At 47.5% G+C, this 57,191-nt stretch carries 57 protein-coding genes (1 of these 57 cut by a window edge); 36 read left to right on the top strand and 21 right to left on the bottom strand.

Annotation, left to right across the window (positions count from 1 at the left end):
- The first annotated feature begins 162 nt into the window (after positions 1-162).
- Positions 163-1,689, top strand: a complete 1,527-nt coding sequence (locus tag RB160_RS14750) for a coproporphyrinogen III oxidase (RefSeq protein WP_396954724.1) — start codon at positions 163-165, stop codon at positions 1,687-1,689.
- A gap of 141 nt (positions 1,690-1,830) precedes the next feature.
- On the top strand, positions 1,831-2,619 hold the full coding sequence (locus RB160_RS14745; protein ID WP_316571185.1) for an enoyl-CoA hydratase: 789 nt from the start codon (positions 1,831-1,833) through the stop codon (positions 2,617-2,619).
- Positions 2,620-2,776: 157 nt separating this feature from the next.
- Here RB160_RS14745 and RB160_RS14740 read toward each other — a convergent pair whose 3' ends face one another.
- The gene (locus tag RB160_RS14740; RefSeq protein ID WP_316571184.1) at positions 2,777-2,962 is read right to left on the bottom strand and encodes a YhzD family protein; all 186 of its coding nucleotides are present in this window, start codon (positions 2,960-2,962) and stop codon (positions 2,777-2,779) included.
- A gap of 200 nt (positions 2,963-3,162) precedes the next feature.
- Between RB160_RS14740 and RB160_RS14735 the strand changes: the two genes are divergently transcribed.
- From RB160_RS14735 to RB160_RS14720, 4 genes are all read left to right on the top strand, one after another.
- On the top strand, positions 3,163-4,386 hold the full coding sequence (locus RB160_RS14735; RefSeq protein WP_316571183.1) for a metallophosphoesterase family protein: 1,224 nt from the start codon (positions 3,163-3,165) through the stop codon (positions 4,384-4,386).
- Positions 4,387-4,400: 14 nt separating this feature from the next.
- A complete protein-coding gene (locus RB160_RS14730) occupies positions 4,401-7,388 on the top strand; it encodes an ATP-binding protein (RefSeq protein ID WP_316571182.1) in 2,988 nt (995 codons plus the stop codon).
- A gap of 54 nt (positions 7,389-7,442) precedes the next feature.
- Positions 7,443-8,387: a 3'-5' exoribonuclease YhaM gene (yhaM, locus tag RB160_RS14725; protein WP_316571181.1), complete on the top strand. Its 945-nt coding sequence runs from the start codon at positions 7,443-7,445 to the stop codon at positions 8,385-8,387.
- Between the two features lie 425 nt (positions 8,388-8,812).
- Positions 8,813-8,989 carry a sporulation YhaL family protein gene (locus RB160_RS14720; protein WP_316571180.1) on the top strand — a complete coding sequence of 59 codons (177 nt, stop codon included), beginning with the start codon at positions 8,813-8,815 and terminating at the stop codon, positions 8,987-8,989.
- A gap of 117 nt (positions 8,990-9,106) precedes the next feature.
- On the opposite strand, the gene RB160_RS14715 is transcribed toward RB160_RS14720, so the two are convergent.
- Positions 9,107-9,982 carry a peptidylprolyl isomerase gene (locus RB160_RS14715; RefSeq protein WP_316571179.1) on the bottom strand — a complete coding sequence of 292 codons (876 nt, stop codon included), beginning with the start codon at positions 9,980-9,982 and terminating at the stop codon, positions 9,107-9,109.
- Positions 9,983-10,206: 224 nt separating this feature from the next.
- On the opposite strand from RB160_RS14715, the gene RB160_RS14710 reads away from it, so the two are divergent.
- Entirely contained in the window at positions 10,207-10,293 is an 87-nt protein-coding gene (locus RB160_RS14710) for a YjcZ family sporulation protein (RefSeq protein WP_316571238.1), read from the top strand.
- Between the two features lie 62 nt (positions 10,294-10,355).
- Here the strand turns inward: RB160_RS14710 and RB160_RS14705 are convergent, their stop codons facing one another.
- Complete coding sequence (locus RB160_RS14705) at positions 10,356-10,535, bottom strand: hypothetical protein (RefSeq protein WP_316571178.1); 180 nt, start codon at positions 10,533-10,535, stop codon at positions 10,356-10,358.
- Between the two features lie 171 nt (positions 10,536-10,706).
- On the opposite strand from RB160_RS14705, the gene RB160_RS14700 reads away from it, so the two are divergent.
- Positions 10,707-11,042: a DUF1878 family protein gene (locus tag RB160_RS14700; protein ID WP_316571177.1), complete on the top strand. Its 336-nt coding sequence runs from the start codon at positions 10,707-10,709 to the stop codon at positions 11,040-11,042.
- On the opposite strand, the gene RB160_RS14695 is transcribed toward RB160_RS14700, so the two are convergent.
- Both RB160_RS14695 and RB160_RS14690 read right to left on the bottom strand, forming a co-directional pair.
- Entirely contained in the window at positions 11,043-11,615 is a 573-nt protein-coding gene (locus RB160_RS14695; protein WP_316571176.1) for an HTH-type transcriptional regulator Hpr, read from the bottom strand.
- A gap of 268 nt (positions 11,616-11,883) precedes the next feature.
- Positions 11,884-12,261 carry a YtxH domain-containing protein gene (locus RB160_RS14690; RefSeq protein WP_316571175.1) on the bottom strand — a complete coding sequence of 126 codons (378 nt, stop codon included), beginning with the start codon at positions 12,259-12,261 and terminating at the stop codon, positions 11,884-11,886.
- Between the two features lie 171 nt (positions 12,262-12,432).
- Between RB160_RS14690 and yhzF the strand changes: the two genes are divergently transcribed.
- A complete protein-coding gene (gene yhzF, locus RB160_RS14685; RefSeq protein WP_316571174.1) occupies positions 12,433-12,624 on the top strand; it encodes a membrane protein YhzF in 192 nt (63 codons plus the stop codon).
- A 98-nt stretch (positions 12,625-12,722) separates the two neighbouring features.
- Here the strand turns inward: yhzF and RB160_RS14680 are convergent, their stop codons facing one another.
- Positions 12,723-13,268, bottom strand: a complete 546-nt coding sequence (locus tag RB160_RS14680) for a tryptophan transporter (RefSeq protein ID WP_316571173.1) — start codon at positions 13,266-13,268, stop codon at positions 12,723-12,725.
- A 152-nt stretch (positions 13,269-13,420) separates the two neighbouring features.
- Positions 13,421-13,843, bottom strand: a complete 423-nt coding sequence (locus RB160_RS14675; RefSeq protein ID WP_316571172.1) for an HIT family protein — start codon at positions 13,841-13,843, stop codon at positions 13,421-13,423.
- A gap of 606 nt (positions 13,844-14,449) precedes the next feature.
- On the opposite strand from RB160_RS14675, the gene RB160_RS14670 reads away from it, so the two are divergent.
- From RB160_RS14670 to RB160_RS14655, 4 genes are all read left to right on the top strand, one after another.
- Positions 14,450-15,190 carry an ABC transporter ATP-binding protein gene (locus RB160_RS14670; protein WP_316571171.1) on the top strand — a complete coding sequence of 247 codons (741 nt, stop codon included), beginning with the start codon at positions 14,450-14,452 and terminating at the stop codon, positions 15,188-15,190.
- Positions 15,183-16,394, top strand: a complete 1,212-nt coding sequence (locus RB160_RS14665; RefSeq protein ID WP_316571170.1) for an ABC transporter permease — start codon at positions 15,183-15,185, stop codon at positions 16,392-16,394. Before RB160_RS14670 ends, RB160_RS14665 begins: the two co-directional genes overlap by 8 nt.
- Positions 16,395-16,528: 134 nt before the next feature.
- Positions 16,529-17,263, top strand: a complete 735-nt coding sequence (locus RB160_RS14660; protein WP_316571237.1) for an EcsC family protein — start codon at positions 16,529-16,531, stop codon at positions 17,261-17,263.
- 15 nt (positions 17,264-17,278) lie between these two features.
- The gene (locus RB160_RS14655) at positions 17,279-17,932 is read left to right on the top strand and encodes a phosphatase PAP2 family protein (protein WP_316571169.1); all 654 of its coding nucleotides are present in this window, start codon (positions 17,279-17,281) and stop codon (positions 17,930-17,932) included.
- A gap of 99 nt (positions 17,933-18,031) precedes the next feature.
- Here RB160_RS14655 and RB160_RS14650 read toward each other — a convergent pair whose 3' ends face one another.
- Both RB160_RS14650 and RB160_RS14645 read right to left on the bottom strand, forming a co-directional pair.
- Complete coding sequence (locus RB160_RS14650; RefSeq protein ID WP_316571168.1) at positions 18,032-19,432, bottom strand: hypothetical protein; 1,401 nt, start codon at positions 19,430-19,432, stop codon at positions 18,032-18,034.
- 177 nt (positions 19,433-19,609) lie between these two features.
- Positions 19,610-20,104 carry an antibiotic biosynthesis monooxygenase family protein gene (locus tag RB160_RS14645; protein WP_316571167.1) on the bottom strand — a complete coding sequence of 165 codons (495 nt, stop codon included), beginning with the start codon at positions 20,102-20,104 and terminating at the stop codon, positions 19,610-19,612.
- 238 nt (positions 20,105-20,342) lie between these two features.
- Between RB160_RS14645 and hemE the strand changes: the two genes are divergently transcribed.
- The 8 genes from hemE (at position 20,343) to RB160_RS14605 (ending at position 29,462) form a co-directional block, all read left to right on the top strand.
- A complete protein-coding gene (gene hemE / locus RB160_RS14640) occupies positions 20,343-21,386 on the top strand; it encodes a uroporphyrinogen decarboxylase (RefSeq protein WP_316571166.1) in 1,044 nt (347 codons plus the stop codon).
- A gap of 252 nt (positions 21,387-21,638) precedes the next feature.
- Positions 21,639-22,577, top strand: coding sequence for a ferrochelatase (hemH, locus tag RB160_RS14635; protein WP_316571165.1), 939 nt, complete (start codon positions 21,639-21,641; stop codon positions 22,575-22,577).
- A gap of 21 nt (positions 22,578-22,598) precedes the next feature.
- Complete coding sequence (hemY, locus tag RB160_RS14630; protein WP_316571164.1) at positions 22,599-24,023, top strand: protoporphyrinogen oxidase; 1,425 nt, start codon at positions 22,599-22,601, stop codon at positions 24,021-24,023.
- Positions 24,024-24,261: 238 nt separating this feature from the next.
- Entirely contained in the window at positions 24,262-24,468 is a 207-nt protein-coding gene (locus RB160_RS14625) for a hypothetical protein (RefSeq protein ID WP_316571163.1), read from the top strand.
- Between the two features lie 531 nt (positions 24,469-24,999).
- The gene (locus RB160_RS14620) at positions 25,000-25,734 is read left to right on the top strand and encodes an MBL fold metallo-hydrolase (protein WP_316571162.1); all 735 of its coding nucleotides are present in this window, start codon (positions 25,000-25,002) and stop codon (positions 25,732-25,734) included.
- Positions 25,735-25,812: 78 nt separating this feature from the next.
- On the top strand, positions 25,813-26,802 hold the full coding sequence (lplA, locus tag RB160_RS14615) for a lipoate--protein ligase (protein WP_316571161.1): 990 nt from the start codon (positions 25,813-25,815) through the stop codon (positions 26,800-26,802).
- 178 nt (positions 26,803-26,980) lie between these two features.
- Positions 26,981-28,543, top strand: coding sequence for a fatty acid--CoA ligase family protein (locus tag RB160_RS14610; RefSeq protein ID WP_316571160.1), 1,563 nt, complete (start codon positions 26,981-26,983; stop codon positions 28,541-28,543).
- Positions 28,544-28,685: 142 nt separating this feature from the next.
- Complete coding sequence (locus tag RB160_RS14605; protein ID WP_316571159.1) at positions 28,686-29,462, top strand: enoyl-CoA hydratase-related protein; 777 nt, start codon at positions 28,686-28,688, stop codon at positions 29,460-29,462.
- A 172-nt stretch (positions 29,463-29,634) separates the two neighbouring features.
- On the opposite strand, the gene RB160_RS14600 is transcribed toward RB160_RS14605, so the two are convergent.
- The 4 genes from RB160_RS14600 to RB160_RS14585 all read right to left on the bottom strand — a co-directional run bounded on the left by RB160_RS14600 (position 29,635) and on the right by RB160_RS14585 (position 34,111).
- Positions 29,635-30,699, bottom strand: coding sequence for a DUF871 domain-containing protein (locus tag RB160_RS14600; RefSeq protein ID WP_316571158.1), 1,065 nt, complete (start codon positions 30,697-30,699; stop codon positions 29,635-29,637).
- Between the two features lie 84 nt (positions 30,700-30,783).
- Complete coding sequence (locus RB160_RS14595; RefSeq protein ID WP_316571157.1) at positions 30,784-32,157, bottom strand: PTS transporter subunit EIIC; 1,374 nt, start codon at positions 32,155-32,157, stop codon at positions 30,784-30,786.
- A gap of 11 nt (positions 32,158-32,168) precedes the next feature.
- Positions 32,169-33,053: an N-acetylmuramic acid 6-phosphate etherase gene (gene murQ, locus RB160_RS14590; RefSeq protein WP_316571156.1), complete on the bottom strand. Its 885-nt coding sequence runs from the start codon at positions 33,051-33,053 to the stop codon at positions 32,169-32,171.
- Between the two features lie 209 nt (positions 33,054-33,262).
- Positions 33,263-34,111: a MurR/RpiR family transcriptional regulator gene (locus tag RB160_RS14585; RefSeq protein ID WP_316571155.1), complete on the bottom strand. Its 849-nt coding sequence runs from the start codon at positions 34,109-34,111 to the stop codon at positions 33,263-33,265.
- Between the two features lie 179 nt (positions 34,112-34,290).
- On the opposite strand from RB160_RS14585, the gene RB160_RS14580 reads away from it, so the two are divergent.
- The 5 genes from RB160_RS14580 to RB160_RS14560 all read left to right on the top strand — a co-directional run bounded on the left by RB160_RS14580 (position 34,291) and on the right by RB160_RS14560 (position 39,127).
- The gene (locus RB160_RS14580; protein WP_316571154.1) at positions 34,291-35,025 is read left to right on the top strand and encodes an AzlC family ABC transporter permease; all 735 of its coding nucleotides are present in this window, start codon (positions 34,291-34,293) and stop codon (positions 35,023-35,025) included.
- On the top strand, positions 35,015-35,320 hold the full coding sequence (locus RB160_RS14575) for an AzlD domain-containing protein (RefSeq protein WP_316571153.1): 306 nt from the start codon (positions 35,015-35,017) through the stop codon (positions 35,318-35,320). Before RB160_RS14580 ends, RB160_RS14575 begins: the two co-directional genes overlap by 11 nt.
- Positions 35,321-35,697: 377 nt before the next feature.
- Positions 35,698-36,969: a M48 family metallopeptidase gene (locus RB160_RS14570; RefSeq protein ID WP_316571152.1), complete on the top strand. Its 1,272-nt coding sequence runs from the start codon at positions 35,698-35,700 to the stop codon at positions 36,967-36,969.
- A 170-nt stretch (positions 36,970-37,139) separates the two neighbouring features.
- Entirely contained in the window at positions 37,140-38,330 is a 1,191-nt protein-coding gene (locus RB160_RS14565) for a M14 family metallopeptidase (RefSeq protein WP_316571151.1), read from the top strand.
- Positions 38,331-38,458: 128 nt separating this feature from the next.
- Positions 38,459-39,127 carry an SOS response-associated peptidase gene (locus RB160_RS14560; protein ID WP_316571150.1) on the top strand — a complete coding sequence of 223 codons (669 nt, stop codon included), beginning with the start codon at positions 38,459-38,461 and terminating at the stop codon, positions 39,125-39,127.
- A 67-nt stretch (positions 39,128-39,194) separates the two neighbouring features.
- On the opposite strand, the gene RB160_RS14555 is transcribed toward RB160_RS14560, so the two are convergent.
- Entirely contained in the window at positions 39,195-39,431 is a 237-nt protein-coding gene (locus RB160_RS14555) for an IDEAL domain-containing protein (protein ID WP_316571149.1), read from the bottom strand.
- A gap of 201 nt (positions 39,432-39,632) precedes the next feature.
- Between RB160_RS14555 and RB160_RS14550 the strand changes: the two genes are divergently transcribed.
- Entirely contained in the window at positions 39,633-40,205 is a 573-nt protein-coding gene (locus RB160_RS14550) for a competence protein ComK (protein ID WP_316571148.1), read from the top strand.
- Here RB160_RS14550 and RB160_RS14545 read toward each other — a convergent pair.
- Entirely contained in the window at positions 40,202-40,585 is a 384-nt protein-coding gene (locus RB160_RS14545) for a YhjD family protein (protein WP_316571147.1), read from the bottom strand. The two genes, RB160_RS14550 and RB160_RS14545, sit on opposite strands and share 4 nt — an antisense overlap.
- A gap of 290 nt (positions 40,586-40,875) precedes the next feature.
- On the opposite strand from RB160_RS14545, the gene RB160_RS14540 reads away from it, so the two are divergent.
- The 7 genes from RB160_RS14540 to addA all read left to right on the top strand — a co-directional run bounded on the left by RB160_RS14540 (position 40,876) and on the right by addA (position 53,541).
- Complete coding sequence (locus RB160_RS14540; protein ID WP_316571146.1) at positions 40,876-42,867, top strand: S9 family peptidase; 1,992 nt, start codon at positions 40,876-40,878, stop codon at positions 42,865-42,867.
- A 704-nt stretch (positions 42,868-43,571) separates the two neighbouring features.
- Positions 43,572-43,733, top strand: a complete 162-nt coding sequence (locus tag RB160_RS14535) for a hypothetical protein (protein ID WP_316571145.1) — start codon at positions 43,572-43,574, stop codon at positions 43,731-43,733.
- A gap of 215 nt (positions 43,734-43,948) precedes the next feature.
- The gene (locus tag RB160_RS14530; RefSeq protein WP_316571144.1) at positions 43,949-44,887 is read left to right on the top strand and encodes an LCP family protein; all 939 of its coding nucleotides are present in this window, start codon (positions 43,949-43,951) and stop codon (positions 44,885-44,887) included.
- Positions 44,888-44,963: 76 nt separating this feature from the next.
- Positions 44,964-45,572: a TVP38/TMEM64 family protein gene (locus RB160_RS14525; protein ID WP_316571143.1), complete on the top strand. Its 609-nt coding sequence runs from the start codon at positions 44,964-44,966 to the stop codon at positions 45,570-45,572.
- A 22-nt stretch (positions 45,573-45,594) separates the two neighbouring features.
- The gene (lepB, locus tag RB160_RS14520) at positions 45,595-46,146 is read left to right on the top strand and encodes a signal peptidase I (protein WP_316571142.1); all 552 of its coding nucleotides are present in this window, start codon (positions 45,595-45,597) and stop codon (positions 46,144-46,146) included.
- A 125-nt stretch (positions 46,147-46,271) separates the two neighbouring features.
- Positions 46,272-49,769: a helicase-exonuclease AddAB subunit AddB gene (addB, locus tag RB160_RS14515; protein WP_316571141.1), complete on the top strand. Its 3,498-nt coding sequence runs from the start codon at positions 46,272-46,274 to the stop codon at positions 49,767-49,769.
- Positions 49,762-53,541: a helicase-exonuclease AddAB subunit AddA gene (gene addA, locus RB160_RS14510; protein ID WP_316571140.1), complete on the top strand. Its 3,780-nt coding sequence runs from the start codon at positions 49,762-49,764 to the stop codon at positions 53,539-53,541. The genes addB and addA overlap by 8 nt, the downstream gene beginning before the upstream one ends.
- Positions 53,542-53,577: 36 nt before the next feature.
- Here addA and RB160_RS14505 read toward each other — a convergent pair whose 3' ends face one another.
- From RB160_RS14505 to RB160_RS14480, 6 genes are read right to left on the bottom strand one after another with little or no spacing between them, the layout of a single operon-like run.
- Entirely contained in the window at positions 53,578-53,796 is a 219-nt protein-coding gene (locus tag RB160_RS14505) for a spore germination protein (RefSeq protein ID WP_316571139.1), read from the bottom strand.
- Positions 53,797-53,833: 37 nt separating this feature from the next.
- Positions 53,834-54,214 (bottom strand): spore germination protein GerPE, encoded by a 381-nt coding sequence (locus RB160_RS14500; protein WP_316571138.1) that lies wholly within the window; start codon positions 54,212-54,214, stop codon positions 53,834-53,836.
- 4 nt (positions 54,215-54,218) lie between these two features.
- Positions 54,219-54,398, bottom strand: a complete 180-nt coding sequence (locus RB160_RS14495) for a spore gernimation protein GerPD (protein ID WP_316571137.1) — start codon at positions 54,396-54,398, stop codon at positions 54,219-54,221.
- Positions 54,395-54,994, bottom strand: a complete 600-nt coding sequence (gerPC, locus tag RB160_RS14490) for a spore germination protein GerPC (RefSeq protein ID WP_316571136.1) — start codon at positions 54,992-54,994, stop codon at positions 54,395-54,397. Before gerPC ends, RB160_RS14495 begins: the two co-directional genes overlap by 4 nt.
- A gap of 40 nt (positions 54,995-55,034) precedes the next feature.
- A complete protein-coding gene (locus RB160_RS14485) occupies positions 55,035-55,274 on the bottom strand; it encodes a spore germination protein GerPB (protein ID WP_316571135.1) in 240 nt (79 codons plus the stop codon).
- Positions 55,275-55,287: 13 nt separating this feature from the next.
- A complete protein-coding gene (locus tag RB160_RS14480) occupies positions 55,288-55,509 on the bottom strand; it encodes a spore germination protein (protein ID WP_316571134.1) in 222 nt (73 codons plus the stop codon).
- 206 nt (positions 55,510-55,715) lie between these two features.
- Between RB160_RS14480 and RB160_RS14475 the strand changes: the two genes are divergently transcribed.
- Positions 55,716-56,903, top strand: a complete 1,188-nt coding sequence (locus tag RB160_RS14475; protein ID WP_316571133.1) for a DUF418 domain-containing protein — start codon at positions 55,716-55,718, stop codon at positions 56,901-56,903.
- Positions 56,900-57,191, top strand: partial view of a DNA topology modulation protein gene (locus RB160_RS14470; protein ID WP_316571132.1) — the 5' portion only. Its footprint extends 248 nt past the window's final position; the window shows 292 of its 540 coding nt (coding positions 1-292); it begins with the start codon at positions 56,900-56,902; its stop codon lies off the right edge, out of view. The genes RB160_RS14475 and RB160_RS14470 overlap by 4 nt, the downstream gene beginning before the upstream one ends.

Raw genomic sequence — 57,191 nt, 5'->3', positions numbered from 1 at the left:
TGCCATGTTGATTAATGCAATAGGAGCCAGCTTCGCAATATAGTGAAGGAACCATCATTTAATCAGCCTTTCGAACCGGCGTCGCCAATTGGCAGATTTTCCATTATATTGACCTTGCTTACCCGATTCTGTACACTAAAGTAAGCAAAAAAGTAAAGGTGGATGAATGTGCGAATTTCTATTACCGGCCTGTCGGATGTACGGTTCGAGCGGCCGCTGCAGCTGATTGCCAACCTGTTTTTCGAGGAAACCGAAATTCATTTAAATAGAATTGAAGAAGCAGACTTTTTGATTAAATTTACGCTTGAACAAAATGGGGCCGACCTCCATGTTTCCGGTATTTTGGAAAGAGATGGGGATAATCAAATTCATGCAGCGCACCATGCTGACGTTGACACATCCCTTTCCGAAAAGGAACAATTTAAGGCTATTAAAAATGCTGTGTCGCATGTTTACTTGAAGTTGCTTCAGGAACTGACAGGCATTACCCAGAAGTGGGGCATCCTGACTGGGGTACGGCCTACAAAACTCCTTCACAAGAAACTAAGGGAAGGCACAAGACCTGAGATTGCCCACAGGGAACTTGCCGAAGAATATTTAATTACGTCCGAAAAAGCGGAACTTATGCAGAAGATTGTCGACCGCCAGCTTGCTGCGGTTCCTGACCTGTATGATTTGAAAAAAGAAGTCAGCATCTATATTGGCATTCCGTTTTGCCCGACAAAATGCGCGTACTGTACGTTTCCTGCATATGCCATCAACGGCCGACAGGGATCAGTCAATTCCTTCCTTGGCGGGCTACACCATGAAATGAGTGCAATTGGCAGCTGGTTGAAGGAAAAAGGAATCAGGATTACGACCGTCTATTACGGCGGCGGGACTCCGACAAGCATTACCGCGGAAGAGATGGACATGCTCTACGAAGAAATGTACACTTCCTTCCCGGATGCGAGTGAAATCAGGGAAATAACGGTTGAAGCCGGCCGCCCGGATACGATAACCCCCGAGAAGCTTGATGTTTTGAAAAAGTGGAATATCCATCGAATCAGTGTGAATCCGCAATCGTATATCCAAGAAACATTGAAGGCGATTGGCCGCCATCATACTGTGGAGGAAACAGTTGTGAAGTTCAACCTTGCCCGGGAGATGGGCATGGACAATATTAATATGGATTTAATTATCGGCCTTCCGGGTGAGGGGACGAAGGAGTTCACTCATACGTTAAACGAAACTGAAAAGCTAATGCCGGAGTCACTGACTGTCCATACACTATCGTTTAAACGGGCGTCGGAAATGACAAAGAACAGGGACCGATATAAAGTTGCGGACCGTGATGAAGTGGAACGGATGATGGGCCTTGCCGAGGAATGGACAAAGAGCCATGGCTACGAGCCCTATTACTTGTACCGCCAAAAAAACATTCTCGGCAATCTTGAGAACGTAGGTTATTCAATTCCCGGCCAGGAAAGCATTTATAACATTATCATTATGGAAGAAATGCAGACAATCATCGGGTTGGGATGCGGCGCATCAAGCAAATTCGTGCATCCGGAGACAGGGGCAATTACCCATTTTGCCAATCCAAAGGACCCGAAATCGTATAACGACAGTTTCGAACACTATACAAATGAAAAACTGAAAATACTTGAAGAACATTTTGTCCAAAAGAATGAGCCTGCATCGTTTTGATGCGGGCTCGTCTTGTTTATCCAGCCAGCGTAACTAAATAAAGAGGGGATTTGTCTTTAACGATTTTGCAGGAAAATTATACCTATATGGGTGAACAAACTCTATAATGGAAGTGAAGGAGAATGAAGGAGGGCGTTGAAGTTGCCATTCAATTTTGTTACGGAAAAAGTTGATGTCCATGTCGCTGGGCGTGTCGCAACTGTCAAAATGAACAGGCCAGAAGCTTTAAACGCACTGGATAAGGATATGATCAAGGGACTAGTTTCCAGGTTAAAGGAAATCAGTGTTTCCGATGAGATTGACATCGTTGTCCTAACCGGTACGGAAAAGGCATTTTCCGCCGGAGGGGATATTAAAGCAATGCTGTCCCTTAAGGACGAATATGAGTTCCTTTCAATTATGGATTGCATCAATGAACTTATCATCACACTGCACAGTCTTTCAAAAATCACTATTAGCGCCATCTCCGGGCCTGCTGTCGGCCTTGGCTTCAGCATCGCTTTGGCGACCGACTATATTATTGCAGACCGAAACGCCAAGTTTGCTATGAATTTCATCGGCATCGGACTGATTCCCGATGGCGGCGCCCACTTTTTCCTGGCTAAAAGCATTGGTGAAAGGAAAGCAAAGCAGTTGATATGGGAAGGAAATACATTTTCTGCCGAAGAAGCGCTTGAAAAAGGGCTCGTCCATGAAGTGGCCGATGATATGGATTCCTCCCTTAAAGAAAGGATAGCCTTCTATCTTCAAAAGCCCATCCAGGCAATGATTAAAACGAAGAAAATTTACGCGGAGGTAAACCGGCCCCATTTGTTAAAAGTACTTGAGCTTGAAAAATACGCTCAACGGAAAATGAGGGAAACGGAGGACCATCAGGAGGGAATTCGGGCTTTTACCGAAAAAAGAAAACCGAGATTTGTCGGGAGATAGCCACATGCTTGAGCCCATTGGCAACAGAAGGAAAATCGGTTTATAACGCGGATGTTGTTTGCCGATCTTTTCCTTTTCGTAGGGAACCCCGTATTCAACTAAAAAGAAGCCATGATGCAGGCTTCCCGTTTGTAAGAACTATAATGTTATTGAAAATTCAGGAATGGAAAAGGAGCAGCTTGCCGGCCGGGGAAGTACAGCGATGGGCCTTTTCTAAGAGCCCTTTTTCCTCCAAAGCTTTCCGGCCAATTTCCTTGGCGGAATCGTCATTTTCCGCCTGGAATGATTCATCGAGCAGTTTTTCCCCATTCCGCTCAAATGCAGTCAATTTATAGGTTTTCAACCTGATTCCCCCCTGAGCATTCTGTTAGTTCCATTTTTGCATATACTAAAAAATTCCGCAAAGATTCAGCCCAAAAAGAGCATTCCATTCCTTCTAAAAACAGAACGTGCATTCGCATTTTTAAGATGGTAGAATAGAAGAAAGAAAAGCCCGGAAGCAGTCCGGAATAAGGAATGGGCTCAGAAAGGATTGGTTTTTTTATGAAAAAAGTGAGGTTCATTCATGCAGCCGACCTTCATCTTGACAGCCCGATGGCCGGGTTGAGGGATTTGCCGCTGCCAATCCTGAAAAGGTTGCGTGAAAGCACATTTGCCGCGTTGAAGAAGATAGTCGATGCAGCCATCGCGAATGAGGTGGATTTAGTGGTCCTCGCGGGGGATTTGTATGATGGAGACGACCGCAGCCTAAAGGCCCAATCAAGGTTTAGGGCCGAAATGGAACGGCTGTCGGAACATAACATTGCTGTCTATGCGATTCATGGCAACCATGACCACCTGGGAGGAACATGGGTAAAAATTGCGATGCCTGAAAATGTTCATCTATTTGGGGCCGAAACAGAGGCTGTCCTACATAAGACAAAGTCCGGGGCGGATGTTTGGATGTACGGGTTCAGTTATCCGACAAGGCACGTCATGGAAAGACGAGTACATACATATGAAAAAACGGCCGGGGGTGATTTCCATATTGGAATTCTCCACGGGAATGATGGTTCAAGTTCAGAGCATGGGGGCTATTGCCCATTTACGGTCGGGGAACTGATTGACAGGCAATTCGACTACTGGGCGCTTGGGCACATCCATAAACGGGCTATCCTATCCGAGAGCCCGCCTGTCGTTTATCCAGGCAATATACAAGGCAGGAACCGAAAGGAAACAGGAGAAAAAGGCTGTTATCTCGTTCGGCTTGGGGAAGATGGGGTGAATCTCGAGTTCATTGAGGCAAATGACGTCATCTGGCAGGAAATCGAAATTAGCGCGAAGGGGGCGCGGGACTTTGATTCAATTCTCCGGCTTTGCCTTGGCTGGAAGGAAAAGCTGCGCAGGAACGGAATTGGAATCTTGCTATCAATGACATTGAAGGATGTAAGCCTTGATAATGAAAGTGAATTGGACAGCCTTTACAGCACCCTCGCCGAGCTTGTCCAGGATGGTGAAGATGAGGAGAGTTCCTTTGTTTGGGCCAATGAGATTGTCATTGTAGAGGAAGCTTCATGGAAAAGGGAAGAGCTCGCGGCGGAGGCTGATTTTTACAATGAGCTTTTTCAAATGGCCGACGAATTTGGCGATATCAATGATGTGCTCGAACCCCTTTACGGAAGGCTCCCGGGGAGAAAGTACCTTTCCAGGCTTGGAAAAGAAGAAGGGGCCCGTATCCTTGAAGATGCGGAGCACTTGCTTGTCCAGCTCCTTCGGGAAAAGGGATAGGGGGATAGAAGTCGATGAAAATTGAAGAATTGCACATATATGGCTATGGAAAGCTTGAAAATACAATTATTTCACGCCTTGGGGACTTTCAGGTGTTTTATGGCGAAAATGAAGCGGGCAAGTCCACAATCATGGCTTTTATCCATGGCATCCTGTTTGGATTTCCAACGAAGCAGCAGCAGGAGCTTCGCTATGAGCCGAAGGGAGGAGGAAGGTACGGCGGAAAACTGTCTTTGCGCCATCCGGAATATGGGCTTGTGGGCATTGAAAGGATTAAAGGAAAGGCGGCGGGCGATGTTACCGTCTTCCTGGAGGATGGGACCTCCGGCGGTGAAGAGCTGTTAAAGGCCCTGCTTGGCAATTTTGATAAAAGTCTGTTCCAGGCTGTTTTTTCTTTCAACCTCCACGGACTGCAAAATGTCCATCAAATGAAAGATGAAGATATTGGGAGGTTTTTATTTTCCGCGGGTACGCTTGGGACAGACAGGCTGGCAAAGGCGGAAATCGAATTGCAGAAGGAGCTCGAAGCACGGTTCAAGCCCTCCGGTAAAAAGCCGGCACTTAATGCCAGGATGGCAAACCTGCGCGCGCTTGAAGCGGAGCTTGGAAAAGCGGCGGAGAAAAATGCCCGGTACGGGGAGCTAATCAAGGAACGGGATGCAATCGCGGACGAAATCCGGTCGCTTGGGGAAGAGATTCCTGTTCTTGTTGCGGAAGCGGATAGGCTGAAAGAATGGGAACGGATCGAGGGGATTGCCCGTGATGAAGCCGCGCTGTCAGATGAGCTGGGCCGTGTCGGGAATGTGTTATTTCCTGCACGGGGGATTGAAAGGTTTGAATCTCTCAAACAATTGCTAACTCCCTACTCGATTCAAATTGAGACGATTAAAGAGAGAAAAGAACTACTTAAAAAAGAAGTTGATTCCATCGTCCTCCATAAGGCACTGCTAGAAAACGAGGCTGAAGCAGCGGAACTTAACGAACTGATCCCTGTCTATGACCAATCAAGAAGGGAATGTGCACAGCTTGAAGAAAGGCTTTCCCAGCTTGAGGAGCGCATCGGAATAGCGAAAGGAAAATTGCATCTTGGCATTGATGAGGAAGAGATTGCTACAATTAATACGGATATTTATTTAAAACAGCAGTCGGAAGAAGCGGATGAACGGCGAAAAAGGGCCGCGGCGCTCAAAGTTCAGCTTGAGGCTGATTTTCAGGAGGAAAAGGCCGGTCTTGAACAAGTTGAAAAGGACTTGAATAATGCAAAGGCGCAGCTTTTACCCGAGGATAAAAGAAGCCATTTTGAAAAGCTTGCCGAAGCGGGAAACGAGAATGCTATCCGCGGCCAGATTGAAGCATGCAAGGAAAGGATTTCGCTTCTGGAAGAGGCTGTTAAAAGCGAAGAAGGCCATAGGAACCAATCCCGTATGGCCGGTGCGGCGATGATGATCGGGGCGCTTGTCCTGACTATTTACGGATACATGGGTGGTGAATGGCTGGTGCTTGGGGCGGGAATTATTTTCGCAGGCATCGCAACTATCGTTTTTTGGAAAAGCCTTTTTTCATCCAGTTCCGCCAAGCCCTCCGAGGAACTAGTCCGGCAAAAAGCAAGAGCAAAACAGCTTGAAGAAGAGCTGCTTTCAATAAGGCCGGGAAATGCGGAAGCCGCGGCATCCCAACTCGAGCAGGATGACATCCAGAGGATGAAGGTGAACAGCCTGATAGCGCGCCTCGAGCAGCAGACCGCCCAATATGAGAAAGTCCTGGCGCGGTTTGACCATTTGGAAAAAGAAGAAGCCTTGCTCAGGGAACAGGTGGACCTGCTTTGCAAGGAACTAAAAATCAGCAGTACGATTGGGAAGCATATGCCGGCAGAGGCATTTAAGATAGTGGAAGAATGTAAAACCGCCATCCTTGAAAAGAAGCGGATTGAAGGAAAAATCCTTGTATTGAAAGAGCGGCAGGCAGAAATTGAAGCGAGGGCTGAAGGGCTGGGGCGACTTTTTCCGGAATTAACAGGAAAGGGTATCCATCTTGTTGCCCATACCGCCAGGACAGCCCTTGAAGAAGAGAAAAAGAAAGCCATCCTCCTAATGGAGAAGTCCCGGAAGCTCGAGGAACTGGAATATGATTCGGCAAAGCTTGAAAAAGAACATGCAACCCATGACCAGGCCATTCGGGAACTTTTTGTCCAAGCTGGGGTTGATAACGAGGAAGAGTACCACGCCGCTGCCAAACTTGCCATGGCGCTGGAAGAGAAGCAGTCAAGGCTGAATAAATTGCGGACTGAACTTTCTTTTTCAATAATTGGAAAAGAAGAGATAGAAGAACTTCTGTCCATCCGGAACGTCTCCGGGCTGGTGCAGGAGGTAAGTGAAAAAATCAAGGTTGCGAAACAGGGTATCGAGAGGCTTCAGCAGCGGCTGGCTGAGGTAAGGTATGAGATACAAGTGCTTGAGGAAGGCGGAACCTATTCGGAATTGCTCCATTCTTTCAGGATGGCCAGATCTGAATTTGAAGAGGAAGCGAAGGAATGGGCCGTTTATAAGGTGGCGGGGGAACTTTTGCGAAGGACTACAGGCAGGTTCAAGGAATACCATCTCCCACGGCTGTTGAAACAGGCTGGGGACTACCTCGGCTTCCTTACCGGAGGGAAATATTGCCGGATATTCCTTGCGCCCTCAGGCACCGGCTTTTTAATAGAGCGGGCGGACAAAACAAGATTCGAAGCGAATGAGCTTAGCCAGGCGACAACCGAGCAGGTGTATGTATCACTAAGGCTTGCTCTCGCCGAAACAATCTATGAGAAGTTTTCATTCCCATTTATAATAGATGATAGTTTTGTCAATTTTGACGGGGAACGGACTGCTAGGATGATAGAGCTTTTAAAGGGCCTTAATGGGCGCCAGGTACTTTTTTTCACCTGCCATTCCCACCTTCTTGCGCATTTCGGCGAAGGCCAGGTTCATCATCTTGCTAGAAACCATGCAAATATTCACAGGTAATCGGCTTTCAGCTATATGGTATAGTTGTAATAACGGGAAGGAGCGACTGAGACGATGGGGAAAAAAATACTGGAACACGAGACAGGGGAACAGGTCGAACAATTTTTGCTGATAAAAAGCTCGGTAAAAGGAATCGCAAGCAACGGGAAACCGTTCCTGACGCTGATCCTTCAAGATAAAAGCGGCGAGATTGAGGCTAAGCTTTGGGATGCCGGGGAGGATGACGAGAGGAATTACTCCGCGCAAAATATCGTAAAAGTGGCGGGGGAAATTCAGAATTATAGAGGGAAGAATCAGCTGAAGATTCGGCAGATTCGCCCGGCTGGCCCGCATGATGCGGTCAAGCTGGATGATTTTCTGGAAACGGCGCCGCTAAGCCAGGAAGAAATGGCCGGCAAGCTAACCCAATATATTTTTGAAATGAAGAATCCGAATATCCAACGGATTACACGTCATTTGCTTAAAAAGCACCAGCGCGCATTTATGGAATACCCGGCAGCGACAAAGAATCACCATGAGTTCGTTTCCGGGCTGGCCTATCATGTCGTCAGTATGCTCGATTTAGCCAAAGCAATCACCAACCTGTACCCGAGCCTTGACAGGGATTTGCTATATGCGGGTATTATCCTTCATGATATGGGAAAGGTGCTCGAACTTTCAGGGCCAATTTCTGCTACTTATACAATAGAGGGGAATCTGCTTGGCCATATCACAATCATGGTTAATGAGATTGGGAAAGCCGCCGAAGAGCTTGGAATAGCTGGGGAGGAAGTAATGATCCTTCAGCATATGGTTCTTTCCCACCATGGAAAAGCGGAATGGGGGAGCCCAAAACAGCCGTTAATCAAGGAAGCGGAAATTCTCCATTATATTGATAACCTTGATGCCAAAATGAATATGCTCGATGGGGCGCTTAAACGCGTAAAGCCCGGCGAGTTTTCGGAACGGGTGTACGCGCTTGATAACCGCTCGTTTTATAAGCCTGTTTTCCACAAATAAAAGCCTGGAAACGGGCTTTTTTTGTTCTTTAGGAAATTTTAAAATTGAATATTGTTAATAACTCAAAAATAAGTTGTTTTAATCCAGCTCCAGCGCCTAGCCCCTCGAGGTCTTAAGCCAGTTCCCTANAAGCCTGTTTTCCACAAATAAAAGCCTGGAAACGGGCTTTTTTTGTTCTTTAGGAAATTTTAAAATTGAATATTGTTAATAACTCAAAAATAAGTTGTTTTAATCCAGCTCCAGCGCCTAGCCCCTCGAGGTCTTAAGCCAGTTCCCTACGGAGGGCAGGCCCGTCCTGCGGGCCCCGTCTTAAGCTTGTCGGGGCTGACCAAGGCGCTTGCGCATTATGTTCTTGGAATATTCCGCTACAGCCTGAAATATGAATACAGTAGCGGACAACCATAATAGGGAAAGGAGCAGTGTACATGACCATACCTCTCTGGATTTATGCAATCATCATCGGTATCGCGGTAAGCGCCGGAATGGCAGTGAAAACCGGCAAAGAAGAACGGAAGCTTGAACTTGAAACGATCGAAAAAGAGGGCGAAATCTATATGAAACGCCTGGAACTTGAAAAAGAACGGCGGGGGCTTTCAGGGTAGATAGAAAGTAAGAGACCACAAGAGTATAGCGAAAAATATAAACCAAAAATAAAAACCTGCGCAGAGTTCTGCACAGGTTTAATTTATTGTATTGCTTGTCCTCAATCCGCTTTGGGATTATTGTTGTTCGCTTGTTTTGAAGGTGTCTTTCAAATCTTTGTCCTTAACTTTTACATTGGCATCCTTTAATTCACGCTGCATCGCTTCATTGATCATTTCCGGCGTAACTTTCGAGGATTTTACTTCGTATTCAATCTCTTTTTTCATATCTTCATAAGACTTCTTTTCTTTAATGTCAGTAACCTGGATAATGTGGTAGCCAAATTGGGATTTAACAGGTTCGCTGATTTCATCCTTCTTCAGTTTGGCAGCCGCGTTATCGAATTCCTCTACCATTTTTCCCGTACCTGGTCTGAACCAGCCAAGGTCACCGCCTTTATCAGCCGTACCAGGGTCATCCGAGTATTCCTTAGCCAAATCTTCAAACTTTTCGCCTTTAGCAAGCTTTTCTTTCACAGTCTTTGCGGTTGCTTCATCCTTAACCAGGATATGACGCGCCTTAATTTCAGGCTTGTAGTTGTCGTAGTATTCCTTCATTTCCTTTTCGGTCGCTTTTACATCCTTGAGCGCAGCTTTTTCCTGAAGCAGGCCGATTCTGAATGTTTCCTTCAGGTCTTCCTCGCTTTGATATCCGTATTGGGCAATGGCCGCTTCGAAATTAGGGCCAAGATCATTCTTTAATTCATCAATCTTTTTATTAATTTCTTCATCGGTTACTTTGTATTTGTCGGAAAGGACCTTTTCATAAACAAGCTGCTGGAGTGCTGCCTGGCCAGCCTTGTCCTTCATAAGGTTATACATATCATCTTTTGTAATATTGCCGGCTTTCGTTTCAGCAACAGTTTCTCCGCCATTTCCGTTATCTGCATTATTGCAAGCGCCAAGGGTCAGAACCCCGCCAGTGAGAGCAACGGCAAGCATCCATTTTTTCATGATGTATCTCTCCTAAAAAGTAAATTTCTAGCAGGTTGTTTAACCCACATCCATAACTATATCACAAATGGCCATGAGTTCCAAAAATCTTCGGAGAAAAAAATTTGGCAGTATAGGATGGGATTTGTGCATGAAATAAAGATAGGTTTGAGGACAACTGCCTATTTCGAAGTGATGGGGAAAGGAATAGTATAAGGTAGCTTTCAGTAAAGGAGGTGCCGTTGATGGGCCACGGAGGTTACGGTGCAGGCTTTGCTTTAATTGTCGTCCTTTTCATTCTATTGATTATTGTAGGGGCTGCCTGGCTATAAACAACAGGGACATGGAGGCGGGTAAGCCCCATGTTCCATTGTGTTTAATTGTGCCACCATTTTTATGAAAAAAGTACTTCTACATAAGATGAAATCAACAGGATTGTCACCAGTATATTGATTGTCCTAAAAACCCTTTGCTGATTCTCTTCCGGTATTTCCTTTTGGATACATAGGGAGGTTGTCAACCTATTCACCGAATATAAGATAAAAAATGCAAAAATGATAAAAAAGAAGTTCATCAGGACTCCCCCCTTGCGTATGTCGTGCTAATTTACAATATCAAATAATTTTTAAAAAGGAAAGTTACAAATTCCAGGTTGCGTGAGAGGCATTGGACTAATTCATGGTTTACCTAAAACGGGAAAAGGTGAATAATAGAAGGGGAACAGGAAGGGAAATGAGGGTTTGGAATGGATGTAAGAGAAATTGCCGAAAAAATTCGGACACTAGAATATCATCTGCGTTTGATGGCCGAGGCACTAGAGGGAACGGAATACCAATTTACGAAACTCGTAGTCGAAAACAATCTATCCGAACAGGAAACAAAAGAGTTTTTCTTATTGTGTGAGAAAATGAACAAACAGATGGAAGAACAAAAAGCGGAAGGTTTTTTGAATTTTCATCCGCTTTTCCAGGAATTCTCATCTTTATTGTCATCAAAGTTAAATCCAAGGGACGTTGTCCGTGCGTGCAAGGCCCAAAAACTGTTTCTTTCGTTAATGAATGAATTTAACAAGTACGTTTAATTAGACGACTTCCCTCGACTTGCCGTTTTTGCGAAGCTTGCCATCCTCTTCTGTGAATTCACACTCAAGGTTATGGAACGATTTTTCAAAAATCTCCATAAAATCGTCACCATAAATATTGCGGACAATGGCCATCATTTCAATGATATCCGGGAATTTTCCGTAAAGCTCCCTTAATGGCATCGCTCCTGAAAAAACCGAATTGCTCCCGGGGTCATACGCTTCCATCAGTTCAAGCAAGATTGATTCGCCCATCTCGGTTAATTGGATATACGTATTGCGCTTATCATTTTCCTTTTTGGAAAATTGCAGCAGCCCTCTTTCTTCGAGCTTTTTGGAAAAATTGAAAGCGGTTGAAACATGCATAACACCAAATTTTGCCACATCGGAAATGGACGCACCGTTCAGGTGGTAGGCAATCCATAAAATGTGGTGTTCATTAATGTTTAAATCGTAAGGCTTGATCCATTGCTGCCAATCCTTCTCAACCGATTTCCATAAGGCCTTGCTTAACTGGGCAATACGTTGGCTAAAGAGCATTGCTTCTTTCATGCTATATTGTTTTTCAGCCATTCTTTTCTCACCTCTTAAAAAATGTTGTTGACGAGGCTCCCGGGTGAAACCATGGGACACTGTCCTTAAAGCCATGAGTAAAAATAAGGTCAGGAGGGGCATCCTTGCTCAATTCATTCTTATTATCTATATTATCATTATGCCAATAAAATAAAAATTAATAAAGATATAAATTTACTAAATTTTTAGAAATTGATAATTTTTTCCGAAAAAAGCAATTTTTTTAAAAAATCCTTCCTCTGCAGTGGGCAGAAGAAGGACTTTTTTACTAATTGGCGCCTTTTCCTGTTTCATGCGGGGCCAATTCGGCTTCGAGCTGGCTGATTGCCGCTTCAATTTCGCCTAGTTCCTTTTGGATTTCAATCTGCTGTGGCAGTGTTTCGGCCTTCCATTTTCCAATTGCGGTATTTACTTCCCGGATGAAGTGGGAGACATGGACACGGCCTTCCTTTGTCGCGTGCGTCGATGCCTCCTTAACATCCATGATGCTAGCTTTCAAGTCCTTTAACTGGCTAATAAACTGGTCTTTATTCGTTTTTATGGCTTCCCTTGTTTCCTTGCCCGACTGTGGGGCAGCGAACAGCGTGGCCAACCCTGCGGCAGCGCTTCCAAGAATGAATCCATATAGAAATCTTTTGGCTCCCATCTTATACACCTCACTAAATATATTGCCTTTCCTATATTTTACACAATTTGAGAATAGCATGACAAATCCAGCCATAGTCTTTAATAGCACAAAACGAGGATGTTAAACCTCCGCGCCGCCTATTACTGGTTGGCGGCCAAAAATGAATAAAAGCCAAAGGAGGCTTTTTAGATGAAGGCTGCTGCAATTTTTTTCTTTTTGGGAGGGGCAATGCTAGCGGTGGCGGGCGTGTATCATGTTGCGCTTTACAATCGGCCCGGTATGTATCCCCCGAAACAGCTTTTGAAAGCGCGGGCGATTGCCCTGGCTGCCGGGGCGGGACTCTTTTTCCTATTTGGGATGCTGATTGCTTTTTTGGGATAATGGACAGGAATGGAAAAGCCGGCAATTGCCGGAAAAAACGAATTTTGTATGGATAAAAAAAGAACCCGGCGTGTCCGGGTTCTAGGCATGTATTATTGTTATTTCTGTTCCTGGATCGCAGGCTTCACAGGTGCGTAGCCGCTCCTTTTCATAATCGACTGGACAATTGGGTAAACAATCACAATGATAACCGTGTTGAGCACCATAGTAGGAATAACAATACCGACAAATAGCGCGCCAAATGTCATTGATCCCGGAAGGCCAGCGAGCAATAGCGCGGAACCAAGGAATACCGATCCGGAGATAATCGTACCAACCGCTGTCAATGCGCCAGCACCGATAAGGGTTTGGCCAAATTTTTTACTCGCAATGAATAGCCCGTAAAATACAAACGCGGTAATAAATTTGTCAATGATGTTCGGGAACAATCCGGCGGGGAACGTAGTAGTCAAACCTGACAAAAGGCCTGTGACAATCCCGACCAGCAGGACGTTCTTTTTATCCGGGAAGAGCATAATTCCCAGGAACATCATCGTCAGCATCATATCCGGCTTCATGCCATTCCCGATTCCCGGGATGACGGCGTGGAGCACCGCCCCGATTCCAATCAATAGGGACAGGATCACAAGGTTTTTCGTATTCATTTCTCATCTCTCCTCTGCTTATCTAAGCTAATTTGGTTTGGTTCCTCCTGCAGTGCGCTCGTCGCCTGCAGCGAAAAACTTGTTGTCATTATAGCATATAAGAACCGATGGTAAAAGGCTTAATTTTCAAAAATCAGGAAACTGCAGCCAGGTTAGCGAATATGGGAGGCGATTGCCTTGGCCATTACTTGCAAATCTTCGCCTGTATAGCTGCTTTCATTCGTTTTCCAAACCGCGCCGAAGCCATCGCCCTGCCCGTATCGGGGAATAAGATGAAGATGGAAATGGAAAACGGATTGGCCGGCTTTTTCGCCATTATTGTTCAGCGTGTTCAAGCCGATTGGCGAGTATTCTTCCTTAAGTGCATTTGCGATTGCCGGGACGGCCTTGTAAAGGTTCGCCGCAATCTCGGGAGTAAGCTCATAAATATTTTCTTTATGTACTTTTGGAATGACAAGCGTATGCCCTTTTGTGACCTGGCTGATGTCGAGGAATGCGAGGACATGTTCATCCTCATAAACCTTTGACGACGGAATCTCTCCCTTAACAATTTTGCAGAAAATGCAATTATCCATGCCATACCACACCCTTCAATGTTTTCCCGTATTTTAGCATAAAACCACAGCCGGAAAAACCATTATGGCCCCGTTTGGGTAAGTTAATCAAAAAGGGCGGAATCCGCATGGAATCCCGCCCTCTTGGAAGGGGAAAATCTTCTTATTTCGTCCAATCAGGAAGTTTCTTTGACAAACACCTCATTTGGCAATGAAATGTACAGGCTTAAGCGGATTCGTCCAAGATGACCATCTCCAAACTCTTATAAGTTGTCTTCAACATATAAGGCTGTTTGATGTTCTTTGGCAAACACCTCATTTTTTTAAAATGCCGCCTGCGGGTCAGGCGGTCCGGTGCCGTTATTGGTCGAAAGGCCTGTGCAAGACAACCATCCCCTCGGTTTGAACGTTTTGAAGCAGCTTATATTGAATCGAAATTGTCTTTAACAGACACCCCTCTTCAATCTGGTTGTAAGCTTGTTCCCCTTCATCAATAGATTGGCCCAAAATGGCCCTGGCTATAGATGGAATCGGTTGCCATTCTCACTTTTTAAAGATGGCCCAAATTTCGCAAGGAGGGGAATTTTTGCTAAAATAGATGGTATTAAGCAAGGAAGGGCGTATACTATGTCTTTATTAACAATTGACGGACTTACAGGTGGCTATACGAAAAATCCTGTCCTAAAGGATGTTTCCTTTGAGGTCGGGTCGGGGGAGCTCGTCGGCCTGATCGGACTGAACGGAGCCGGGAAAAGTACGACCATTAAGCATATCATCGGCCTGATGGAGCCGCATAAAGGCGAAATCAGGATTAACGGCGAGTCTTTTACGGAAAACAAGGAAGAATACCGGAAGCAATTCACTTTCATTCCAGAAACCCCGATCCTTTATGAGGAACTGACCCTTGAGGAACATCTTGAACTGACTGCGATGGCGTACGGGCTCAGCAGGGAACAGTATAAGGAACGAATGCCGCTCCTTTTGAAGGAGTTCAGGATGGAGAAAAGGTTCAAATGGTTTCCGGCCCATTTTTCGAAGGGGATGAAGCAAAAGGCAATGATCCTTTGCGCATTCCTTGTTCAGCCGTCCCTCTATATCGTGGATGAACCCTTTGTGGGCCTTGACCCATTGGGCATACAGTCGCTTTTGGATTTGATGGATAAAATGAAACAAAATGGCGCGGGTATCCTGATGTCGACGCATATCCTGGCGACCGCGGAACGGTATTGCGACAAATTTGTCATTCTCCATGAAGGCAGGATCAGGGCAAAAGGAACGCTTGAGGAGCTTAGAGGGGAATTCTCTATGCCCGGCGCAACCCTTGATGATATCTATATCCAGCTGACAAAGGAAGAAAGCCATGTTTGATGCGAATAAGCTGTGGAGGGAACGTGCCGGCAAAACGATGAAGGAACTGGGCCGGTACCTGAAATATATTTTTAACGGGCACATTGTCATTGTCCTGTTTTTCCTTTTGGGGACAGCCGCATTCTATTACCAGGGCTGGCTGAAAACCGTCGATCCGGGCTTCCCGACGGAAATCATCATGGCCATTGTTTTTGGTTCGGCGCTCACGTTAAGCCCTGTTTATAATTTCCTGAAAGAGCCTGATAAAGTATTCCTCCTGCCGGTTGAAGACAGGCTTCGGAGCTATTTTCTCCGTTCGGCGATTGCCAGCGGCGGATTGCAGGGGTATGTGCTTTTAATGCTGTTAGCGCTCTTTATGCCTCTGCTTGCCAGGACGACAGAAGCTGGATTGGGCAGTTTTTTGCCGATCCTGCTGCTCCTGCTGGCTTTGAAGGCCTGGAACATCGCCGTGGAATGGAAGGTTGCGTTTTTAGGCGTCTTTTCAAAAATAGCGGTCGACAAGGTCATTCGCCTTATTTTAAATGTAGCCTTCAGCTATTTTCTTTTTAGCTGGAATGGTTTTTTGATCCTTGTCCCATTCATCGGAATACTGTTCGCCTATCTAGGTTATCGACTTTCCTCAGTGAGAGGCAAAGGATTGAAATGGGAAGCTCTCATCGCCGGTGAGGAACGGCGGATGATGGCATTCTATAGGCTTGCGAACATGTTCACCGATGTCCCTCATTTGAAGGAAAGCGTGAAAAGGCGGCGCTGGCTCGACTTTTTGCTTGCAAAAATCCAGTTTGGCGGAAGGCATGCCTCCCTCTATCTGCTTTCACGGACATTTTTGCGCTCCGGGGATTACCTTGGGCTTTCCATTAGGCTTGCGGTTATTGGCGCGCTTGCCATCGCGCTTATTTCCTATTGGCCGGGACAAGTATTTTTCGCTTTGCTATTCCTTTATTTAACCGGGTTTCAGCTCATGCCGCTTGCTTCCCATCATGAAAACTCCTTGTGGGAATCGATCTACCCTGTTCCGGATGGAGCAAAAAAGGCGGCATTTCAGCACGTGCTCGGCCTGGTGTTGGGCGCCCAGGCGGTAGTTTTTGCCGCCGCGATTGCCTACAGGGGAGAACTCGCCCCCGCGCTTGGAGCGCTTGCCGCCGGAGCACTGTTTGCGTTTGTCTTTGTCCGGTATTACAGTATACGAAAACTCAAAAATTAATTCCCTTTCCAAATGGAAGGGGTTTTTTTGAAAAGTAGTTGAAACCTAGCTTTGTTTTTTTCGTAAAAAAATGCTGTGAAAAATACCGGTAACCAAAACGGCTAAACCCACCAGAAAAGAGGTTGTCCCGCATGATGAACGAATATGAATTGAAGGTATACGATGAAGTTGTTGATTGGAAACGGAAATTATCTGTCCGCTCAGGGCTTTTCAACCGGCTGTCAAAAAAGGCGCAAACGAAAGTCAACGGGCTTATTCCTGAAAAGGTGCATCAGACCTTGACGGAAGCGATTAAGGGAATGGTCAAGGCGACGCTGGCCGGATCGAATTTTACAACAAAAAAACCTGCTGACCTTAGGCCATCCCTTCAAGCAATGGATGAAGAGGCGAGGAAAAAGATTAATGTTTTCCAAAAGACAGCGATGATCGAAGGGGCCGGTACAGGCGCCGGGGGAATATTGCTCGGGCTTGCAGACTTTCCATTGCTGCTGACGATAAAAATGAAATTCCTGTTTGAAATCGCATCTGTATATGGTTTTAATACGGAAGAGTATGAAGAAAGGCTGTTTATCCTCCATGTATTCCTGTTGGCATTTTCAAGTGATGAAACGAGATTTGAGATCTTGGATACAATTGAGAATTGGGAGGAAAGGAAGAGGACGCTTGTGGATATGGACTGGCGTGAGTTCCAGCAGGAATACCGGGACTATATCGACCTTGCAAAAATGCTCCAGCTCGTCCCCGGTATAGGAGCTGTAGTCGGGGCGATTGCCAACAACAAGCTGCTTGGCCATTTGGGCGAAACCGCGATGAATGCTTATCGACTAAGGGTGTTGGAGGGAGGCAATAACCCGAGAGCGGATTATTAGGAAGGGGAAAGGCTTTTGGAAAAGAAAAAAATACTGTCTATACTCATGGCGATAACAGTAGTGGTTATTTTGGTTATCCTGCCTGGGGTAATGCAGGGGCGGGAGCTGCTGATCGATCGAGTCTTCAAGGGGCTGCTTGGCGTTGTTCCTAATTGGCTCGATCCGATCTTTGTTGCCATCACCCATCTTGGTGATAAAAAAGGGGTTGGGATAACAGCGCTGATTATGCTGGTTTGGCTTTTTTTCAAGCGGAGGGATTACTTCGCAATGGGCATTTTTGCCATGGCAGTTGCATTTGGCAACGAGCTGAACAAGTTTTTAAAGGTTGTGATTGGACGGGAGCGGCCTTCACTTGAGCATTTGGTTCATGTGGAGACCCTTAGTTTTCCGAGCGGCCATGCGATGGTCGGTTCAATCCTGTACATAATGATCGCGTTTTTCCTACTGAAGGAATACAGAAACCCTGGTGTACGAAAGGTTATAGTCGTCCTTACGGCTGGGGTTGTCCTTTTGATTGGGGCAAGCCGGATTATTTTGAATGTCCATTATCCAACGGACGTTCTCGGCGGCTATGCCTTCGGCTTTCTCTGGTCAGCGCTGTTCATGCTGGTCTATGAAAAACTGCGGGACGCTTTTCCAATGTTGAAAACGAATCGGGAGATAAAGTAAAAAACAGCCGCGGGGCTGTTTTTTACATTTGTGGATTTTTGTGATGAAGACAGTTTTGGATGGTTGAGCGGTGTGAAACTGTCTTCATTCCCTTCTTTTTTAAATAAAGAACATTGCAGCAATGGTTGTGACGATGAGGCCGATTATTACGGGAACGAGGTTCCTTCTCGCCAGCTCGAACGGGTCGACGTTGCAGATAGCGGCAGCAGGGATGAGCGCCCACGGAACGAGCGTGCCACCGCCAACCCAGATGGCCGCAATTTGCCCCAGTGCCGTCAAGGTGGCAGCGCCTTTACCAATGGAAACCGCAAACAGCGTGGCAACCGAACCGGCAAGGGAAATGCCTGAGAAGCCGGAACCATCAAGGCCTGTAATTGCACCGACTACCGTAAGGGTAATCGCCGCCACTTCCTTACTGAGCGGGACGAGGCCGGCTAAGGCAGTGCCGAGATCATTAACAATTCCCTGTGATGCAGCGGGGAGGTAATCTCCGATAATTTTTCCAAAACCCGCGTCCCCAAGATAGAAGAATGCCGCAATTGGAATGACGGGGCCGAACACTTTAAAACCAAATTGGAAGCCTTCAACCAAATAGAAGGTGGTCTTTTCGAGCCCTTTGTTTTTGTAGGCAGTGAGAGTTATGGCGAGGAGGATAAAAATTGACGTACCGCCAATTAGCGCTGTAGCATCTCCGCCCTGGAGCTTCAAAAGGAACATCGCTGTGACATCAAGAATGAAAAGCAACGGGACCAGGATGGCGAAAAACCGTTTTTGCCAAAGCGATAATAGCAGCGTACCAGCCTTTGAGGCGTGGGCTGTACCGCCGGGGACAACCCCGGTTGAAGAAGTAAGCTTGCCGTTTTTCAAATCCCTTTTTATAAAATAGAAGGCTACTACCGTTGTGACAGTTCCCATTATGAAAACAAGCGGAATGCTCGCACTTAACACTTCATTGACAGAAAGGCCGGCAGCATCGGCTGTAAGCTTCGGTGCGGCTTGGATGACAAAATCACCGGAAAGGGCGATTCCATGCCCGAACAAGTTCATTGCCATGGCAACGCCAAGTGCCGGAAGCCCTGCTCTCAATGCGACTGGCAAAAGGACTGCCCCAAGAAGCGCGACTGCTGGTGAAGGCCAGAAGAACCAGGAAATGGCCATCATCAGGATACCAATCGTCCAGTAAGCGAGTGTTGCATTGCGGATCAGCTTGGTAAATGGGGATATCATGACATCGTTGATTCCTGTCGCTGTCAGCGTTTTGCTCATCGCGACAATAATGGAGATAACGAGGATGGTCGACAGCAGCTCCGTGATGGCGTAAATGAAGCTGTTAAAAACACTGCTGACCGAGCCGCTCAAGGAACCCGTCGCAGTAATGGCAATCAGGAAGATTCCAATGATGCATATAAGCGTTGTATCCCTCCTCATAACCATAAAACCGATGATAAGGCCAATAAAAACAACATAAATCCAATGTAGAGCCGTCAGCTCCGCAACCATTGAAAAATCCTCCCTTCATTCATCGGCAAATGGGCATCCACGCCCATGCCCGATGTAATACAGAATATGAAAAAGGGAAGAAGGGGTGCGGGGGAGAGTAAAAAAACCGAACAGTGCGAGGCACCGCCTGAAAATTGTCGAAAACAAAAAGGACGAGGCTGCTGCCCCCGTCCTTTCCTATTCTTCGGAAATCCAATATTTGGTGATGTATGGCTGGCCGGAGAAGATGCTTGGCCCAGGCTCAGGCTTACTTTGGCTGTGGGACTTTCCGAAGTCGGCTGAATCTTTCCACCGCTGGAAGGCGAGTTCGTCGTCCCAAGCGGTTAAAATGACATACGTGTTTGACTTGATCGGCCTCAAGACCCGGATGGCCTGGAAACCGGGGGTATTTTCGATTTTCCCAGCGCGGTTTTTGAACCGGTATTCGAAAACAGGCCTGCCTTCATCGGTGACTGGGATGTTGTTCATGACGACCAAGCCCGGACGGCCAAGAACCCCGACAGCTTCGAGGACTTCATACTTCCTCGGAGATGCGAATACGGTTTTCCCCCCTGTTTCATGAAGAAGGAGGGCGCCATCTTCTCCCGACATAAGCACCATTTTCTCTCCCGCATGTTTTGTAGCGAGCTTTTCCAAAAAATCATACGTACCTGCGGTCATATACACGTTCATCCAATCAACTCCAACGATTATTTTTTTGCTCCGCGCAATCTGAATCCAGTAGGATTTTTCCTTTTATTACAGACTTGCAAACACAAAAACGACTTTTTTTTGACAGTTGCGGGCTGTGCCTATACACTCCCAACATTAACAGATATAGTGAAAACAGTATAAAGATGTGAATGGTTTCTATTTTTACTGTGAATATATTAGAATGATAAATGAGAAGTTGCGAAAGGTGGAAAATGAGATGAAGCAAATCAACGAAACGTTCTTGAAGGCAGCGAGGGGTGAGAAAACAGGCCATGTTCCAGTGTGGTATATGCGCCAGGCAGGACGTTCCCAGCCTGAATACCGTGCTATCAAAGAAAAGTATTCCCTGTTTGAAATTACCCACCAGCCTGAATTGTGCGCGTACGTTACCCGCCTTCCGGTTGAACAATACAATGTCGATGCGGCAATTTTATATAAAGATATTATGACTCCGCTTCCTGCCCTGGGGGTTGATGTGGAAATTAAGTCAGGTATCGGGCCTGTCATCTCCAACCCAATTAAATCGGTTTCCGATGTTGAAAAGCTTGGGGAACTCAACCCGGAGGAAGATGTTCCATACGTATTGGAAACAATTAAGATCCTGACAGAAGAGCAGCTTTCGGTTCCGCTCATTGGATTTTCCGGCGCGCCGTTCACCCTTGCAAGCTATATGATCGAGGGCGGACCTTCAAAGAATTACAACAAAACAAAGGCGTTCATGTATGCCGAACCTAAAGCATGGTTCGCCCTGATGGACAAACTTGCTGATACAACCATTACATATGTAAAGGCGCAAGTGAAAGCGGGAGCGAGGGCAATCCAGATTTTCGATTCATGGGTAGGAGCCTTGAATGTCGCGGACTACCGTTATTATATCAAGCCTGTCATGGAACGGATCTTTTCCGAACTTAGGGGAGAAAATGTACCGCTCATCATGTTCGGCGTCGGCGCGAGCCATCTTGCTGTTGAATGGAATGACCTTCCACTTGATGTGGTCGGTCTGGATTGGAGGCTTCCAATCAGCGAGGCACGTAAACTCGGCGTAAATAAGACGGTTCAGGGCAACCTCGATCCGGCGATCCTTCTTGCTCCTTGGGAGGTCATTGAGGAGCGGGCAAAAGCAATTCTCGATCAGGGAATGGAGCAGCCAGGCTATATTTTCAACCTTGGCCATGGTGTTTTCCCATCCGTAAATCCGGAAGTCCTGAAGAGGCTGACAGCATTCGTCCATGAATATTCCGCTTCCAAACTTGGCCGCTAAGCAATTCTTGCTATCTATAAAGATTAAAAGGTGGTAAATACACCATTTATTTGGCAAAATAAAAAGGGCCTTCCATCAGGGGAGGATGTAAACCTACTGATGAAAAAGTCCAATACTCCTGCCTTTCTTTTAAAAAAATTCTTAAATAATAGGCAGAAGCGTACGGCTTAAGCTAAAATCGGCAGGGAGAAATCCCTGCCGTTCATGGTTGAACAACCGAAAAAATAGATGAAGCAATCAGAGGTGTGGAACATGGCAAAAAAGACAATGGGCCTTCTGGTAATGGCTTACGGCACACCGTATACCCTTGATGATCTTGAGCGCTACTATACCCATATCAGACACGGCAGGAAGCCTTCCGATGAAATGATTGAGGAATTAAGGGGCCGTTACGAAGCGATTGGCGGCATTTCACCGCTTTCCCACATTACGGAAGAGCAGGCGAAAGACCTCGAAAACAGGCTGAATGAAGTTCAGGATGAAATCGAATTTAAGATGTATTTAGGCTTGAAGCATATCAACCCGTTTATTGAGGATGCCGTCAAACAAATGCATGAGGACGGAATAGAAGAAGCGGTCAGCATCGTGCTTGCCCCGCATTTTTCAACATTCAGCGTTAAATCGTATAACGGAAGGGCGAAAGAAGAAGCGGAAAAGCTTGGCGGGCCAAATATCGTTTCGGTCGAAAGCTGGTACGATGAGCCGAAATTCATTTCTCACTGGGCCAAAAAGGTCAAGGACGTTTTTGAAAAATTGCCTTCTGGCGAAAAGGAAAAAGCGGTCCTCATCGTTTCGGCGCACAGCCTTCCTGAACGGATTCTCCAATCCGGAGATCCGTATCCCAATCAGCTGAAGGAAACGGCCGATTTAATCGCGGCCGAGGCGGGTATAGACCATTATGCAGTTGGATGGCAAAGTGCCGGGCAAACCCCGGAGCCTTGGCTTGGACCGGATGTCCAGGACCTGACAAGGGAGCTGCATGAAAAGCATGGGTACAAGGCATTTGTGTATGTTCCTGCGGGGTTTGTGTCGGATCATCTTGAAGTGCTTTACGACAATGATTATGAATGCAAGGTTGTTACAGACGAGATCGGCGCGGCGTATTATCGTCCTCAAATGCCGAACAGCCAGGCCGATTTTATTGACGCCATGGCAACCGTCATCTTGAAAACACTAAGGAAAGACGAATAGACTAAGGAAAAAGATGAGGCGATGGATGTGGAAGGGAAGAAACGAATCGTAATCATAGGAGGAGGGATGGCTGGGCTTTCTTCAGCCTACTACCTTCAGAAAGCTGCACGCGAAAGGAATCTCCCTATTGAAGTGGTACTCGTAGAAGCTTCCCACCGCCTCGGCGGAAAAATGCAAACCGTCGTCAAGGATGGATTTATCATTGAACGGGGCCCGGATTCCTTTTTGGCCAGGAAAAAGAGTTTATCGAGTCTGGCTGCTGAAGTAGGAGTAGTGGACGAGCTTGTCAGCAATTCCACAGGCAAGTCCTATGTTCTCGTGAATGAAAAGCTCCATCCAATGCCGGGTGGGTCGATAATGGGCATTCCGACCGAAGTTGGGCCTTTCATTACAACAGGACTATTTTCAGTACCGGGAAAAATCCGGGCGGCAGCCGATTTCATCCTTCCAAAATCTCCAGCTGGAAAAGACCAGTCGCTCGGCCACTTTTTTAGGAGAAGGCTTGGGAATGAAGTAGTAGAGAACCTGATTGAACCTTTGCTATCTGGAATTTACGCGGGTAACATTGACAAGATGAGCCTGATGTCGACTTTCCCGCAATTTTACCAGGTGGAGCAGAAATACCGCAGCCTCATTCTTGGCATGAAGAAATCTACCCCAGCCGCTGCAAAGCAACCTGCCACTCCGGCAAAAAGCAAGGGCGGTGGATTTCTTACTTTCAGGTCAGGCCTGCAATCCTTTGTCGATGCCATCGAGAGCAAGCTTGAACCGAACTCTGTTCTAAAAGGATTTAAGGTGAGGAACATAGTGAAGGAAGAAGGGTATTACGAAATAAACCTCGTGAACGGGGAGCCGCTAATTGCGGACTGCGTCATTTCGGCCGTTCCCCATCATGTCGCCCAATCGATCTTTTCGGATTATCCGTTTTTTGATCCACTGAAGGACATGCCTTCCACATCCGTGGCGACGGTGGCAATGGCGTTTCCGGAAACCGCGATTAAAAAGGATATCGAGGGGACCGGGTTCGTCGTATCAAGGAACGCCGATTACACGATTACGGCGTGTACATGGACGCATAAAAAGTGGGCCCACGCCGCACCTCCAGGAAAGGCATTGCTCCGCTGTTATGTCGGAAGGGCCGGGGACGACACGGTTGTCGACCTGTCCGACGACAAAATTGTTCGGATTGTACTTGATGATTTAAACAAAACAATGGAAATAACCGAGCAGCCTGAATTTGTCGTCATCTCCCGCTGGAAGGACTCAATGCCGCAATACACAGTCGGGCACAAGCAAATGCTTGAAACGTTGAGAGGACATCTTTCGAAGGAACTGCCGGGCGTCTACCTCGCCGGAGCATCCTACGAAGGAGTCGGCCTCCCCGATTGCATCGACCAGGGAGAAGCCGCTGTCCGAAATGTACTGGACTATCTTAAATTATCATAGCTTTATTGAACGCGCGGGGGCACTCCCGCGTGTTTTTTGGTGTGAAAAATGCGAACAGTGCCTGTCACTCCCCGAATTTCCTTGTTTCACAAAATGTTTCACAGCCGCCAGAGCGGCCACCCCCTGCTATACCCGCGGGTTTATCGCATGCCACCTACTGGAACGGAATGATCGTTCATGGATAAATGTCCACCCTGCCGAATAGGATGAATTAAACGATATTCCAGGTGGTGGCGAAATGAATAAGAAAGAAGACCTCGCAATCCAACAACTGCTCTTTACTCCGTACAGGATGGAAACGGGGGTCCCGATGGGAGCGCTCCCTGTTTATGCGGCATCCACTCCGCCCGTCCCTCCATATTTGCTGAATCGAAAGATCGGTAGATTTGCGGCGGATCCCCTGATAGGACAGCAGGAGATCCTTTTAAAAAGCATTGTAAAGTGAAGGGGCTGAAAGGATGGGGTGGGATTCTTCCAGGGTTGATATGAATATTTACTCACAGGGGAAAATTGACACCTCGTCTATTCAACATGTAATCTATGCTCAAATGGCTGCGCGCCATACTGAAAAATTGCGCCCGCCAACTGGGAGGATGCCTATTCACTTTTAGCTGGGAAGGTGAAGGAAACCCTCGCAAAAAAGGGACCCGGCGGGTTACCGTTGTAGAATACGGACAGGTGAGTATATGTATTTAAGGTTAATTCCGCAGAGGGTTTAAAGGAAGGGATAAAGTTTTATCAAGGCAATAATGATATATGGCTGGCAGATAGGATTCCTCCTAAGTTCATAAGTGTGGATTAGCTGCTTAAACCTTGATCGGCTGAATGCCTTTCAAGGTTTTTATTTTGAACAAGTACTGTCCTAAGGAACCCAAAGTGCGCCTTCAATGTGAAGCCCTAAACAAGAAACATGAAAAAGTTTGTTTTTTTGAGTATAGTAAATACTAGGAAAATCAGCGATAATGGGGTGGATTGAATGAAATTAACGGTTATTGGCTTCTGGGGCGGCTACCCTAGGAAAAATGGCGCAAGCACCGGGTATTTGCTTGAGCATGACGGCTTTAAGCTTCTGATCGATTGCGGGAGCGGCGTTTTGGCCAAGATGCAGAATGTGGTCCAGCCCGAGGAATTGGACGCGGTCATCCTTTCCCACTATCATCCGGACCATATTGCCGATATCGGCGTTTTATACCATGCGAGGCTGATTCAGGGATTTCTCAAAGGAAAGCTCCCTCCGCTTCCGATTTATGGCCATACACAGGACGAAGCTGAATTCAAAAAGCTGACCCATGATGGCGTGACAAAGGGAATCGCCTATAAACCGAACGCGGACCTCAAGCTTGGGCCTTTCGACATTTCTTTCCTAAAAACTGTCCATCCGGTTCCTTGCTATGCAATGAGGTTCGAAGCAGGCGGAAAATCCGTTGTGTATACGGCGGACACGGCGTTCAAGGAGGAGTTTGTTCCGTTCAGCAAAAATGCGGATGTGCTCCTGTGCGAATGCAATTTTTACGCGAATCAGTCCGGTCAGGGTGCAGGCCATATGACGAGCACCGAAGCAGGCCGCCTCGCAGAGAATGCCGGGGTTGGCGAGTTGATATTAACCCATCTGCCGCATTACGGGAATGTTGAACAGCTTGTGGATGAGGCATCAAAGGAATTCGGGGGCAAAGTCCGCCTAGCCGAAGAGTTTATGGAAATCGACTTGTAATGGCCCTGGGGGGACAATTTTCAGGCTGCCTTTTATTTAAAAAAGCCGCCAGACAAAGAGAGAAAAGGGGAATGGATTATGCTGTTTATTGACAACAAAGGAATTACCGATCCGCGCATCAATCTAGCAATCGAGGAGTACGCGCTGAAAAATCTTGATATCGACCAAACTTATTTGCTTTTTTACATAAACGAGCCATCCATCATTATTGGCAAAAACCAGAATACGATTGAGGAAATCAATACGGATTATGTTGAGGATAACGGCATCCATGTCGTCCGCAGACTTTCCGGCGGCGGCGCGGTTTACCATGATTTAGGAAACTTGAATTTCAGTTTTATTACGAAGGATGACGGCGAAAGCTTCCATAACTTCAAGAAATTCACGGAGCCGGTGGTGGCGGCGCTTGCCAAGCTTGGCGTGAAGGCCGAATTAAGCGGCAGGAACGATATTGTCGCCGATGGGCGGAAAATTTCTGGCAACGCCCAATTTTCAACAAAGGGCAGGATGTTCAGCCACGGCACACTGATGCTCGATTCCGAAATTGATGCTGTCGTTTCGGCATTGAGGGTTAAACAGGACAAGATAGAATCAAAAGGAATCAAGTCGATCCGGAGCCGAGTTGCCAATATTTCTGAGTTCCTTGACAGGAAGATCAGCATGGAGGAATTCCGTTCCCTGCTCTTGAAGTATATTTTCGACGGAACAGATGATATTCCTGAATACGTCCTAACAGAAAGCGACTGGGAAAAAATCCATGCAATTTCGAAGGAACGCTACCAGAACTGGGACTGGAATTATGGGAAATCTCCGAAGTTCAATCTTCACCGCACACGCCGTTTTCCTATCGGTTCCATTGATGTGAGGCTTGAAGTCGAAAAAGGGATTATTGAGAACTGCAAGATTTACGGCGACTTTTTCGGAGTCGGTGAGGTTGCTGAAATTGAGGAAAGATTAAAAGGCATCCGCTATGACCGCTCGGAAATCGACCGCGCGCTTGAGGGTGTTGACATCAAGCACTATTTTGGGAACGTTACAAAAGAGGAGTTCCTCGAGCTCGTTTATTAATTGAAAATCCAAGCCTCTGCCAGGATAATGGCGGAGGTTTTTGTCGTTTTAAAGTGGGAAGGAATCCACGGTAAAACTTGAGACGGGACCCCTTATTCTCTATAATGAATTTAGAATATTTTTAATTTTGTAGGCGATTGAATGGAAGGCCGGTTCACGCCTAAAGGGGGAGATGGAGTTGAACTTATCGTCCAAGCTTCACGAAACCGCGCAAGCATTGCCCGAAAAAGCAGCCTATTATTTTATGGGAAAAGAAACATCTTACGGGGAACTGGATGCCGCCATCACGAAGTTTGCATCCGGGCTTGAGCAGCTGGGTCTCAAAAAAGGTGACCATATCGCGCTTCTTCTCGGAAACTCGCCGTATTTTATCATCAGCCTCTATGGCGCAATAAGGATGGGTGCCACTGTCATACCCGTCAACCCTATTTATAGTCCAGATGAAATTGGCTATATCCTGAACAACGGGGATGTAAAAGCGGTTGTCTCGCTCGATCTGCTGCTCCCGATAGCAGAAAAATCCCATCATCAACTCCCAAAGATCGAACATTATATTATCTGTGATTCCAATCAGCCGGAAGCTGCCGGAATGAACAAAGAAGAACTTACGATTCACCCAAAAATGAGAGCGTTTACAGACGTGCTCGCTACAGGACGGCTTGATTACATCGGACCGGAACTGCAGGAAGATGAGACTGCGGTCATTCTCTATACTTCGGGAACTACCGGTAAGCCGAAGGGCGCGATGCTGACACATAAGAACCTGTATTGCAACGCCATCGATATTGGCACGTATTTGAATATGGATGAGAATGACAGGATGATTACAGTCCTGCCAATGTTCCATGTTTTCTGTTTGACGGTTTGCTTGAACGCTCCGCTGATGACGGGCGCGACGATGCTGATCATTCCTAGATTCAGCCCTAAGGATGTTTTTGATATGGCCAAGGAACAGGGGGCGACGATTTTTGCCGGGGTTCCGACTATGTACAATTTCCTTTATCAATATGAAGCAGGGAATCCGGAAGATTTCAAGACGATACGGGTATGTGCCTCCGGAGGAGCCTCCATGCCTGTCGCTTTGCTTCTGAATTTCGAGAAAAAGTTCAATGTCCGAATTTCTGAAGGATATGGGTTGTCCGAAGCCTCCCCGGTTACGTGCTTCAATCCGCTTGACCGGGAGCGCAAGCCTGGTTCAATCGGCCTGTCGATTGTAAACGTGGAAAACAAGGTCGTCGATGAGCTAGGTGAGGAAGTCCCATTTGGACAGGTTGGCGAGCTGATTGTCCGTGGACCCAACGTGATGAAAGGGTATTACAAAATGCCAGAGGAAACTGCCGCAACGATACGTGACGGCTGGCTGTATACAGGGGACCTGGCAAGGATGGATGACGAAGGTTATTTTTACATCGTAGACAGGAAAAAGGATATGGTCATCGTCGGCGGTTACAATGTGTACCCGCGCGAGGTCGAGGAAGTGCTGTACGACCACCCGGACATTATTGAGGCCGCGGTCGTTGGCATTCCTGATCCCGATTTCGGTGAAGCCGTCGTTGCCTACGCGGTTTCGAAAAATCCCGAATTAACCGAAATGGAATTGGTTGCTTATTGCGATGAGAGGCTTGCGAAATATAAAGTGCCATCAAAAATCGAATTCCTCGAAGAATTACCAAAGAATACGACGGGGAAAATTCTCCGCCGGGCGCTCAGGTCGCAGGTCATCGAAGCGGCAAAGCAGTAGAGGGAAAGTGGCAAATTGAAGCTTCGCCGTTCAAGTGATAGGAAAATTATTTAATAGAAAAACAGTTTTAACAATATGGTGTAAAGGGGCAGGCTGCCGTTGTCTGCCCCTTGCCAATGCCAACTTGGAGGGAATGTGGACGATGAATCAGATTTTATTTGAACAAAAAGGGCATATTGGAATAATCACGATCAACAGGCCGGAAGCGATGAATGCATTCAACTATGATACGTTGGTCAGGCTTCAGGAAGTCGTTGAGGAAGTGAGCGAAAACAATGACGTGCGGGTTGTGATTTTCACTGGCGCCGGTGAAAAAGCGTTCAGTGTAGGGGCGGATTTGAAGGAGAGAAAGACGCTGACAATCGAACAAGTGCTTCGGAATGTAGGTAAAATTAGCGAGGTATTCAACCTTGTCGACATGATGCCGCAGCCAACCATTGCTGCCATAAACGGTTTCTGTTTCGGAGGCGGGATGGAGCTGGCTCTCGCCTGCGATTTCCGGATTGCCGAGGAGGGGATCCAGCTTGGCCTTACCGAAACAAGCCTGGCGATCATTCCGGGCGCTGGAGGGACGCAGCGGCTGCCTAGGCTGATTGGCCAGGCGAAAGCACTTGAACTGATTCTTGGCGCGCATAGGCTGACTGCCGGAGAAGCGAACAAGTACGGATTGCTGACGCGGATTGCTGGCGAGGGCAGGGCGATGGAACTTAGCCTTGAAATTGCCGCCAAGCTGCTGAACAATGGCCCGATTGCCCTCCGCCAGGCAAAGCTTGCGATTAAAAAGGGGATGGATACCGACTTGCAAACCGGATTGAAAATCGAGCGGCAGGCATACGAAGGCCTAATCCATACAGAGGACCGCGTCGAGGCGCTTTTGGCATTCAGCGAAAAAAGGCAGCCGAATTTCCAGGGGAAGTAAGGGGATAGGCGGTATAAAGCGGTTGAAGCGGGTTGCCATGGGATATCAAGACTGTTTCGCCCGGCTGTGGACGCCAAAACGGTCTTGAAAAGGTATCACCATTGCCACTTTTATAGAAAAAGAGCCAGCAATGGCAGCTGGCTCTTCCCTATTTTCACATGGCAAACCTCAATTATACCCACCTCAACATGAATTTGCAGCCGCCTTTAATGAACGGAAGCAACGGGAGGTCTTCCTCGATAATCCTTCCGACGACATTGACTTTCTCATCCGCGGTCAGGTCTCTCTTCGTGATTTGCACTTCGCCCTGGTAGCGGCCGTATCGTTCATTGTCGATCGTGATAGAGCCGGTAACACGCTCGACCGTATTGAGCGGCGGCACGTTCTTGCTGCCAATAAGTGCATACATGCGGGATTCCATCGAACGGATGACATCCCGCGCGCTGTCCTGGCGGTTGGATTGGATCGCAGCGAGTGTTTCGAGGAGATTCTGGTCTCCTGTAAATGGGCGGGCGCGAAGATAGAAAACGCCATCCCTGTACGCGGAAAATTGCTGAAGTGCCGTGTCGGATACGCCCGGGTCGCCAATGAGGATTTTATCGACGCCTTCATTTTCCATAAGGTCCAGAAAGGCAGCGAAGGGCGAAGAAAACCTGTGGTCCTCCAATGTCGGTAGCCCTTGGAATAAAGGGCCGCGCCTTGTTCCGTCACCTGGAACAAACGCCATCACCGTAATTCCCTCGTTCCGCAGCATACGGTTTTTCTCCCTAAAGCTTTCCCGTTCTAGCCCGGTTTCTGGCCTTGGGTAAAAATTATGCCATGCCTCAACGGAACCGGCATTCAGGCCGTGGGCTTTCATAGTGTTGATTTCCTCATACGTCAGCGTACTCGCATTCAGTGCCACCTTCATTTTTTGCGAGAGACGGGCGATGGTTTCCGGCTCGACTCCATAATCGACGCGCAGCCCGCTAAGCCCCCACCCAAGCAGCGTATCGGCAGTTTCCCATGTGCACCCAAGGTGGCGAAGCGAATTCGGCGAAATATCGGGAATCAGTTCCATATCCAGTTCCCGGGCAAGCTTGCCCAGTTGCATCAACTCATCGCGGTAGACGGCGGGATTATCCTCGGGAATATGAAGGGATGTGAAAATTGAGTCGAAGCCATGGTCCTTCATTTTCCGGATATTGGCTTCCTGGCTGGCTACAGGCTGTGATAAATAAACAGATATTCCTAGCATTCTCAAAAACTCCTTTCCTATCAGCCAAAAAAAGACCTGGCACCCCGGTGAAAGAGTGCCAAGCCGCTTTATACTTTTACTCTATTAAATATTATCCGCCATTTCCTCTTTGAAACCAAACAGGTAGGTGAAAATAAATCCGAAAGCGTAGGCAAGCAGGATGCCGATTAGGTAAAACAGGTATTTGTTATCAACGATTAGCGGAGTGAGGGAAAGCCCTGATACGCCGATTCCGCCCGCGGCTGTCTTCATGACCGCCTGGAATGCTCCGCCGACCGCGCCACCCAAACATGCCGTGATGAACGGACGACCAAGAGGAAGAGTTACCCCGTAAAGGAGAGGTTCGCCGATTCCAAGGAATCCGACAGGAAGACCCCCTTTGATGATGTTGCGCAATCTCTTATTCTTAGTTTTTGTGAAAATTGCAATTGCCGCGCCAACCTGGCCTGCACCAGCCATTGCCAGTATTGGAAGAAGCGGAGTGTTGCCAAGTGAGTTAATGAGCTCCAGGTGAATTGGTGTCAAGCCGTGATGCAGACCGACCATAACGAGCGGCAGGAAGAAGCCCGCAAGAATCGCGCCGGCGACCACACCGCCAACTTCAAGGATTGCTTTTAGGCCGGTCGTGATTCCGTCAGCAAGGACACCCGCGACTGGCATGATAACGATTAACGAAAAGAATCCGACAATTAAAACTGAAATGAGGGATGTAAAAATAATATCAACAGAGCTTGGTACAACTTTTCTTACACGTTTTTCAACAACTGTCATTAGCCATGCGGCAAACATGACTCCAAATAACCCACCGCGCCCAGGTATGAGCGCTTCACCGAACAATTTGATTTCCGCAAGGCCCGGGCTGAACAGGACAATACCGGCAATTGCGCCAAGCACTGGCGTTCCGCCAAATTCCCTCGCGGTGTTCCAACCGACAAGGACTGCCAGGGATCCGAATACGGCGCCTCCAAGGACAAGAAGGATTTGCATCCATGTTTGGGTTGGGTCCACGCCCGCGTTTTTCGCGAAGTTTGCCGCCCCATTGATGATTCCGGAAGCAACAAGCCCTGGAATGAGAGGGATGAAAATGCTTCCGATTCGGCGAAGCAGGTTTTTAATCGGGGTGTTGTTTTTCTTTTTAATAGCCGATTGATTCAATGCTGCCCTTTCTTCGAGGGTCAAATCTTCGGGCTCCGCATCTTCGCCAACAACCAATCCGGTTTCCTGGCTCATTTCAGCGGCGACCTTGTTGACCGTGCCGGGGCCGACAACGATTTGCAGGTTGTCGTCCTCGATCACGCCCATAACGCCATCGACCTTTTTCAAAGCCTGAATGTCTGCCTTGGAATCGTCCTTCAGATCAAGGCGAAGGCGGGTCATGCAGTGGGCCAGCCTTTTGACGTTGTCCTTGCCGCCGATATGCTGAAGTATATCATTGGCCATGCGTTGTTCTTTTTTCACATTTACTCCTCCTATTTTGTCTTTCTAATAAAACCGTTGGACTGGTCAAGCTTCTCCGTGGCTTCCTCATAGGAGCAGCCTAGAAGAATCATCACGATTGCCGCCTTTACGTTTTCGTTGGCTTTTTCGTAAAATTTGGCAGCGGTTTCATAATCTGTTTCAGTAGCTTGCATAATGATCCGCTTCGAGCGTTCAACCAATTTTTTGTTCGTTGGCTGGACATCAACCATAAGGTTTTTGTACACCTTGCCAATACCAATCATTGAAGCGGTAGAAATCATATTCAGGACCAACTTTTGCGCGGTCCCGGCCTTTAGCCTAGTCGAGCCGGTCAGTACTTCGGGCCCAGTTTCAACCTCGATGGCGATATCGGCATACTTGCTGATTTCACTATTTTTGTTGCAGCTGAGGGTTACGGTTGTCGCCCCTTTTGTATTGGCATGCTTCAACGCGCCAATAACATAAGGCGTCCTGCCGCTAGCGGCAATGCCAATGACCGTGTCATTTTCGTTGACCGAAATGTTGTCCAAATCCTCGACACCCAACTTCTCATCGTCCTCTGCACCTTCGACAGCCTTTGTGAACGCTTTCATTCCGCCCGCAATAAAACCCTGGACCATTTCCGGCGGGGATCCGAATGTTGGAACGCATTCAACGGCGTCAAGCACTCCAAGCCTCCCGCTTGTCCCAGCACCCAAGTATATCAGGCGGCCGCCTTTTCGGAAGGAAGAAATGGTCTTCTGGACAGCCTCTTCAATCCGGGGAATCTCGCTTGCCACAGATTGGGGAACGGTGAGGTCTTCCTTGTTCATTGTTTCAAGGATTTCCTTTACCGACATGAGGTCGAGGTCCATTGTCTTGTCGTTCCTTTTTTCCGTTGTTAGTTTGTCAAGCATAGAATCATCCTTCTTTTATTAATCCTTACAACTCTATTCTATGCCAGTGAAATTTAAAGTCAATATTATTTATTGTTTTAGTGAATGGCAATTTCAATTAATTAAATTTTTAAAATATAAGAGGCGCTTGCCATTATATATGACAAACGCCTTTTTTTTATATCCTTTATTTTTAAAAAAGAAGGAGTAAATGCTGCACCATGCAAGGTTCAGCGCCTTAGCTTTATAACCTCGTCCCGCGCCTCGTGGTAGCGTTCAACAACTTTTTCGCCGACAAGGTTAAATACACTTAAGTAAAGTGCATCGATAATATTTAGCTGTGTCATCCTTGAAGAAATGGTCCCGATTCGGAAATCCTGTTCAACCGCGGGAGTACAGAGCCGAATATCTGCCATTTTATATAAAGGGGATTTATCCAGATTTGTAAGTGCGATGACAATGGCACCCTTCTTTTTGGCGAATTCGGCAAGCTCCAGGACATCCTTTGTTTTTCCGGACATTGAGATAGCCATGAAGATGTCATTCGTGGACAGGTAGGGAATGAGGGAAAGCAGGTAATGGAAATCATGCGCCATGACCGAATGGTATCCCAGTTTGGTGAATTTATAGTGTGCGTCAAGGGCAGCGGTTGCCGACCCTCCTACTCCGAAGAAAACCAGTTTTGACGCGTTGGACATTACTTCGACAGCCCGCTCCAGCTCCTTCCTGTCCAGGGAGGAGAGGGACGATTCGATTGCCGTTTTATTAGTGTACGTGATTCTATGGAACAAATCATAGGGAGAGTCCTTATGCTGAAGAATCGAAAAATCGGTCAGGCCCGTACCGGACAGTGCATTGTGTTTCGCCAGTTCCAGCTTGAATGCTTTAAAGCTCCCAATTCCGATGGACTTGCAAAACCGGACGACACTCGATTCACTGACCCCGGTCTTTTGAGATAAATCCTTTGTAGTCATGTTCGGGATAAATTCGGGATGTTCGATAATATATTTGCCGATTATCCCCTCGGCTTCCGATAACTTTTCCAGTTCCCTTTCTATCCTAGCCAGCAGAGTATTCACAATATCCAGCTCCCAAGTTTAATTAGCTATTACCATCATAGGGCGAAAAGTGTCTTGGCGCAATAATCTCGGGGGATGACCCTTCCAGTAAAAATTTCGGGCTACTCATTTCCTGAAAATTTGATAAAATGTATCTTTATAATAGGTACCCATACATAAAAGGAAACGGGGGATTGGAAATGGCGGAAACAACGGCAGGGAGAATGTCTCCCGCCACCGACTTTAAAGCCGGCTCACAGGCCGGGGTCAGCATCGCAATCGGCTACTTTCCGATAGCCCTGACATTTGGGCTTTTGGCTAAAACTGCCGGTCTGTCAATCGGGGAAACCTTTTTGATGAGCCTTGTCGTGTTCGCGGGGGCTTCCCAGTATATTTCATTGAGCCTGCTTACGATTGGGACGGGCATGTTTGAAATCGTCCTGACAACCTTCATCGTCAATATCAGGCATTTCCTGATGGCTACTTCACTGAACGAGAAAACTCCGGAAGGGGATATCGCCGCAAAAGCTGTTTATTCATTCGGCTTGACCGATGAAACCTTTTCGGTCGCGGCGACGAAGGAAGGCGAGATCCGAAAAGGGTATATGTTCGGCCTCGTGCTCATTTCCTACGCGAGCTGGGTCGTTTTTTCCGGAGTCGGCCATTTGATTGGCGCGAACCTTCCGAAAACATTGCAAGAGAGCATGGCTGTCGCGCTGTACGCCATGTTCATCGGGCTGCTCGTTCCTTCTATGAAAAAAAGCGTGAAAGCCATTTTCCTTGCAGTGATGGCAGCTTGTTTCAATACGATTTTTACGATGGGGAACATTCTTGAACCGGGCTGGGCGATTGTCGCGGCAACCCTTTTGGCCGCAATCATTGCTGAAACAGTTGTTTACCTGAGGGGAAGGAAGGTGCCAGGCCATGAAGAGTGAAATTGTCTGGATGATCATCGGTATGGGGATTGTTACGTATCTTCCACGAATGCTCCCGTTTGTCCTTTTTAAAGGGAAGGAAATGCCGCCTTTTTTGCAGGGTGTTTTGAAAAATGTTCCATTCGCCACGCTTGGCGCACTTATCTTTCCGGGGATTCTTTTCATACACGAAGACATACGATACGGGCTGATTGGCGCGGCTGCCGCTTTCATTGCCGCCTTTCTTGGCGCGAATGTCATTGTCGTCGTCCTCGGCTCGATTGCCGTTTTAACCGTCTTTTCGGGAATACTATAACAAACGCCGGTTCCAAACGGGCCGGTTTTTCTTTTGAATGGTTTTGTGAAAGGGCATTGTTGTTTTGAATACGTTGATTGAAGCGGAGGGTGCCGACTCCTCGAAAACGCTACCGCGTTTCCTTCGTGCGTGGGGAAATTCGAGGAAGACATTCAGTGTCCAGCGGGATGAAGCGGCAAGTTGGAGACCCCACAGGCGCGAGCGCCGAGGAGGCTCCAATGACGCCCCGCGGAAAGCGTGCGCCCTTCGTTCTAATCAACAGCCTTTTCAAAAAAGAAGTTACAGGAAATCCTTTTAAAACAAGGACAAACTGTTCTAAACACATCCTTTTTTACTACACTAATAAGAGACAGGCTTTACAAAAAGGAGGACAATTTATGGCAAGGAAGATGGGGGTCTTCTCAATCCTGGCTTTTGTGCTTTACGGGCTTTTCTTTTATTGGTACCTTTTCCATTTCTCAAGTTCCTCCCTGCCGTTTGAATACCAGGGGACGAGCGCAGACCCCGTCACATTCATGAATGGAAGGGAGCTTGTGCTTACCGAAGAATACTCGAAAATAAGAAATTTGATGTTTTTTCTGTCATCTCCGTGGGAATGGCTGTTTTATATTCTCATTTTGCTTACAGGGCTCAACAATTGCTTTAAACGATGGGCGGAAGACGCGACAAAGCGGAAATTCCTCAGGCTGCCGATTTATTTGTTCTGGCTTTCGTTTGTGGGTTACCTGGCCGTTCTTCCACTCAGCTATATCAGCTATTCCCTGTCCAAAACGTATAATATATCGACCCAAACATTCCCATCCTGGATGAAGGATGAACTGATTGATTTCTGGATTAATTACGGCATGCTGCTCATTATCGTGCCTGTTTTGTACTTCCTTTTAAAAAAGAGCCCGAAACGCTGGTGGGTATTCGCCTGGCTGCTTTCGGTCCCGTTCACGCTGTTCATGATGTTCGTCCAGCCAGTTATCATCGATCCGCTTTACAATGATTTTTACCCATTAAAAGATAAAGAGCTTGAAGCGAAAATCCTGGATTTTGCCGCCAAAGCCCATATCCCTGCCGAGCATGTTTACGAAGTCAATATGGCCGAGAAGACAAATGCCATGAATGCTTATGTGACCGGAATTGGATCCAATTCCCGAATCGTCCTTTGGGATACCACACTGAATAAACTCACAGATGACCAAATCCTGTTCATCATGGCGCATGAAATGGGACATTATGTGGAAAAGCATTTGTACATCGGGATTGCGGGATATTTGCTGTTGTCGCTCCTTGGCCTTTATTTAGTCCATACACTTATGCAACAGGTATTGGCCAAATGGGGGAGGGAGGCAAAAATTCCTTCCGCTTCGGATTACCGGAGCCTCCCGCTCATTTTGCTGCTGCTATCAATGCTTATGTTCATCTCAAGCCCATTTTCGAACGTGGTTTCCCGCTACCAGGAAGCAAGAGCCGATACGTATGCGATTAATATGACAAAAGATCCGCGCGCAGGAATAGGCAGCTTTCAGCAATTGACCAAGGCCGGGTTGAGCCAGGTGAATCCTCCTTTCCTTGTAAAAATGTTCCGATACGGCCATCCTACCATGCTGGAAAGGATATCCATGCTAGAGGAGTATGAATTGAAGCACCGCGAGGATTAAGGATTCCCATGAAAGAGGATTAAGCATTCGGTGAAATAGAATAATGAATAAGAGCCGGGTTTCCGGCTCTTTTTTTGCCGTGAGATAGTGGGTTACCGAACCCGTGGGATAAATGCCCTTCATACCTCATATAGTTTCGTGAATAGATTTCTTTTCGGGTGGTGAGGTGGGTGGAGGTTACTGTAAGGAGAGGGGATTCTTTCTGGTATTACAGCCAGCTATATAAAATTCCCCTCCAGCTGATAACTGATTCAAACCGGAATGTTAATCCATCGGCGCTTTCGATTGGCCAAAGGGTTCAAATCCCAGGATTTGTCGCAACCGGCTATCAAATAAGAGCGGGAGATACATTATGGGCGATTGCAAGAAGCCGGAATCTTCAGCTTGATGCGCTTCTTTTGGCGAATACCGGGATCGACCCACATCGAATTCGCATTGGGCAAATGATTCGCCTCCCTACTCGAATAACCTGGAGGCTCGTCCAAGGGCGGCGGAATTATGACCACAGGGCAACGGTGAACGATTTAGGCAGGCTGCAGAATGTGTATCCTTTCCTCCAAGTAGAGTCAATCGGAAATAGCGTGGTGGGAAGGAATATTCCTGAAGTCCTTGTCGGCACGGGAGGAAAAAGGGTTCACTATAATGGTTCCTTTCATGCGAATGAATGGATTACCACCCCGGTCCTGATGACGTTCCTGAATGATTATCTTTTAGCATTAACCAACCAAACAGGCATTAGGGGAAGGGCGGCTTTGCCTTTATACAGGCAATCGACCCTATCCATTGTTCCCATGGTGAATCCGGACGGAGTGCATTTGGTCATAAACGGGCTGCCTCCAAACGACCCATGGAGGAGCAGGGTAATTGCCTGGAACAGGGGCAGCACTGATTTTTCAGGTTGGAAGGCCAATATCCGGGGAGTCGACCTTAACGACCAGTTTCCTGCAAGATGGGAGCTTGAACGGGCACGAAACCCCAAAGTGCCGGGACCCCGGGATTATGGAGGGGAAAGTCCTTTGTCCGAGCCTGAAGCCATTGCCATGGCCAATTTAACGAGAAGGCGGGATTTTTCCAGAGTCCTTGCCTTTCATACCCAAGGCCAGGTTATCTATTGGGGATTTGAAAATCTTGAACCACCCGAATCGGCTGCACTTGCAACGGAATTTGGCAGGGTAAGCGGCTATGAACCGGTCAAGACAATCGAAAGCTATGCGGGATACAAGGATTGGTTTATCCAGGATTGGCGTAGACCTGGCTTTACAGTTGAATTGGGGAGGGGGACCAACCCGCTGCCGATTTCCCAATTTGACCAAATCTATCAGGAAGCACTTGGCATTTTTTTGGCGGGCCTATATAGCTGATTTTAAAAGATATGAACGTATAAAATTTATCTGCTCACTAGGAACATTGAGGAAGCTTAGCAGCGGATTGTTCCCTTTGCTGTCTGTTCATGCTAAAATTTTGGCAACATGAACGGAGGCGGATTGCCATGTGCGGAAGATTTTCACTTATTACCGATGTTTATGCTTTGATGCGGCAGTATCAATTTGAATTTGAAGGTGAGTACGAAGCCCGCTATAATATTGCCCCGGGAACGGATATCCTGGCGATTGCCTCCTATGGGGGAAAGCGAGTTGGAGGAGAGCTGCGCTGGGGGCTGATTCCTTTTTGGGCTGACAATGAAAAAATCGGCTACAAAATGATCAACGCCCGCGCAGAGACGGTACATGAAAAAGCCAGCTTCAGGCAGCCTTTAAAATCAAAGCGGTGCCTTATTCCCGCGGACGGCTACTTCGAATGGAAAAGGGAAGGAAAGATGAAGCGGCCTTTTCGGTTCGTTAACAAAGACAATAGCCCGTTCGTGTTTGCCGGACTATACGACCGATGGGATAAAGGGGAAAGGCCGATTTTTTCCTGTACGATTATAACGACGGCTGCGAACGAAAAAACGGCTGAAATCCATGACCGGATGCCCGCCATTCTTACCCCCGGACAGCAGGATATCTGGCTTGACCCGACCGTGAGCGATTCAATGGCGCTAACGTCTCTTTTAAAACCCTATCCTTCCGAAAAAATGGACTTCTATGAGGTGTCGACACTTGTCAATTCAGCGAGGAACGAAGACAGGGGACTCATCGCGCCAATCAATAGCAAATAATGAAGAAAAACGCAGGAGCCAGCCATTCAATGAAAAATCCGTCCCCCATCCGGGACGGATTTTTGGGCTAAGCCCCATATCTCTTTTTTAAATTGGCCAAGGAACGGGTCAGTTTCATAAATGCCGGTTTGTCGCCCTGATCAAGTGCTTCATCGATTGTTCGCAACAATTTTTCTTTTTCAATGTTCAACTGGATTTCATTCAGCAGCATCTCAATGTACAATTCCTGAAGCGACGATTGTTTTGCCTTCTCCCTTTTCATGGCTCCAATTTTCATTAGCTCCGTGTAGGATTTCTCATTCATTTCTAATCCCCCCTGCTGCTTTTTTTAATTATATTGCCATCGGGGGTTAAAATCAACTTAGTTTTTATAATTTTCTGATAAATTTTCACCCAATTTTTGCAGGCATTTATGAATAAATTCGCAACATTTTCATAACATTGAGAAATTATGGAAGAATAATGGTATGATATTTTCGTATTTTACTAAAATAGGAGTGATGATATGAGGCAAAGGCAAATTGAAGAATATGAGATCAATCCATGCACCATGTTCATTAAGCCGTTCGTGTATGGAACGAAGGTTTACTCGCAAATAGTTGAAGTCAATGATGAGTACCTTTCACCCTTCAAACCGATCGAGATTATCAAAAAGAGCTGTGAATATTTCGGAAGTTCTTTTGAGGGGAGAAAAGAAGGGACGAAGCAGCTCATCGGCATCACCCATAAAGTTCCCATTGCTATTGACCCCACGAACTTCATCTATTTTTTCCCCACCACCTCGCCAAACCGGCCAGAGTGCATTTGGATTTCCCATGAACATGTTTTACACCACAACCGGACATCCACCGAAGACACACTCGTCACTTTCCAAAATAAACATTCCTACCCGTTTCCTGTTTCCTACAGTTCCTTTGAAAATCAGTTGCTTCGTACGGCGTTGCTAAGGACCAAGCTGATGCAGCGGATTGAACATATGGAGAGAAAGTCCTTCTATTTCCAAAAGTCAAAAATGATGGAAGCGTCTGAACAGCACCGTGAATATGGACAGTTTTTTGATTACCGGACCAGGGGCTAGTGGATGGATTCGCCAGTACGGGACAGATGCCTGCCAATTAAATAATATTCCATCAGTTCCTGGACTTTGTTCCGGATACGCGGATTAAAGTAGTTATGATATTCCTCATAGCCTTTATAAAGGAACAGGAACATAGTAAAAGCATCGTCCCGTTTCGTTTCCGTCACTTTCAATTGATGGGCTTTCATATACGCTTTCACCTCCGCAAGTTCCTTCTGGACCGCCTTCATTGTCTCCTCAACCAATTCCAGGTAGGGTTTCCTCAGCTTGAACGGGCTCGCTTGAATGACGGAAAGATCCCGGTTCAGGACAGTCAGCACCATTGGAAGATAAATGGCCTGCTCCATAATATCCCGGTCTTTTTCAGGTATTCTTGTCATCTTACCCCGGCTCCCTTCATCATAGAACAGAACGCATGTTCGTAAATATCATACAAAATCTGTTTGCAATTCGCAATAGCCAAGGAAGAGGACACAGGTTTTTTTAACCGAAACAGTCCCGGAAATCCATTTCTTTTTAAAATTCCATGCCTTCCCAATGGATTAGTATTCCTTTTATTCCGGCATTTTATTGTTTAGGACAAAGAATTTTTCTATTTTAAAAAAATAAGAAGGAAAAAGTATTTCTGTTATCGAAATACTTAATTACTACATAAAAAGGTGGGAATTTGATGGGCAAGACAGGAATCAAAGCGGAGCATTTATATGAATTAAAATCACTTGCAGACCCGAGGCTTTCACCTGATGGTAAGGTTTGCGCCTATACGGAAACAAGCATTTGTGAGGAAAAGGGAGATTACTTTTCAAATATTTTCACTGTGGATACGAGCGGCGATAAACAGCCGGCCCAATGGACTTATGGAAAAAATAAAAACCATTCCCCTCGGTGGTCCCCGGATGGCTCGCAGCTTGCGTTCGTTTCCAACCGAAGCGGTAAGAACCAAATTTACGTCATCGGTACTGGCGGAGGGGAAGCGAAGCAGCTGACAGACCTTCCGAGCGGGGCGGGGTCACCTGTATGGTCGCCGGACGGGAAGCGAATCGCTTTCCAGGCATCGGTGGAAAACGGGAAAAAGGTGACCGATAAAGAGGAAGAAAAGAAAGAGAAAGACAAGAATAAGCTTGAGCCTCTTGAAGTAACTAAAATGAAATATAAATCGGATGGGGAAGGTTTTTGGAAAGGGAAATACCGGCAAATCGCAGCTGTCGATGTGGAAACAGGCGAAGTCACCCAGCTGACGGATGGGCCGTACGACCATTATCTGTTCTGCTGGTCCCCTGATGGAAAGCGGCTTGCCGTAGGCGCTGATTACAGCGAAGATAAGGATAACTCATTCAGGCTCGACCTTTACTTCCTCGAAACGGAATCGGGCGAGCTTAAGAAAATCGATTCGGGTGAACTCTCCTTCTCAAATGCTTCCTGGTCGCCGGATGGAAAGACAATCGCACTGTCCGGCCATGACATGGAGTATAAAAATGCGACATTGTCGAGGGTTTGGCTATACGATGTTGAATCGGAATCCTTTACCTGCGTAACAGGGGATCTTGATGCGACGATTGCTCCGGTGCTCGGAGGCGATTTCCTTCAGGGTACGGTTTCGCCGGGAATCCTCTGGGCGGATGACAGCAAAAGTTTTTATTTTATCGTCAGCGACCTTGGAAACACGGTAGTCTATTTCGGAAACGTGGAAGGGGAACTTTACCCAGCCCTTCTCGACAACCAGTATGTATATGGGATGTCGCTTGACGGCAAAAACCAGCGCGCCGCGGTTGCCATCAGCAGGCCGGACGAACCGGGCGACCTGTATACGCTCGAGATTACAAGCGGCGATCTGACGAGGCTTACCGCAATCAATGAAGAATTTTTGAAAGACAGAACCCTTTCCGTGCCGGAAGCGATCAGCTTTGAAGCGGAAGACGGCGTTGAACTTCATGGCTGGATCATGAAGCCTGCCGGATTCGAGGAAGGAAAGAAATATCCGCTCATCCTCGAAATCCACGGAGGCCCGCACACCATGTACGGAAATACGTACATGAATGAATTCCAAATCCTTTCCTCAAGGGGTTATGCAGTTCTTTACATCAATCCGCGTGGAAGCCACGGTTATGGGCAGGAGTTTGTAGATGCGGTCCGTTCCGATTATGGCGGCGGCGATTACAGGGATTTGATGAGGGCTGTTGATTACGCGCTTGAAACGTATGATTTTATCGATGAAAAACGACTTGGCGTAACAGGCGGCAGCTATGGCGGTTTCATGACCAACTGGATCGTCGGGCACACGAACCGTTTCAAGGCGGCCGTTACCCAGCGCTCAATTTCCAACTGGGTCAGCTTCTATGGTGTCAGCGATATCGGCTACTATTTCACAGAATGGCAGATTGGCTCGGGCCTTGAGGATATTGAAAGGCTTTGGAAGCATTCACCGCTCGCCTATGTGGAAAATGTTGAAACTCCTCTGTTGATCCTCCACAGTGAAAAGGATTACCGCTGCCCGATTGAGCAGGCGGAACAGCTGTATATCGCCTTGAAGCGCCTGAAAAAGGAGACGAAGTTCATTCGTTTCCCTGAGGAAAACCACGAGCTTTCAAGGAGCGGCAGGCCGAATCTGCGGATTGCCCGCTTGAACTATATTGTCGATTGGTTCGATGAGTATTTGAAATAAGTTTGCATCTAGATAGTAAATGAGTTTTATGAAAAGCCGTCCGCAATCCGCGGGCGGCTTTCTGTTGATTCTAAAAAGGATTCTGACAGCAAACCCCATTTTGAACGGTGACGTGTCCAAATCAAGCGAGGATTCTGACAGCGAACCGCGTTTTTAAGGGTTGCGTGTCCGAATCGAGTGGGGATTCGGACAGTGAACGTGATTTGGCGCGTGGTTGTCACGAATCAAGGGGTTGTGTGACAACCAAACCGGATTTTGGCGCGTGGTTGTCACGAAACGGGGACTTGCGTGACAACCAACCTAGATTTGGGCCCTCGGTTGTCACAAAACGGGGATTTGTGTGACAACCAAACAGGATTTGGGCCCTTGGTTGTCACGAATCAAGAGTTTGAGTGACAACCAAACTGGATTTTGGCCTTTGGTTGTCACGAAACGGGGACTTGCGTGACAACCAAACCAGATTTTGGCCCTTGGTTGTCACGAAACGGGGATTTGCGTGACAACCAACTCAGATTTTGGCCCTTGGTTGTCACGAAACGGGGACTTGTGTGACAACGAAACCAGATTTTGACCCTTGGTTGTCACGAATCAAGAGTTTGCGTGACAACCAAACGAGATTTTGGCCCTCGGTTGTCACGAAACGGGGATTTGCGTGCCAACCAAACCAAATTTTGGCCCTCGGTTGTCACGAAACGGGGATTTGCGTGACAACCAAAACGGATTTTGGCCCTCAGTTGTCACGAAACGGGGATTTGCGCGACAACCAAGCCGTGTTTTTGAACGGTGACGTGTCCAAATCAAGCAAGGATTCTGACAGCGAACCGCGTTTTGAAGGGTTGCGTGTCCGAATCGAGTGGGGATTCTGACAGCAAACCAGGTTTTAAACAAATCCGTGTCGAAATCAAGGTGAGCGAGTCCGGTCACAGCGCCATTCCTGAATATTCGACCTTTTTCATCATCAAATTTTGATTACGGCAAAAAAATTGGTAAGATAAATCCATCTAACATACCGTATCCAGCATTTTTTTGAAAAGGAACGGCGCCATTGTACACCGAATTCATAGGATTGGACGGGATCTGGATGAGATACGAACAAAGGCAACAGCGCAGAAGGAAAAAAAGCGTTTGGAAACCGATTCTCGGCATCATTGCGCTCCTTATTTTATGCATAGGAGCTTATTCATATTTTCAATATAAGCAGGGCATTAAGCAATCCGAGAAAGTCATCGGCGACAAGAAAAAACAAGAATATACTTTCTCCGGCCAAAAGGACCAATATGGCGGAACCAATATCCTTCTCCTTGGCATTGACAAGGACGGCGGCAGGAACTCTAGGTCTGATTCAATCATGATTGCCCACTACAATCAAGGAAAGGGTACGTACAAACTGACCTCGATCATGCGCGATTCGTATGTGGACATTCCGGGGCATGGGAAGCACAAAATAAACGCCGCGTTCGCTTTAGGCGGCCCGGAGCTTTTACGGAAAACAATCAAAGAGAACTTTGATCTGGACATACAATATTATGCGATCATTGATTTCCAGGGCTTTGTACAGGTAATCGACGAGGCCTTCCCCCAAGGGGTTGAAATCGATGTAGAGAAAAAGATGAGCGAATACATTGGCGTTAAGCTTGAGCCCGGGCTTCAGCGCCTGGATGGGAAGCATTTGCTTGGCTATGCCCGCTTCCGCCACGATGCGGTTGGGGATTTTGGCAGGGTTGAACGCCAGCAGAAGGTAGTCAGCAAGGTTGCCAGTGAATTGACCAGCATCGAAATGCTTCCGAAGCTTCCGAAGCTAGTCGGCATTGTCGTGCCGTTTGTCAATACAAACATGGACACGAGCGATATGCTGTTCATGGCGAAAGGCTTTTTCGGGAAAGGGAAGGAGGATATCGATACCTTCCGCATTCCTGTTAAAAACGGCTATAAGGATGCCCGAGTTGGCGGGGAAGGGGCTGTCCTTTTGGTTGATGTCCCAAAAAATCGCGAAGCGCTTCACCGGTTTATTACAGAATGATGATATTTTGCCACCAAAAGATTAAAAAAGAAACAAAAGGGATATAAAAAAAGAAGCTGGATATAAGGAGTTTCAAATGGATGTCGAAGTATTGAAATCATGGTTTACGCTGGAAAATATTATGGATCTGATCCGGGAGTACAGGTCTTTCGGTCCAATCCCTGGAATCATTTTGCCAATGCTTGAAGCGTTCCTGCCATTCCTGCCATTGTTCCTATTCGTTATGGCAAATGCGAGCGCATTCGGCCTTTGGTTTGGATTCCTTTATTCATGGGTGGGTGCATGTACGGGAGCCATGCTCGTTTTTATCCTATTCCGGCGCTTTGGCCAAAGGCGTTTTCTTGCCTTTTTGCAAAAGCACCCCGCAGTCAGGAAGCTAATGAACTGGGTGGAACGCCACGGATTCGGGCCGCTGTTCCTTATGCTGTGCTTCCCGTTTACTCCTTCCGCGGTCGTAAACATCGTTGCCGGCTTGTCAAAAATAAGCATCAAGCAGTATATGCTGGCGGTCCTTGCGGGCAAGATGGTAATGATCTTCACTATAAGCTTCATTGGCTACGATATCCGTTCGCTCTTTACCCAGCCTATCAGGACGCTGGCTGTAGCCGCCATCATCTTCATTCTCTGGCTTGCCGGCAAACAGATTGAACGAAGGATAAATATGGCAACTAGAAAGCGCGAATGAATTTTTGCGGGGGCGGTACGTTTTGGCACGTTGGAAAAAGGAAGCGATTGAGTGGGCAAAAGCCTTCTTCGTTGGCATCATTATCTTTGCTTTAATCCGGTCTTTCTTCTTTGCCAATTATGTGGTGGAAGGGGAATCGATGATGCCGACCCTGAAGGATGGAAATAAGCTTGTCGTGAATAAAATCGGCTACCAGCTTGGGGCCCTGCACAGGTTCGATGTGATTGTCTTCCATGCAAACAGCCGTGAGGACTATGTGAAACGCGTCATTGGACTGCCCGGGGACATAATTGAATACAAAGAGGACCGGCTTTACATCAACGGGAAGGAATTCGATGAACCTTTTCTGGAACCGTACAGGAAGGAAGTCCCCGGGGATATACTGACGGGTGACTTCACCCTTAAGGAACTTACCGGAAAAATGAAAGTTCCAGAAGGAAAATTGTTCGTCATGGGCGACAACCGGCTTGAAAGCTGGGACAGCCGGCATTTTGGATTCATTCCTGTAAAAAATGTCGTCGGGAAAGTGAACCTCTTATATTGGCCAATCAATGATTTAGCCGTTTCTTTGTAAAAAACCCTGCGCAGCGGGGTTTTTTGCATGAAAAAGCGCTCCTCCTATGGCAGTTCCTGGGCAAACATTTGTGCCCATTTTGTGTTAAAATGGAAGTATGCTGAAAAAGGACGGAGGGGACTTGGATGTCTCTTAGAATGCTGATTGGAAGAGCCGGAAGCGGTAAGACGCTCACTTGCCTTGAAGAAATAAAAAGCCGGCTTGCCGAAAGCCCTGAAGGCCCGGCGATTATCTACCTCGTACCGGAACAAATGACATTCCTGTCTGAATACAGGCTGGCGACCGATGAAACGATCGGAGGGATGATCCGCGCACAGGTATACAGCTTTACACGGCTTGCATGGCGGATCCTCCAAGAGACAGGCGGTTCAAGCAGGTATCATTTGAGCAATGTCGGTTTGAATATGCTGATAAGAAAAATTATTGAAGAGCAGAAGGACCAGCTTCGCCTCTTCAGGCGGGCGGCCGATAAGAACGGCTTCATCCAGCAGGTCGAGGAAATGCTCATTGAGTTCAAGCGTTATTGTATTGAACCGGAAAAGCTTGCCGAGAGCCGGGGGAGGATTGGAAGCGAAGGCAGGGTGGACAAAACCCTCGCTGACAAGATGCACGATTTAGAAGTCATTTATAAGCACTTTGAAGATACAACCTCCGGAAAATACATTGATTCAGAGGACTACTTCCGCCTTCTTGCCGAAAAAACAGGAAGTTCTCGGTATTTGAAGGACGCCGAAGTATACATTGATGGATTTTACAGCTTCACCCCTCAGGAATACAGGATTATCGGGGAGCTTTTAAAGGTGTGCAAAAGGGTAACCGTCACCCTCACACTGGACAGGCCGTGCCCTGATAAGGCCCCGGATGAGCTGAATTTATTCAGGATGTCCGGTGAAACGTGCAAAAACCTTTTTGACCTCGCGCGAAACGAGCAGATCGAAATGGAAGGTCCGGTTATCCTTGGAGAGCAAAAACGCTGGGAAAATGGCGGGCTTCAGCATATGGAGGCCTATTTTGACTCTAGGCCGGCAAAGCCGTACGAAGGGGAATCCGGAGTAACGATTATCCAGGCCGTCAACCGTCGGGCTGAAGTTGAAGGAATCGCAAGGGAAATCAGGAGGCTTGTCAGGGAAGAAGGATACCGTTACCGCGATATTGCGCTCCTTTTGCGCAATGGGCGTGATTACCATGAAACAATTGAGCCGGTCTTTTATGATTACGAGATACCTTATTTTATAGACCAAAAGAGGACGATGCTTAACCACCCGCTGGTCGAGCTGATCCGTTCTTCTCTTGAAACTGTCAACGGCCATTGGGGCTATGAAGCGGTATTCCGAGCGGTAAAAACGGAGCTTTTGTTCCCGCCGGCCGGAAATGTCGCCAGGCTGAGAAGGCAGATGGATAAGCTCGAAAATTATGTTCTATCCCACGGAATACAGGGGAAAAAGTGGACCGGGAAGGAGCGCTGGAGATACAGGAGGATCCGTGGCCTGGACTTTGCTTCAACAGTCCAGACAAATGAAGAAATCCGTATGGAGCAGGAGCTTAACGAACTCCGCCTAATCATCTCCACTCCGCTTATGAGGCTGTCAAGAAGGCTGAAAAGGGCTGCGAATGGCCGGAAAATGTGCGAGGCTGTCTATCTTCTCCTGGAAGAACTCGATATCCCTGCAAAACTGGAAGGCTGGAAGGCTGAGGCAGAAGAAGAGGGCAACCTTATCAAAGGCCGGGAGCACGACCAGGTGTGGAACGCCATAATCGATTTATTGGACCAGTACGTTGAAATGCTTGGCGACGAGCCTGTTACGCCACGCCAATTCGCTTCCATCCTCGATGCAGGCCTTGAGTCGCTGGAATTTTCACTTGTCCCTCCGGCGATTGACCAGGTAATGGTGGCGAATTTGGATAAATCGAGGCTCGCCGAAATAAAGGTCGCATTTGTGCTTGGTTTGAATGAAGGAGTCCTTCCGGCAAAAATCTCCGATGATGGCATTCTCGGGGATACGGACAGGGAAATGCTCGCGCTGGCCGGGGTAAAGATTGGCCCAGGCAGCACCGAGCGACTTCTTGATGAAAATTTTATCGCCTACAAGGCATTCGTCACCCCCGCTGACAAACTATACATCAGCTACCCGCTCGCCAATGCCGAGGGGAAGTCACTCATTCCATCTTCCTATATTAAAAGAATGGAAGATTTGTTCCCTGGCAGCGAGAAATGGATGATAGCCGCAGACCCCGCGGACCAGAACGAGGAAGACCAGCTTGCGTTTATCAGCAGCAAGGAAACGGCGCTCGCCTATTTGACGTCCCAACTGCAGCTGAAGCAAAGGAACTATCCAATCTATACATTCTGGTGGGATGTGTACAATTATTTTGCAGTAAGCCCAGGCCTCAGGGAGAAGGCGCGGCTGGTTCTTTCGAGCCTCTTCTACACGAACAGGACCGTAAAGCTTCCTTCCAGTCTTGCCGTTGAACTGTATGGGGAGGACATTCAGGGGAGCGTTTCGAGGATGGAGCTGTTCAATAGCTGTCCATTCTCCCACTACATCCAGCATGGCCTGAAGCTGCGGGACCGCCAGATCTACAAGCTGGATGCCCCGGATATTGGCGAATTGTTCCACGCGGCCTTGAAGTATATCGCCGATACCGTAAATGAGCAGAACATCTCCTGGGCGGACCTGTCACGCGAGCAATGTGAAAAGCTTGCCAAAAGCGCCGTTGCGGCGATTGCGCCACGGCTTCAAAATGAAATCCTGCTCAGTTCGGAAAGGCATCATTACATTAAGAGGAAGCTAGAACAAATCATTACCAGGGCGTCCGTCGTGTTAAGCGAGCATTCAAAGTTGAGCGAATTCGAGCCAATCGGCCTTGAGGTTGGTTTTGGGCGTGGGGGGAAACTGCCGCCGCTCGCATTCAATCTAAAGAATGGCAGCAAAATGGAGCTCGCCGGGAGAATCGACCGAATTGACAGCGGCGAAGGAAAGAATGGCGAACTGTATTTAAGGGTCATCGATTATAAATCGAGCAGCAGGGGCCTTAACCTGTCAGAAGTCTATTACGGGATTGCCCTCCAGGTACTCACTTATCTTGATATCGCTATTTCAAATTCGGCGACGCTCGTTGAAAAGGAAGCAGACCCGGCTGGCGTGTTCTACTTCCATGTGCACAATCCGATGGTCAATACGACACGGCGCCTGTCCGAAGAGGAAATCGAACAGGAAATTTTAAAGAAGTTCAAGATGAGCGGCCTCATCCTTGAGGACGAAGAAGTGATCCGCCTGATGGACAAGAGCCTTGAAAGCGGGGAATCGCAAATCATTTCCGCTGGCTTTAAAAAAGACGGCACCCTGACAAAGGCCTCCAAAACAGCGACTGCCGATGATATTGAAGACCTCCGAAAATTTGTTCGGAAGGTATACCGGGATACAGGCAACGCGATTATTAGCGGGGAGGTCGGGATTGATCCATATAGGCTGAAGGATAAAAATCCGTGTACATTTTGTTCTTTTAAGCCGGTTTGCCATTTTGACGAATCAATCGATGGAAGTAAATACCGCAGGCTCGTTCCGCAAAATGACAAAGAAGCGCTTGATCTGATCAGAAAGGAGGTTAAGGAACATGAGTAAAGTGTCGATACCGCCGATGCCAGCGGGCCTGAAATGGACAAACGACCAGTGGAGGGCAATCAAGGCGAAGGATACCGATATCCTCGTCGCCGCTGCAGCAGGTTCCGGCAAGACAGCCGTCCTGGTCGAACGGATCATCCAAAAAATACTATCTCCGGAAGATCCCGTTGATGTCGACCAGCTCCTCGTCGTTACGTTTACAAATGCCTCCGCTGCGGAAATGCGCCACCGGATTGGGGAAGCGCTTGAAAAGGCCATTAACGAAAGCCCGGATTCAAGGCATTTGCGCAGGCAGCTCAGCCTTCTGAACAAGGCTTCGATTTCCACCCTCCACTCCTTTTGCCTTGATGTGGTGAGGAAATTTTATTACCTGATTGACGTGGATCCCGGCTTCAGGATTGCGGATGAAACGGAAGCACAGCTTCTCCGCGATGAGGTCCTAGACGACCTGTTTGAAGAGGAATATGGGACGAAGGATAACGAGCCGTTTTTCCGCCTCGTCGATACCTTTACTTCTGACAGGACGGATGATGCCCTGCAGGACATTGTTGGAGCAATTTTCGATTTTGCACGCTCGAACCCGGATCCGGACCGTTACCTGGATGGGATTGTTTCCATGTATGACACTGGGCAGATTTCGAAGGTTGAGCAGCTGCCGTTTATTGATGCGCTTCTATTCGATATTGAACTCCAATTGAAAAGCGCACGGCAATTTGCTGAAAAGGCGATGGCTGTGTCCATGCTTCCCGACGGTCCGGCGCCTTATGCGGACGCATTGGCGGATGATATCCGGCTGATTGATTCACTGCTTGCAGTCAGCGATTCATGGGAAGCGTTGTATGCGGCGATGCAAACGTTGGAATTTTCAAAAGCTAAGCCAATCAAAAAGGGAACCGCGGATGAAGAATTAAAGAAAAAGGCAGCAAAGTTCCGAGATAAAGCCAAAAAAATGGTGACAGGACTGAGGGATGAATTGTTTTCAAGGAGGCCTGAAAGCTTCCTGCGGGATATGGAGGAAATGAAACCGGTCATCGCTACACTGACCAGCCTAGTCAGGAAATTTTCCGAAAGGTTCGAAGCAGCGAAAAGAGATAGGGGCATCGTCGATTTTTCCGATCTTGAGCATTATTGCCTGGACATCCTCACTCAGGGAGATGAGGAAGGAGAGCGGCTTGCTCCTTCCGCCGCGGCGCTTTCTTATCGGAACCAGTTCCGTGAAGTGCTGGTGGATGAATACCAGGATACGAACATGGTCCAGGAAACGATTTTGAAACTTGTTTCAGGAGGGCATGGCGAGAGCGGAAATCTGTTCATGGTCGGGGACGTAAAGCAATCAATTTACCGTTTCCGGCTGGCGGAGCCCAATTTGTTCCTCGGAAAATACAACCGCTTTACGAAGGATGGCGCGACAGGCGGATTGAGGATCGACTTGGCGAAAAACTTCCGAAGCAGGCAGGAAGTCCTTGATGCGACCAACTATTTGTTCAGGCAAATCATGGGCGTAAAAGTAGGGGAAATTGAATATGGCGAAGATGCGGAGCTAAAGCTTGGAGCGGAGTATCCGGAAGAACCATTCCCTGTCGAGGTGCTGGTCATAGACCAGGGAGCGACAAACGGCGACAGGGATGAAGAGGAGCCGGAGCTGGAGGGCGAGGTTCTTGAGGCGGAAGAATTGGAGCAGTCACAGCTTGAAGCCAGGGCGATGGCAGCCAGGATAAAGGAAATGATTGCGTCGGGGCAACCGGTCTATGAAGCAAAAACAAAAACAACGAGGCCAATCCGCTACCGGGACATCGTCATTCTGCTCCGTTCAATGACATGGGCACCGCAAATCATGGAAGAATTTAAACAGCAAGGTCTTCCGATTTATGCCAACCTGTCAACGGGTTACTTCCAGGCTACCGAGGTTGCGATCATGATGTCCCTCCTCCGGGTCATTGACAACCCGTATCAGGATGTTCCACTCGCAGCAGTCCTAAGGTCTCCGATTATCGGGTTGAACGAAGCGGAACTTGCATTTATAAAAATCCATGATAAAAGGGGCTCTTTCTGGGACAGTGTGATCTCGTTTTGCGCGACACACCCTTCAGAGGAGCATGAAGGCCTCCACGAAAAAATCTGCCGTTTCAGCGAACAGTTGGAAGGCTGGAGATCACTCGCAAGGCAGGGTTCGCTGTCTGAGCTTATCTGGCAGCTATACCGGGATACAGGATTTTATGATTTTGCCGGTGGCCTGCCTGGGGGAAAGCAGCGCCAGGCCAATCTCCGCGCCCTTTATGACAGGGGAAGGCAATATGAAGAAACCTCGTTCAGGGGATTGTTCAGATTCCTCCGCTTCATTGAACGGATGATGGACCGGGGCGATGACCTTGGCGCTGCAAGGGCGCTCGGTGAACAGGAAGATGTTGTCCGGATAATGACCATCCACTCAAGCAAAGGGCTTGAGTTCCCGGTTGTGTTCATTGCTGGCCTTGCCAGGAACTTCAATATGATGGACATTCGCAGTTCCTATATGCTGGATAAGGAATTCGGGTTTGCATCGAAATATATCAATCCCGAAAAGCGGATTGCCTATCCTTCTCTTCCGCAGCTTGCATTCAAACGGAAGAAAAGGATGGAAATGCTCGCCGAGGAGATGCGTGTCCTTTATGTCGCAATGACCCGGGCAAAAGAAAAGCTGTACATGCTCGCCACCCTGAAGGACGCCGAAAAGAAATTAAGCCAGTGGGAAGATATTGCTTCCTATCCGAATTGGCTCCTGGAAGATGCAGACAGGGCAGCGGCGAAAGGGTATTTTGACTGGATTGGGCCGGCGCTTGTGCGCCACAGGGATGGCGGCTTGCTTCGCCTCTCGGAAACGGGCCCGGGGGTTCCGGAATCAATATCGCACGATGGCTCGAGATGGACAATAACATTGCTTGACGCCGAGGATATTAGAGGTGTCGATGAGCAGGGTGAACCGGACGGGGATCGTTTATTGGCGCGCGTCCGTGATCTTCAGCCGGTACCGGAAACGTCGAACCGTGAAACGGAAGTCAGGGAAAGGCTGATATGGGAATATCGCTTCCAGGATGCTGCTGCCCACAGGGCAAAACAAACAGTATCCGAAATGAAGCGGAACCGTGAACTAGCGGATGAGCAAAGCGGAACAGACCTTCTAAAAAAGGCGAGAAAGACAATCCTGGACCGCCCGCGGTTCATGCAGGAAAAATCATTGAGCGCCGCCGAACGCGGAACCGCCTTGCATAGTATCATGCAGCACGTGAGGCTGGATCAGCCAATAACCGAGGATTCAATTGCATTGCTGGCAAGCCAAATGGTTGCGGCGGAGTTGTTGACGGAAGAGCAGCGCGAGATTATCGAACCCTCATTGATAGTCAAATTCTTTGAATCCGAACTTGGTCAAAGGCTTCTTTCGGCAAAAAAGGTCTACCGGGAAGTGCCGTTTACCGCTTCGATTGCAGCGAAAGAAGTTTACCCAGATTGGAAGGATGAAAATGAACCGATTTATATCCAAGGAATCATTGATTGCCTATTCGAGGATAGCGAAGGAATAGTCATGATCGATTTCAAGTCTGACAGGATCACCGGCCGCTTCCACAGCGGGTTTCAAGGTGCCGCACCGATTCTTGCCGACCGCTACCGTCTTCAAATTGACTTGTATACAAGGGCACTAGAAAAAATTTGGAAACGGCGGGTTGATGAGCGCTATCTTTTCTTCTTCGATGGCGCCCATCTCCTTAAGGTTGAAAGGGATAACGAAAACGTGTAAAAAAATGACATGAACCTCCAACTGGTTCATGTCATTTTACATATTCGCGGTCGTTGGCTGATCAACGAGCTTCGTATCGAGGACATTCGTCCCGCTTACCGCGCTTCCGGTTGCATTGAAAATGCCTGTATTTGAGCTCCCGGCACCTTGAAAGGTCTTGGCTGTACTTTTAGGAGAAATATTTAGGACATCGCCAAAATTAACAGTTCCTCCAGTAACGTTGTGAATATTTACCGGTCCGACAAGTGCCGGCATAAACTAACACGCCTTTCGTCTACAAATAAAATGCAGCTTATTGGGTTTCTGCCCGTTCGAGCAGCTGCCTGATATGATGGATTCGTGCTTCCATGCTGATGTATGGAGTGCTTCCAACCTGGATAATGGATGCTGCCGAAAGCCCCTTCACATCAATTGTTCCCACCTTGATGACCGGATTCAGCTGGAAGGTGTCGATAAGGATTGGTTCATAAATCGGAGGGAGAGGGATTGGCTCTGAAAATACTTTGAATTGGGCAAAGTCTCCTTCTTCATCAAAAAAGATTTCTGCCTCCCTCTGGACAGCAAGTGCCCGGGAATTGCCGAAGATTCTCATCGCGTCCCCGATTAAGATGGTCGAAGAAAATAATGCTGATTTTACAAAAATAGAATCAACTTTTGATATTCTTTGAAGCATCGTGTTACGATCCTCGGCTCAAAGGAACAAATGGCCCGATAATCAAGGATTCCGCCGGGGTATCAAAGGCGGATGCAAGCTGGATGGTTTGCGCATCTCCAACGAGGAGCAGCGAGGAGCTGGATACCCCAATAACCCTGATGCTGCCGACGGACAGTTCCCTGTTGTACGTTTGAAAAATCATTGTTGTTCCCCTTCTTTCATATTGGCGGGCAAATGATTAAAAAAAGCTAGAACGCCATTTTCGATTTCTTTTTTGAGCGCTTCTGCCGTTTTAGCGATTGAAGTGTCATCAGGCCCGGTTGCCCCGGCTTTTCTCAAATGTGCTTCAATCCTGCCAGGAAGCTGTTTTTTAATGTCATTTTGAATGAAGGAAAGGTAGGAGCCTGCATGCTGCACGCCAAGCTTCGTTTCCGCGGAAGCGATAAATCCGGGAAGGTCTGATTCGATGTAACGGTTGATTTCTTCTTCGACTTTCATCCCGCGCTGCATCATTTCCATCGGAGGAAGAGGCATCCCCGGCTGGCCGCTCGGGATAGAAAAATCCTCAATTCCTTGCAAGTCCTGGGGATTGAGGCCGATACTAAGCGTACCCTCCAACGTTTCAACCTTCAGCTGGTCGAATTTGTATTGAATCGTCCCGACATGAATAGGGGGTTTTTCCTTTAACTGCTTTATTTCATCCTCGGCACATCTGAGCGAGTTTTCAAGGGCTGTAATTCTTTGTTCATAAAGCTGGAGCTGGCCTTGCATCCATTGAATAATTTGATAGATATCCACGGAGTACACCTCTCTTCCTCGACCTGACATGGAGTCCTATTTAAAGGGGAACCGAAGGAGTTTGTATCAAAGGAAGTTTCCCTTCTTCACCAGGGGCCGGCGCTGGAAAGGTGAAAGGTTTTTGCGCGGCAGGGGCAGGACCGGTGAAACCTCCCGTATTCGCGAGATAGGAAGCGGGTTTGATAATCCCCGCACTTCCGATTTGAAAAACAGAGGAATTTGATATCCCGCCGATTCTAATAAAGTTGATTTGGATAGTTTGCTGGATATAAAAATTCATGCCGGCCACCTCACTAGATATTGAATGCAATAGGCTGGTCGATCCCGTCTGTGTCATACACATTTGTTGAACTTACGCTATTCAGGTTGCTGATCGCTTCCCCGGTATTAAAGGATCCGGCCCCCGAAAAGGTTTTTGCACTGGAGATGGGAGATAGATTCAGAACATCGCCAATGTTCATAACGGCGCTCGAACCCAAGGAAATGACCTGGACAATACCTACGATTGCTGGCATAGGCTACACCCTTTGAAATTATTCTCCTACTATCGTATGTACATAGCCCGGGAATGTGTGTAGTGTGAAAGAAAAACAGAAAATGGACGAGAAAACAAGTGCGGGATGGCAAAATCTACTATATAATTACGGAATGCGCCTAAATCTATAGGCTGGGCAATTTTTTTCGCCTACATAACCATGCAAAATGGATGGGGGAGTGCGTTATGGACAGTAAGCTGGAGCCGACAGTTGAAGGAAACCGGATAGCATCATTAGATGCAATGAGAGGGTTTGCGATAATAGGGATTTATCTGGTCAATATGCTGAGCTTCCACTCCCCTTATGTTTTCATCGACCCGCTAGAATGGTGGGGAAAAGGCATCGACCGGATTGCCTATTTGTTTATTGACGTATTTGCCCAGGCGAGCTTTTACCCATTGTTCTCTATGCTTTTCGGGTACGGGCTTATGCTCATGAGGGAGCGGGCAATTGGGCGCGGGGCCAATTTTACAGTGTTCGCCGCGAGAAGGCTGGCCTTTCTTCTTGCTGTGGGAATGGTTCACGCATTCCTTATTTGGCCGGGGGATATTTTGATTACATATGCGTGCGTCGGATTGCTCCTGTTGTTTTTCCTGCGGTTCAGTGGGAAGGCTCTTCTTATCTTAGCCTTGGCCATGTATACCGTTCCAAACTTGCTTCTCGGCCTTCTTCTGTTGTTGGCTGACGTGGCAGGTCCGACTGTAAACCTATGGGAAACGTATAAAGCTGACGCGCAGCAGGCACTTGCTGTATATGGAAATGGTTCGTTTCAGGAAATTACAGAAATGAGGATATCCGAATGGATCTTTCTCAACAGCCCTGAGACTATCCCAATCACATTATTCTCTATATTGCCACTCTTTTTGTTTGGAGCGGCGGTTGCAAAGCTCAGATTGCTTGAAGAGTCTGGGAGGCATTTGAAGAAATTCAAGGCTGCCGCGTTTGGGTTGCTGCTACCTGCGATGGCCCTGAAAACGTTGCCGTATTATGGGTGGGAGGGCTACAGCGCGGAATTTTTCCAGGACTTTTTTGGAGGCCCGCTTTTGGCTCTATGCTATGCGGGGATGATTGTCTTGGGAGCCGGAAAATTCGAGGCCGTGGCTGGCTGGCTTGCCAATGTCGGAAGAATGTCGATGACCAATTATTTGTTTCAGTCGATATTGTCGACATTTATTTTTTATGGGTATGGCCTCGGCCTTTATGGTAAGGTTTCAGCCGCACAAGGAACCCTTCTTGTTTTCGCCGTTTTCTTTATTCAAATCGCTGTCAGCAGCATGTGGATGAAAACATACCGGTATGGCCCGGTGGAATGGCTGTGGCGGAGTTTCACGTATTTCAAAGTCCAAAAATTGCGGAGGAGGGGGAATGCGTGAAAAAGATTGCGATAATTGGGAGCGGAGGGGCCGGAAAAAGTACGCTTGCCAGGAATCTTGGCAAAACGCTTGGTTTGAAGGTATACCATTTGGACGCCCTTTTTTGGAAGCCGGGCTGGGTTCCGATGGACCGGACCGCATTTATTCGCTTACAAAATGAAATCATGGATGAAGAAACATGGATTATCGATGGTAACTTCGGCTCTACGATGGATGCCAGGTTGGAAAAAGCTGATACGGTTATATTCCTCCATTATTCAACCATCCGCTGTTTAATTGGGATAGTGA

Origin of the sequence: Neobacillus sp. YIM B06451, assembly GCF_032667185.1 — a bacterium.
Classification (GTDB): Bacteria; Bacillota; Bacilli; order Bacillales; family Cytobacillaceae; genus Bacillus_D.
This window is presented reverse-complemented; position numbering and strand designations above follow the sequence as displayed.

What these genes read in the sequence shown, in the direction of transcription:
- RB160_RS14750 (WP_396954724.1), top strand. Translation starts at nt 163, where the DNA reads ATGAATGTGCGAATTTCTATTACCGGCCTGTCGGATGTACGGTTCGAG.
- RB160_RS14735 (WP_316571183.1), top strand. Translation starts at nt 3,163, where the DNA reads ATGAAAAAAGTGAGGTTCATTCATGCAGCCGACCTTCATCTTGACAGC.
- RB160_RS14730 (WP_316571182.1), top strand. Translation starts at nt 4,401, where the DNA reads ATGAAAATTGAAGAATTGCACATATATGGCTATGGAAAGCTTGAAAAT.
- yhaM (WP_316571181.1), top strand. Translation starts at nt 7,443, where the DNA reads ATGGGGAAAAAAATACTGGAACACGAGACAGGGGAACAGGTCGAACAA.
- RB160_RS14720 (WP_316571180.1), top strand. Translation starts at nt 8,813, where the DNA reads ATGACCATACCTCTCTGGATTTATGCAATCATCATCGGTATCGCGGTA.
- RB160_RS14715 (WP_316571179.1), bottom strand. Translation starts at nt 9,982, where the DNA reads ATGAAAAAATGGATGCTTGCCGTTGCTCTCACTGGCGGGGTTCTGACC.
- RB160_RS14710 (WP_316571238.1), top strand. Translation starts at nt 10,207, where the DNA reads ATGGGCCACGGAGGTTACGGTGCAGGCTTTGCTTTAATTGTCGTCCTT.
- RB160_RS14705 (WP_316571178.1), bottom strand. Translation starts at nt 10,535, where the DNA reads ATGAACTTCTTTTTTATCATTTTTGCATTTTTTATCTTATATTCGGTG.
- RB160_RS14700 (WP_316571177.1), top strand. Translation starts at nt 10,707, where the DNA reads ATGGATGTAAGAGAAATTGCCGAAAAAATTCGGACACTAGAATATCAT.
- RB160_RS14695 (WP_316571176.1), bottom strand. Translation starts at nt 11,615, where the DNA reads ATGGCTGAAAAACAATATAGCATGAAAGAAGCAATGCTCTTTAGCCAA.
- RB160_RS14690 (WP_316571175.1), bottom strand. Translation starts at nt 12,261, where the DNA reads ATGGGAGCCAAAAGATTTCTATATGGATTCATTCTTGGAAGCGCTGCC.
- yhzF (WP_316571174.1), top strand. Translation starts at nt 12,433, where the DNA reads ATGAAGGCTGCTGCAATTTTTTTCTTTTTGGGAGGGGCAATGCTAGCG.
- RB160_RS14680 (WP_316571173.1), bottom strand. Translation starts at nt 13,268, where the DNA reads ATGAATACGAAAAACCTTGTGATCCTGTCCCTATTGATTGGAATCGGG.
- RB160_RS14675 (WP_316571172.1), bottom strand. Translation starts at nt 13,843, where the DNA reads ATGGATAATTGCATTTTCTGCAAAATTGTTAAGGGAGAGATTCCGTCG.
- RB160_RS14670 (WP_316571171.1), top strand. Translation starts at nt 14,450, where the DNA reads ATGTCTTTATTAACAATTGACGGACTTACAGGTGGCTATACGAAAAAT.
- RB160_RS14665 (WP_316571170.1), top strand. Translation starts at nt 15,183, where the DNA reads ATGTTTGATGCGAATAAGCTGTGGAGGGAACGTGCCGGCAAAACGATG.
- RB160_RS14660 (WP_316571237.1), top strand. Translation starts at nt 16,529, where the DNA reads ATGAACGAATATGAATTGAAGGTATACGATGAAGTTGTTGATTGGAAA.
- RB160_RS14650 (WP_316571168.1), bottom strand. Translation starts at nt 19,432, where the DNA reads ATGGTTGCGGAGCTGACGGCTCTACATTGGATTTATGTTGTTTTTATT.
- RB160_RS14645 (WP_316571167.1), bottom strand. Translation starts at nt 20,104, where the DNA reads ATGAACGTGTATATGACCGCAGGTACGTATGATTTTTTGGAAAAGCTC.
- hemE (WP_316571166.1), top strand. Translation starts at nt 20,343, where the DNA reads ATGAAGCAAATCAACGAAACGTTCTTGAAGGCAGCGAGGGGTGAGAAA.
- hemH (WP_316571165.1), top strand. Translation starts at nt 21,639, where the DNA reads ATGGCAAAAAAGACAATGGGCCTTCTGGTAATGGCTTACGGCACACCG.
- hemY (WP_316571164.1), top strand. Translation starts at nt 22,599, where the DNA reads ATGGATGTGGAAGGGAAGAAACGAATCGTAATCATAGGAGGAGGGATG.
- RB160_RS14625 (WP_316571163.1), top strand. Translation starts at nt 24,262, where the DNA reads ATGAATAAGAAAGAAGACCTCGCAATCCAACAACTGCTCTTTACTCCG.
- RB160_RS14620 (WP_316571162.1), top strand. Translation starts at nt 25,000, where the DNA reads ATGAAATTAACGGTTATTGGCTTCTGGGGCGGCTACCCTAGGAAAAAT.
- lplA (WP_316571161.1), top strand. Translation starts at nt 25,813, where the DNA reads ATGCTGTTTATTGACAACAAAGGAATTACCGATCCGCGCATCAATCTA.
- RB160_RS14605 (WP_316571159.1), top strand. Translation starts at nt 28,686, where the DNA reads ATGAATCAGATTTTATTTGAACAAAAAGGGCATATTGGAATAATCACG.
- RB160_RS14600 (WP_316571158.1), bottom strand. Translation starts at nt 30,699, where the DNA reads ATGCTAGGAATATCTGTTTATTTATCACAGCCTGTAGCCAGCCAGGAA.
- murQ (WP_316571156.1), bottom strand. Translation starts at nt 33,053, where the DNA reads ATGCTTGACAAACTAACAACGGAAAAAAGGAACGACAAGACAATGGAC.
- RB160_RS14580 (WP_316571154.1), top strand. Translation starts at nt 34,291, where the DNA reads ATGGCGGAAACAACGGCAGGGAGAATGTCTCCCGCCACCGACTTTAAA.
- RB160_RS14575 (WP_316571153.1), top strand. Translation starts at nt 35,015, where the DNA reads ATGAAGAGTGAAATTGTCTGGATGATCATCGGTATGGGGATTGTTACG.
- RB160_RS14570 (WP_316571152.1), top strand. Translation starts at nt 35,698, where the DNA reads ATGGCAAGGAAGATGGGGGTCTTCTCAATCCTGGCTTTTGTGCTTTAC.
- RB160_RS14560 (WP_316571150.1), top strand. Translation starts at nt 38,459, where the DNA reads ATGTGCGGAAGATTTTCACTTATTACCGATGTTTATGCTTTGATGCGG.
- RB160_RS14555 (WP_316571149.1), bottom strand. Translation starts at nt 39,431, where the DNA reads ATGAATGAGAAATCCTACACGGAGCTAATGAAAATTGGAGCCATGAAA.
- RB160_RS14550 (WP_316571148.1), top strand. Translation starts at nt 39,633, where the DNA reads ATGAGGCAAAGGCAAATTGAAGAATATGAGATCAATCCATGCACCATG.
- RB160_RS14545 (WP_316571147.1), bottom strand. Translation starts at nt 40,585, where the DNA reads ATGACAAGAATACCTGAAAAAGACCGGGATATTATGGAGCAGGCCATT.
- RB160_RS14540 (WP_316571146.1), top strand. Translation starts at nt 40,876, where the DNA reads ATGGGCAAGACAGGAATCAAAGCGGAGCATTTATATGAATTAAAATCA.
- RB160_RS14530 (WP_316571144.1), top strand. Translation starts at nt 43,949, where the DNA reads ATGAGATACGAACAAAGGCAACAGCGCAGAAGGAAAAAAAGCGTTTGG.
- RB160_RS14525 (WP_316571143.1), top strand. Translation starts at nt 44,964, where the DNA reads ATGGATGTCGAAGTATTGAAATCATGGTTTACGCTGGAAAATATTATG.
- addB (WP_316571141.1), top strand. Translation starts at nt 46,272, where the DNA reads ATGTCTCTTAGAATGCTGATTGGAAGAGCCGGAAGCGGTAAGACGCTC.
- addA (WP_316571140.1), top strand. Translation starts at nt 49,762, where the DNA reads ATGAGTAAAGTGTCGATACCGCCGATGCCAGCGGGCCTGAAATGGACA.
- RB160_RS14505 (WP_316571139.1), bottom strand. Translation starts at nt 53,796, where the DNA reads ATGCCGGCACTTGTCGGACCGGTAAATATTCACAACGTTACTGGAGGA.
- RB160_RS14500 (WP_316571138.1), bottom strand. Translation starts at nt 54,214, where the DNA reads ATGCTTCAAAGAATATCAAAAGTTGATTCTATTTTTGTAAAATCAGCA.
- RB160_RS14495 (WP_316571137.1), bottom strand. Translation starts at nt 54,398, where the DNA reads ATGATTTTTCAAACGTACAACAGGGAACTGTCCGTCGGCAGCATCAGG.
- RB160_RS14485 (WP_316571135.1), bottom strand. Translation starts at nt 55,274, where the DNA reads ATGAATTTTTATATCCAGCAAACTATCCAAATCAACTTTATTAGAATC.
- RB160_RS14480 (WP_316571134.1), bottom strand. Translation starts at nt 55,509, where the DNA reads ATGCCAGCAATCGTAGGTATTGTCCAGGTCATTTCCTTGGGTTCGAGC.
- RB160_RS14475 (WP_316571133.1), top strand. Translation starts at nt 55,716, where the DNA reads ATGGACAGTAAGCTGGAGCCGACAGTTGAAGGAAACCGGATAGCATCA.